The sequence below is a fragment of the Bifidobacterium pluvialisilvae genome (assembly GCF_019331695.1).
GTDB classification, from domain to species: Bacteria; Actinomycetota; Actinomycetes; order Actinomycetales; family Bifidobacteriaceae; genus Galliscardovia; species Galliscardovia pluvialisilvae.
In genome coordinates, this window is the sequence record NZ_JAHBBI010000011.1 from 1 (window position 1) to 57,671 (window position 57,671).

Annotated in this window: 42 protein-coding genes and 1 tRNA gene; 6 read left to right on the forward strand and 37 right to left on the reverse strand. The window is 64.2% G+C overall.

All coding sequences use genetic code 11. The features are described 5' to 3' along the window. Positions 1-1,352 (forward strand): PucR family transcriptional regulator (locus tag KIH77_RS08925; protein WP_219101110.1); only part of this gene is annotated, 1,352 nt, incomplete at its 5' end. A gap of 700 nt (positions 1,353-2,052) precedes the next feature. On the opposite strand, the gene rplA is transcribed toward KIH77_RS08925, so the two are convergent. The 9 genes from rplA to rhmD form a co-directional block, all read right to left on the reverse strand. Further along, the gene (rplA, locus tag KIH77_RS08930; protein WP_219101112.1) at positions 2,053-2,745 is read right to left on the reverse strand and encodes a 50S ribosomal protein L1; all 693 of its coding nucleotides are present in this window, start codon (positions 2,743-2,745) and stop codon (positions 2,053-2,055) included. Between the two features lie 14 nt (positions 2,746-2,759). Next, positions 2,760-3,191, reverse strand: coding sequence for a 50S ribosomal protein L11 (rplK, locus tag KIH77_RS08935; RefSeq protein WP_100510598.1), 432 nt, complete (start codon positions 3,189-3,191; stop codon positions 2,760-2,762). A 1,287-nt stretch (positions 3,192-4,478) separates the two neighbouring features. Beyond that, the gene (gene nusG, locus KIH77_RS08940; protein ID WP_219101114.1) at positions 4,479-5,420 is read right to left on the reverse strand and encodes a transcription termination/antitermination protein NusG; all 942 of its coding nucleotides are present in this window, start codon (positions 5,418-5,420) and stop codon (positions 4,479-4,481) included. 79 nt (positions 5,421-5,499) lie between these two features. Continuing rightward, positions 5,500-5,730, reverse strand: coding sequence for a preprotein translocase subunit SecE (secE, locus tag KIH77_RS08945; RefSeq protein WP_219101116.1), 231 nt, complete (start codon positions 5,728-5,730; stop codon positions 5,500-5,502). A gap of 44 nt (positions 5,731-5,774) precedes the next feature. Continuing rightward, positions 5,775-5,847, reverse strand: a tRNA-Trp gene (locus KIH77_RS08950). A 480-nt stretch (positions 5,848-6,327) separates the two neighbouring features. Beyond that, the gene (locus KIH77_RS08955) at positions 6,328-7,545 is read right to left on the reverse strand and encodes a pyridoxal phosphate-dependent aminotransferase (RefSeq protein ID WP_219101118.1); all 1,218 of its coding nucleotides are present in this window, start codon (positions 7,543-7,545) and stop codon (positions 6,328-6,330) included. A gap of 227 nt (positions 7,546-7,772) precedes the next feature. Continuing rightward, complete coding sequence (locus tag KIH77_RS08960; RefSeq protein ID WP_219101120.1) at positions 7,773-8,567, reverse strand: IclR family transcriptional regulator; 795 nt, start codon at positions 8,565-8,567, stop codon at positions 7,773-7,775. Positions 8,568-8,910: 343 nt separating this feature from the next. Further along, positions 8,911-9,678 carry an aldolase/citrate lyase family protein gene (locus KIH77_RS08965; protein ID WP_219101122.1) on the reverse strand — a complete coding sequence of 256 codons (768 nt, stop codon included), beginning with the start codon at positions 9,676-9,678 and terminating at the stop codon, positions 8,911-8,913. A 168-nt stretch (positions 9,679-9,846) separates the two neighbouring features. Continuing rightward, positions 9,847-11,073 (reverse strand): L-rhamnonate dehydratase, encoded by a 1,227-nt coding sequence (gene rhmD, locus KIH77_RS08970; protein WP_219101124.1) that lies wholly within the window; start codon positions 11,071-11,073, stop codon positions 9,847-9,849. 380 nt (positions 11,074-11,453) lie between these two features. On the opposite strand from rhmD, the gene KIH77_RS08975 reads away from it, so the two are divergent. From KIH77_RS08975 to KIH77_RS08990, 4 genes are all read left to right on the forward strand, one after another. After that, positions 11,454-12,407 (forward strand): EamA family transporter, encoded by a 954-nt coding sequence (locus KIH77_RS08975; RefSeq protein ID WP_219101126.1) that lies wholly within the window; start codon positions 11,454-11,456, stop codon positions 12,405-12,407. Between the two features lie 146 nt (positions 12,408-12,553). Beyond that, the gene (locus KIH77_RS08980; protein WP_219101128.1) at positions 12,554-13,525 is read left to right on the forward strand and encodes an amidohydrolase family protein; all 972 of its coding nucleotides are present in this window, start codon (positions 12,554-12,556) and stop codon (positions 13,523-13,525) included. A 155-nt stretch (positions 13,526-13,680) separates the two neighbouring features. Next, a complete protein-coding gene (locus KIH77_RS08985; RefSeq protein WP_236024601.1) occupies positions 13,681-14,640 on the forward strand; it encodes an AEC family transporter in 960 nt (319 codons plus the stop codon). A gap of 183 nt (positions 14,641-14,823) precedes the next feature. Then, on the forward strand, positions 14,824-15,621 hold the full coding sequence (locus KIH77_RS08990; RefSeq protein WP_219101130.1) for an SDR family NAD(P)-dependent oxidoreductase: 798 nt from the start codon (positions 14,824-14,826) through the stop codon (positions 15,619-15,621). Between the two features lie 351 nt (positions 15,622-15,972). On the opposite strand, the gene KIH77_RS08995 is transcribed toward KIH77_RS08990, so the two are convergent. The 27 genes from KIH77_RS08995 to KIH77_RS09125 form a co-directional block, all read right to left on the reverse strand. Beyond that, the gene (locus tag KIH77_RS08995; RefSeq protein ID WP_219101132.1) at positions 15,973-17,349 is read right to left on the reverse strand and encodes an MFS transporter; all 1,377 of its coding nucleotides are present in this window, start codon (positions 17,347-17,349) and stop codon (positions 15,973-15,975) included. A 428-nt stretch (positions 17,350-17,777) separates the two neighbouring features. Then, positions 17,778-18,911, reverse strand: a complete 1,134-nt coding sequence (gene proB, locus KIH77_RS09000; RefSeq protein ID WP_219101134.1) for a glutamate 5-kinase — start codon at positions 18,909-18,911, stop codon at positions 17,778-17,780. A 1,082-nt stretch (positions 18,912-19,993) separates the two neighbouring features. Further along, complete coding sequence (gene obgE / locus KIH77_RS09005) at positions 19,994-21,691, reverse strand: GTPase ObgE (RefSeq protein ID WP_219101136.1); 1,698 nt, start codon at positions 21,689-21,691, stop codon at positions 19,994-19,996. A gap of 186 nt (positions 21,692-21,877) precedes the next feature. Next, positions 21,878-22,129, reverse strand: a complete 252-nt coding sequence (gene rpmA, locus KIH77_RS09010; RefSeq protein WP_219101138.1) for a 50S ribosomal protein L27 — start codon at positions 22,127-22,129, stop codon at positions 21,878-21,880. Between the two features lie 49 nt (positions 22,130-22,178). Continuing rightward, positions 22,179-22,487 carry a 50S ribosomal protein L21 gene (gene rplU, locus KIH77_RS09015; RefSeq protein WP_219101140.1) on the reverse strand — a complete coding sequence of 103 codons (309 nt, stop codon included), beginning with the start codon at positions 22,485-22,487 and terminating at the stop codon, positions 22,179-22,181. A gap of 357 nt (positions 22,488-22,844) precedes the next feature. Then, positions 22,845-25,538 (reverse strand): Rne/Rng family ribonuclease, encoded by a 2,694-nt coding sequence (locus KIH77_RS09020; protein ID WP_219101142.1) that lies wholly within the window; start codon positions 25,536-25,538, stop codon positions 22,845-22,847. Positions 25,539-26,087: 549 nt separating this feature from the next. Further along, complete coding sequence (gene dapE, locus KIH77_RS09025) at positions 26,088-27,293, reverse strand: succinyl-diaminopimelate desuccinylase (RefSeq protein ID WP_219101144.1); 1,206 nt, start codon at positions 27,291-27,293, stop codon at positions 26,088-26,090. 294 nt (positions 27,294-27,587) lie between these two features. Further along, positions 27,588-28,388 (reverse strand): ribonuclease HII, encoded by an 801-nt coding sequence (rnhB, locus tag KIH77_RS09030; protein ID WP_219101146.1) that lies wholly within the window; start codon positions 28,386-28,388, stop codon positions 27,588-27,590. Next, positions 28,389-29,051 (reverse strand): signal peptidase I, encoded by a 663-nt coding sequence (lepB, locus tag KIH77_RS09035; protein ID WP_219101148.1) that lies wholly within the window; start codon positions 29,049-29,051, stop codon positions 28,389-28,391. Positions 29,052-29,242: 191 nt separating this feature from the next. Beyond that, positions 29,243-29,614: a 50S ribosomal protein L19 gene (rplS, locus tag KIH77_RS09040; RefSeq protein ID WP_219101150.1), complete on the reverse strand. Its 372-nt coding sequence runs from the start codon at positions 29,612-29,614 to the stop codon at positions 29,243-29,245. 346 nt (positions 29,615-29,960) lie between these two features. Next, positions 29,961-31,550, reverse strand: a complete 1,590-nt coding sequence (locus KIH77_RS09045) for an NAD(P)/FAD-dependent oxidoreductase (RefSeq protein ID WP_219101152.1) — start codon at positions 31,548-31,550, stop codon at positions 29,961-29,963. 259 nt (positions 31,551-31,809) lie between these two features. Beyond that, positions 31,810-32,121 (reverse strand): DUF2469 domain-containing protein, encoded by a 312-nt coding sequence (locus KIH77_RS09050; RefSeq protein ID WP_109138177.1) that lies wholly within the window; start codon positions 32,119-32,121, stop codon positions 31,810-31,812. Further along, positions 32,118-33,161, reverse strand: a complete 1,044-nt coding sequence (locus KIH77_RS09055) for a GNAT family N-acetyltransferase (RefSeq protein WP_219101154.1) — start codon at positions 33,159-33,161, stop codon at positions 32,118-32,120. The genes KIH77_RS09050 and KIH77_RS09055 overlap by 4 nt, the downstream gene beginning before the upstream one ends. 144 nt (positions 33,162-33,305) lie before the next feature. Then, positions 33,306-34,805 (reverse strand): Asp-tRNA(Asn)/Glu-tRNA(Gln) amidotransferase subunit GatB, encoded by a 1,500-nt coding sequence (gene gatB / locus KIH77_RS09060; RefSeq protein ID WP_219101157.1) that lies wholly within the window; start codon positions 34,803-34,805, stop codon positions 33,306-33,308. A gap of 29 nt (positions 34,806-34,834) precedes the next feature. Next, positions 34,835-36,370, reverse strand: coding sequence for an Asp-tRNA(Asn)/Glu-tRNA(Gln) amidotransferase subunit GatA (gene gatA / locus KIH77_RS09065; protein ID WP_219101159.1), 1,536 nt, complete (start codon positions 36,368-36,370; stop codon positions 34,835-34,837). Positions 36,371-36,389: 19 nt separating this feature from the next. Then, complete coding sequence (gene gatC / locus KIH77_RS09070) at positions 36,390-36,680, reverse strand: Asp-tRNA(Asn)/Glu-tRNA(Gln) amidotransferase subunit GatC (protein WP_109138179.1); 291 nt, start codon at positions 36,678-36,680, stop codon at positions 36,390-36,392. A gap of 301 nt (positions 36,681-36,981) precedes the next feature. After that, positions 36,982-38,310, reverse strand: a complete 1,329-nt coding sequence (locus tag KIH77_RS09075; RefSeq protein WP_219101161.1) for an ABC-2 transporter permease — start codon at positions 38,308-38,310, stop codon at positions 36,982-36,984. After that, positions 38,307-39,362, reverse strand: a complete 1,056-nt coding sequence (locus KIH77_RS09080) for an ABC transporter ATP-binding protein (RefSeq protein WP_219101163.1) — start codon at positions 39,360-39,362, stop codon at positions 38,307-38,309. Before KIH77_RS09080 ends, KIH77_RS09075 begins: the two co-directional genes overlap by 4 nt. Positions 39,363-39,668: 306 nt before the next feature. Then, entirely contained in the window at positions 39,669-40,493 is an 825-nt protein-coding gene (locus tag KIH77_RS09085; RefSeq protein ID WP_219101165.1) for a TrmH family RNA methyltransferase, read from the reverse strand. 199 nt (positions 40,494-40,692) lie between these two features. Then, positions 40,693-41,391 carry an orotate phosphoribosyltransferase gene (locus KIH77_RS09090; RefSeq protein ID WP_219101167.1) on the reverse strand — a complete coding sequence of 233 codons (699 nt, stop codon included), beginning with the start codon at positions 41,389-41,391 and terminating at the stop codon, positions 40,693-40,695. Between the two features lie 234 nt (positions 41,392-41,625). Beyond that, a complete protein-coding gene (locus tag KIH77_RS09095; RefSeq protein WP_236024602.1) occupies positions 41,626-43,656 on the reverse strand; it encodes a SpaA isopeptide-forming pilin-related protein in 2,031 nt (676 codons plus the stop codon). Positions 43,657-43,979: 323 nt separating this feature from the next. Further along, positions 43,980-48,038, reverse strand: coding sequence for a SpaA isopeptide-forming pilin-related protein (locus KIH77_RS09100; RefSeq protein WP_219101171.1), 4,059 nt, complete (start codon positions 48,036-48,038; stop codon positions 43,980-43,982). A gap of 556 nt (positions 48,039-48,594) precedes the next feature. Next, positions 48,595-51,267 carry an ATP-dependent chaperone ClpB gene (gene clpB / locus KIH77_RS09105; RefSeq protein WP_163199893.1) on the reverse strand — a complete coding sequence of 891 codons (2,673 nt, stop codon included), beginning with the start codon at positions 51,265-51,267 and terminating at the stop codon, positions 48,595-48,597. Between the two features lie 113 nt (positions 51,268-51,380). Further along, complete coding sequence (locus KIH77_RS09110) at positions 51,381-52,670, reverse strand: hypothetical protein (protein WP_163199892.1); 1,290 nt, start codon at positions 52,668-52,670, stop codon at positions 51,381-51,383. Between the two features lie 36 nt (positions 52,671-52,706). Next, entirely contained in the window at positions 52,707-53,564 is an 858-nt protein-coding gene (locus KIH77_RS09115) for an ABC transporter ATP-binding protein (protein WP_163199891.1), read from the reverse strand. Between the two features lie 34 nt (positions 53,565-53,598). Then, positions 53,599-54,444: a hypothetical protein gene (locus tag KIH77_RS09120; protein ID WP_163199890.1), complete on the reverse strand. Its 846-nt coding sequence runs from the start codon at positions 54,442-54,444 to the stop codon at positions 53,599-53,601. Next, positions 54,416-55,042: an RNA polymerase sigma factor gene (locus tag KIH77_RS09125; RefSeq protein ID WP_163199889.1), complete on the reverse strand. Its 627-nt coding sequence runs from the start codon at positions 55,040-55,042 to the stop codon at positions 54,416-54,418. The genes KIH77_RS09120 and KIH77_RS09125 overlap by 29 nt, the downstream gene beginning before the upstream one ends. A gap of 330 nt (positions 55,043-55,372) precedes the next feature. Here KIH77_RS09125 and KIH77_RS09130 point away from each other — a divergent pair, with 330 nt between their 5' ends. Continuing rightward, on the forward strand, positions 55,373-56,302 hold the full coding sequence (locus tag KIH77_RS09130) for an AEC family transporter (RefSeq protein ID WP_163199888.1): 930 nt from the start codon (positions 55,373-55,375) through the stop codon (positions 56,300-56,302). A 142-nt stretch (positions 56,303-56,444) separates the two neighbouring features. Here KIH77_RS09130 and KIH77_RS09135 read toward each other — a convergent pair whose 3' ends face one another. Further along, the gene (locus KIH77_RS09135; protein ID WP_372445393.1) at positions 56,445-57,458 is read right to left on the reverse strand and encodes an ABC transporter substrate-binding protein; all 1,014 of its coding nucleotides are present in this window, start codon (positions 57,456-57,458) and stop codon (positions 56,445-56,447) included. Positions 57,459-57,671: the final 213 nt, after the last annotated feature.

The window sequence follows — 57,671 nt, forward strand, 5'->3', positions numbered from 1 at the left end:
CTCCCAAGCCCTCCCCCACAGCCTCCGCCATCACACCGCGCCGCTCCCCCACATCCGACCAGATCGCCACCGACGTGCGGCGAATCACCGAACGCGAGCCGGACGTGGCCGAGGAGGCGCAGGCGCTCGCCGAACGGTTCCGTCTACGGCAGCCGCGCATCGACACGCACCCCGACCTGCCGCCGGTCATCCGCCAGATCGTGCTCACCGCGCAGGACAAGATGAACGCCGACGTCGCCTGGTACCGCGAGCTGACCCCGGACGACAAGACCCAGCTGAACATCGTGGCCGAAACGGCCGTCGCGAACTTCGTCCACTGGTACGAGGCCGTCAAGGACATCATCCTCGATCCGAACGTTCCCGCGCAGGATCTGCCGCGACCGAACACCGATGAGATCTTCTTCGTGGCACCGTTGGAGTTCACCAAATCGATCTCGCTCAACCAGGTCGTGGAACTGACGCGATTCATCGTGGACCAGATGGAGGCGAACGTCTCACGGTTCGCCGAACCGGGCAAGGAACAGGCCACGTCGGGCGCGATGCTCTACTATTCGCGCGAGGTCGCGTTTTCGGCGGCGAACGTGTATGCGTCGAGCGCGCAGGCCCGCGGCGACTGGGACGCCCGGCTCGAGGCCCTCACCATCGCCGACCTGCTCGACGGCACGACCAGCCATCAGGTGGCGTCGCGCCTGAATCTGCTGGGGTGGCGGAGCGAATTCGCATGCTTCGCCATCGTTGGACTGCTCGCGCATACCGGCGACATCAGTCTGGCCCTGGCGCACCGTCATGTCCGCGAAGCCGTGCGCACGCTCGGCGGGCAATGCCTTATCAGCGAGCATGACGGTCTGACGGTCATGCTCATCGACCCGGGCAACGGCATGGAACCCGACGACTTCGTGCAGGCGTTGCTGCCGTTGTTCGACGATTCGGCGGTGTGCGTCGGCCCGGTGAAGGATGGGCTCGCCGGCGCGTCGTATACGATGCGGGCGGCGACGCGCAGCCGTAAGGCGTCGAAATGCCTGGCGAACGTGCCGCGGCCGATGCGCGCCGACGACGTACTGCCGGAACGCGCGCTGCTCGGCGACGACGACGCCCGACGCGAACTCTACGACAACGTGTACCGTGTGCTGCGCGGCGACGACGAGCACAATCCGCTGCTGCTCACGCTGTCGACGTTCCTCAGATCGGGAAATTCGCTGGATATGACGGCGCGCGAACTCAACGTGCATCCGAACACGGTGCGTTACCGGTTGAAACGGTCGGTGGAGGTGACCGGTTGGGATCCGATGAATCCCCGAGAGGCGTACGTGCTGCTCACCGCCATCAAGATCGGCATGATGCTGGAGGGGTAGGGGCACGACGGCCGGACGGGACCAGGGCGGGCCGTACGGTTCCCAACCATCCATCCCACCACCTGCGCAACGGATGGGAACCAAAGGCAACGTCCGGTTCCCATCGGTTGAGGCCACACGACCGTCGGGAACCAAAACAGCCGCCCGGTTCCCATCCGTCATCACCACACAACGAACAGGAACGACGGCGGGCTTTCGGTTCCCATTCGTCATCCTCATTACAACGGACAGGAACCGAAAGCGGCGTCTGGTTCCCATCGGTTGAGACCATACGACCGTTGGGAACCGAAAGCGGCGTCTGGTTCCCATCCGTTGGCACGCACAAAACCGATGGGAACCAACGTCGTTCCCTCGGTTCCCATCGGTCATCACCACACAACGAACAGGAACCGAGGAAGACGCACGGTTCCTGTTCGTCGTACAGCACGTCGCGCCGCCCATATACATACGCATATACATACACACATACGAAAGACCCCGGGAGTCTTGCGACTGCCGGGGTCTTCGTGTTGCAATCTTTAGCTTATTAAAGCCGGAGCGGAATCAGCGTATTCATGAATACGCATATGACGATTCATGAATACGCGATTCCACCGTTATCGAGTTATCGAATCACTGAACTGAATCATCGAATCGAATCACCGAACTATCGAGTTCTTCGATTCGAGATTCGAAATCCGCGATTCGCGATTCAGATGAATCAGGCGAGCAGGGCCGGATCGACCGGGACGCCGGGGTTCATCGTGGAGGTGATCGTGGCCTTCGTGATGTAGCGGCCCTTCACCGTGGACGGCTTGAGGCGCTTGATTTCGTCGGCGACGGCCTTGAAGTTCTCGTCGAGGGCGGACTCGTCGAAGGACAGCTTGCCGATGAGGAAGCTCAGGTTGCCGTGCTTGTCGACACGGAACTCGATCTTACCGGCCTTGATGTCCTTGACGGCCTTGGTGACGTCCATGGTCACGGTGCCGGTCTTCGGGTTCGGCATGAGGCCACGGGGACCGAGGACGCGGCCGAGACGACCGACCTTGCCCATCATGTCCGGAGTGGCGACCACGGCGTCGAAGTCGAGGAAGCCGCCCTGCACCTTGGCGATCAGGTCGTCGTCACCGACGATGTCGGCGCCGGCTTCGGTGGCTTCGGTGGCCTTCGGGCCGCGGGCGAACACGGCGACCTTGACGGTCTTGCCGGTGCCGTGGGGAAGGTTGACGGTGCCACGGACCAGCTGGTCGGCCTTGCGCGGGTCGACGTTCAGACGGTACACGGCCTCGACGGTCTGGTCGAAGTTGTAGGCCGGCATGCTCTTGAGCAGGGCGATGGCCTCGTTGGCGGTGTACAGGTTGGTGCGGTCGATCTTCTCAGCGGCTTCGCGGTACTTCTTGGAACGCTTTACCATGTGTCCTTCTCCTCTCAGTCCTCAACCGTGATGCCCATGGAGCGAGCGGTGCCGGCGATGATCTTCATGCCGGCCTCGATGTCGCGGGCGGACAGATCGGCCATCTTGATCTCAGCGATCTCGCGAACCTGAGCCTTGGTGACGGAACCGACCTTGTGGGTCAGCGGGTTGTCGGTGCCCTTGTCGATGCCGGCGGCCTTCTTCAGCAGAGCCGCGGCCGGCGGGGTCTTCAGGATGAAGGTGAAGGAACGGTCTTCGTAGACGGTGATCTCGACAGGGATGACCTGACCCATCTTGTCCTGCGTCTGGGCATTGTATGCCTTGCAGAAGTCCATGATGTTCACGCCGTGGGAACCCAGGGCCGGGCCCAGCGGCGGGGCCGGGTTGGCCTTGCCAGCCTGAATCTGGAGCTTGATCAGCGCCGAGACTTTCTTCTTAGGAGCCATTATATGGTTCTTCTTTCTGTGAAGCGGTGATGACGGCGAACGCCGCGCCTGCCGCTGACCGACATGGTTGCCGACATGCCAGCGGCCCGACTGCGGAGAACTCCTCCCGCAACGTATATTGCTATGTGCTGTGCTAGCGGGTGTCCAGGCGGTTCTGTGGGCCTGCCGTTTCCGGCTCGGCACCACGGTTCGTCCGAACGGAATCCCTCCAGACACAAGCTTTCCTATTATGCCGACGACATTGGACAAGACAATGGGCGGGACACGCGCGGTGGCGGATGGTGCCCAATCCGTCCGCTTATGGGTTTGTGGGTCTGGCCATCTGCCTATCGGATGTCGGGTTTGTGGTTCCCATCTGTCCGATAGTGGATTCGTGGGTCTGGCTTGTCTGTCTGATGTCGGATTTGTGGGTCTGGCATGTCTGTCTGATGCCGATTTTGTGGGTCCAGCCCGTCGGAGATTCGGATTTGTGGGTCCAGACCATTCAATAACCGTGGGTCAAGTCGTTCATCTACGGGTTTGTGGGTCTACGACATACACGAACAGCCTGAAATCACGCCGCTCACGATATCTTTTACCCACTTTTGATTTTTCGCGATGGATTAGACCCACAAAACGAAGAAGACTCCCGTTTATGCAGGAGTCCGAACGTTCTCAACCGCTGGAATTCGCTGATGCGCACGACTTCAAGACGTGGGAGACGCCGTTCTGTCATCCTTAACGAGCAGCCTCCCGTCATCCTGAGAGGAGGGCGGAAAACGCAGTCGAAGAATCTTTGGTGCTCCCAAGATCCTTCGACTCGCTTCGCTCGCTCAGGATGACAAAGGGCACCACACAACCCCCGCTCGACGCAAGAGCCGTTCCCATAGTCAGTCCCAGGAGTTCGATGATGCATGCGAGTTCAAGACGCAGAGAATGAAGGCCATAGAAACAAAGAGGTCCCTCTGCATCAGCAGAAGGACCCGAAACGATCTCAGCCCCTGAAATTCGATGATGCGTGTGTCATCAAGGCGCGGGAAGTGAAGGCGCACGAAACCAGAAAATCCTCCCGCAACGGCAGGAGGATTCCCATACTCAGCCCCTGAAATTCGATGATGCGTGCGGCTTCAAGGCGTGGAAGACGAAGACGTACGAAGGTACGTCGAGTCTTCCACAACGTGGAAGACGCTCCATCATCGGATTTCAGCTGGAATCACAGAACGCGTGTGTCATCAAGACGCAGAGAACGAAGGCGTACAAAAGTACGTCGAGTTCTCTGCAACGCAGATGACACTCCGTTCTGTGATTTCAGTCGATTTTCTCGACTTGGTCGAAGTTAAGCTCCACCGGCGTGTCGCGGCCGAAGATGGACACGAGAACGGTGAGCTTCTGCGTGGCCGGGGAGACTTCGGAGATGACGGCGGACATGGAGGCGAAGGGGCCGTCGTTGACGGTGACGGATTCGCCGACCTTGAAGGAGACCTCGACGGTGCGCTTCTTGGCGGCGGCGGGCTTGTCGCCGGCGGCCTTGAGGGCTTCGGAGGCGATCATGGGGGCCATCATCTGGACGACTTCCTTGCGCGTGAGCGGGGCCGGGTCCTTGGTGGGGCCGACGAAGCCGGTGACGGCTTCGGTTTCGCGGACGATGCGGCGGGCTTCCTCGTCGGCGGTCATGCGGATGAGCACGTAGCCGGGGATGCGGACGCGGGTGACGATCTTCTTGCCCTTGTCGGTGTGCTTTTCGACTTCCTCCATGGGGACTTCGACCTGGAAGATCTGGTCTTCGAGGCCGAAGGAGGAGACGCGGGATTCGACGTTGGTCTTGACGCGCTTTTCGTAGCCGGAATAGGTGTGGAGGACGTACCACTTGCCGGGGAGGCCACGGAGCTTCTTGGAGAAGTCCTTGACGGCCTGCTCGCCGGGGTCGAGTTCCTCGTCTTCGGCGGGCTTGTCGGCGTCGGCACCGGCTTCGGCGTCAGTATCGGCCTCAGCGTCGGCCGGGGCGGCGGCCTCATCGGCCGTCTCGTCGGTTTCGGCCGTCTCGTCGGCGGCCGTAGCAGCCTCGGACTCGGCATCCTCGGCTTCGACGTCGTCGGCGGAGGAATCAGCAGCCGGTTCGGCGGCTTCAGCGACGGTGGCGTCCTCAGCCGGTTCGGCGGGCTCCTCGACCGTCTGCTCGACGGCTTCGGTCTCGGCCGGGGCCTCGGGGGCGACGGCCTCTTCGTTCACGTCATCACGTTCGTCAGTCATGTCAAGCATCCTTTACGCAAATACCATGCAAATCGTAGTTATTATACGGAAGTCGTCATGCATACGCTTACGGCGCGAATCAGCCGAACAGCCACATGACCAGCTTGCCCAGTCCGAAATCAAGGGCGGAGACGAACAGCATCAGGAAAATAACGAAGACGAACACGGCGATGGACCACATCAGCAGCTCTTTGCGAGTCGGGGTAACGGTCTTACGCAGTTCGTCGATAATCTGCTTAATGAACAGACCAATACGCATGAAAACATTCGGCTTCACCGTTTTTGCTTCAGCGCTTGATTTCTTGGCCATGATCATCCTCACTGGTTTTGGTGGAACCGTTTGTTCATCTCTAGCAGGGAAGGCGGGACTCGAACCCACAACCTACGGTTTTGGAGACCGTTGCGCTACCAATTGCGCCACTTCCCTAAGTAACCTTGCCTATCATACACACACATGCGAACATCGGTGTTAGGCAGACGGGAAAACCGCCAAGTGAAGATAATAGCGGTATTTGCCGATTCCGTCCAGTCGAGGGGCGAAGTCGGCGGGAAACGTTGGGAATCCGCGGCGAGTCGCAGTGCGGCGGGGCGGGGCCGATGCGGAATGCGGGGCCGGTACGGAGCCGATGCGAGACGGTGCGGCTCCGGCACGCCGCCAACCGCCGTCGCACAGCGAAAATACGAGTTGTGAGGCTTTGATTCCGTAGAATCGCGGAAGCCGGCTGCCACGACGTTGCATCAGGACTGGAATTGCAACGTTTTTGCATAAGTACGAGGCTTCGTCGGACGATGATTTGCCCGACGGAGCCTCACAACTCGCGATTTCACGATATGGGCGGCCGTTCCAGGCCGGTTCGGGCCGTTCCAAGCCGGAGCGAGCCCGCCCAGATCGGATTCGCCCGTCGAATCAGGCGGCGACCCAGTCCTGGAAGCGCTTCATGCCTTCGGCGAGCGCGTCGTCGGCGAGCGCGTAGGAGAAGCGCAGGTAGCCGGGGGCGCCGAACGCCTCGCCGGGCACGGCGGCGATGTGCGCCTCGTCGAGCAGCAGCGCGGCGAGGTCGGAGCTGGTGGCGGCCACGGAGCCGTTGGGGCCGAGCGGCTTGCCGAGCAGGGCCTCGACGTTGGGGAACGCGTAGAACGCGCCGGTGGGGGTCGGGCAGTCGACGCCGGGGATGGCGTTGAGGGCGGCGACGATGGCGCGGCGACGCTTGTCGAACGCCTCACGCATCGTGTGCACCTCGTCGAGCGGACCGGCGACGGCGGCGAGGGCGGCGCGCTGGGAGACGTTGGCCACGTTGGAGGTCATGTGGCCGGAGAGCTTGGCGATGGCCTTGGCCACGGGGTCGGGGGCGATGGCCCAGCCGACGCGCCAGCCGGTCATGGCGTAGGTCTTGGCCACGCCGTTGAGCACGATGAGCTGGTTGCGCACCTCGGGCAGCACGGCGCCGACGTAGGAGGTCTTGGCGCCGTCGTAGTTGAGGTGTTCGTAGATTTCGTCGGAGATGACCCACAGGTGGTTGGCGACGGCCCACTCGCCGATGGCGCGCACGGTCTCCTCGGGCCAGACGGCGCCGGTGGGGTTGGACGGCGAGTTGAGCACGATGGCCTTGGTGCGCTCGGTGCGGGCGGCTTCGAGCTGGGCCACGGTGGGGGTGAAGTTCTGGTCGGAGCCGGAGAACACCTCGACGGGCTTGCCGCCGGCGAGTTTGACGACTTCGGTGTAGGACGTCCAGAACGGTGCGGGGATGATGACCTCGTCGCCATCGTTGATGAGCACCTGGAACGTTTCGAAGACGGCCTGCTTGCCGCCGTTGGTGACGACCACCTGGTCCGGGCTCACCTCGTAGCCGGAGTCGCGCAGGGTCTTCTCGGCGATGGCCTTGCGCAGTTCGGGCAAGCCGGCGGTGGGCGTGTAGCGGTGGTTCTTGGGGTCGCGGCATGCGGCCGCGGCCACGTCGACGATGTAGTCGGGGGTTGGGAAGTTCGGCTCGCCTGCGCCGAATCCGATCACGTCCACGCCCGCCGCCTTGAGGGCCTTGGCCTTGCCATCCACGGCCAGCGTGGCGGAGGGGGAAACGGAATTGATTCGATCGCTCAGGGTCTGCCATGATTCGAGTTCAGCCATGGTTTCCAGCCTATAACCAGATGACGATGATTGGGAGGAGTGTCGCAGGGTTTTGTCGCAGCGACGTCGACGATGGCGACCGCGAGGGGAAGCAGCCCGTCCGAGATAACGACAAGGCCCCAATGATTCCGCGCAGGACGCGCGCGGATTCGACGCGATGGAGGATGAAGGCGTACGAAGGTACGTCGAATCCTCCATCGTGCCGAAGACGCGCCGCCTCCGCGGAATCATTCGACTTGGTCGTTGGCGGCGGTCTTGTATCCCAACTCCGCGCTGATGCGGCTGGCGGCGTCGACGACGACGGGGCCGAGTGCGCGCATGCGTTTGGGTGGCATGAATTGGATGGCGCCGGAGACGGATATGGCGGCGACGGTTTTGCCGCGGCCGTCTCGTACGGGGGCGGAGACGCAGCGAATGCCGGGTTCGTTTTCTTCGAGGTCGTAGGCGAAGCCTTGGCGCGCGAATTTGGCCATGGCGGCGGAGAAGGCGGATTCGTCGGCGTAGTCGTGTTCGGGGTCGCGTCCGGTGAGGTTGCGGTCCTGGATGTATTGGGAGCGCCAGCGGTCGGGTGAGTCGATGAGGAGTGCTTTGCCGATGCCGGTGTAGGTGAGGGGCATGCGGCAGCCGGGCCAGGATCGGATTTCGATGCCGCGGCTGCCGTGGATCTTGTCGAGGTAGAGGGCCATGCCGGAGTCTTCTACGGCGAGGTGGATGGTGTCTTTGGCGCGTTGGGCGAGGTCGAGGAGGATGGGGTGGGCGACGGCCTGCAATGACACGCTGTTGAGGGCCTGGAAGCCGAGTTCGATGAGTGCGGGGCCGAGCATGAGGCTGCCGTCGGAGTTTTCGCGCAGGAAGCGTTCGATGCGTAGGGCTTGGATGAGGCGGTGCGCGGTGCTGCGGCTGAGTCCGGTGTCGTCGGCGACGTCGCGCAGGCATGTGGCGCCGTTCGCTACGCTGCGAATGACCGCGATGCCGTGGATGAGTGTTCGCGTGCCGGATGGCGCGGATGTGTGTTCTTCCATGGGATTCAACCTTAGTCGGGGTTGGAATGTGGATATGCCGAGATGTGGATAAATGCGTATAGCCGCCGGATGGTGGTCAAGGCCATCGTCCGGCGGCTGTACGCGTCAGCAACAGAGAAGGAAGGGTAAGTATTGATGGGGCAGAGGGTCTGAGTATTGCGCTTGGTCCGGAACGATCTCTCCCCCAGTCAGCTCCGCTGACAGCCCCCTCGTCAGAGGGGGCCTGGAATCAGATGATTCCAGAGGCGGGATGCTCCAAGTATTGCGCTTGGCCCGCAATGGCCCCTCCCCCAATCAGCTCCGCTGACAGCCCCCCTCGTCAGAGGGGGCCTGGAATCAGAGATCAGACGTTCTTGAACGGCTTGATGCCTTCGGCGAGCGCGCGCACGTAGAGGTCGGTGTCGCCGGCGACGGCCACGAAGTTGGCGCCGCGGGCGAAGGCCTCCTTGGCGGTGGGCACGTCGAATGCGAGGAAGCCGACGGCCTTGCCGTGCGACTTGATGACGTCGAACGCGTGGTAGACCTGGTCCATGATGGCGGCGGGGTCGTCGGGGTGGCCGAGCGACGCGGAGAGGTCGGCGGGTCCGATGAAGATGCCGTCGACGCCTTCGACGGAGGCGATGTCGTCGATGTGGTCGAGGGCCTCCTGGGATTCGCACTGCAGCAGCAGGCAGATTTCGTTCTTGGCGTCGCGCATGTAGTTGGGAATGCGTCCCCAGCGGCCGGAGCGGGCGATGGGCGATCCGACGCCGCGGATGCCTTCGGGCGCGTAGTTGACGGCCTTGACCATGAGTTCGGCCTCTTCCTTGCTGTTGACCATGGGCAGCAGCAGCGTCTGGGCGCCGAGGTCGAGCACCTGCTTGATGAGCACGGGGTCGGCGGCGGCGGGGCGCACGACGGGTGTGGTGTCATAGGGGGCGACGGCGCGCAGCACGTCGAGGATGGTGGTGAGGTCGTAGGGGCCGTGCTCGCCGTCGACGAGCAGCCAGTCGTACCCGGCGTCGGCGGAGATCTCGGCGGCGGTGGGTGACGCCATGGCCATCCACAGACCATACTGCTCCTTGCCTTCCTTCAGGGCCTGCTTGAAAGCGTTGTGTGGTAATGATGTCATTGCGTATTCTCCAGTGTGCGTGCCGTAGCTCATCGGTCTCCTTGCCGGGGTCGGTGCGTGTGGTACGACGGAATGGTTGGGCGGCCGGAGGGATTGCCCCGTCCGGCCGCCGCTGATTGTTGTTGGCTATTCAGTTATAGGGCGACGACATGTCGCCTATGCCGCCGGTCAGTGCTCGAACGGACGCTCGAGCGGGCAGCTGCGGTTGAGTTCGACGCCGAAGCCGGGCTTGTCGAGTTCCTCGGCGGTGATGATGCCGTCGTGCGGAACCGGCTCGTCGAGCAGGACGGGGTCGAACTGCGGGCGGACGTGGTCGGCCTTCGGTGCGGTCATCAGCATTTCGCTGAACGGCGTGTTGGTGAAGGTGATCACGGCGTGGTGCGAGTAGACGGAGGAGCCGTGGGGCACCACGAGCTGGCCACGGGACTTGGCGATCGCGGCGATCTCGCACAGCGAGGTCACGCCGCCGCACCAGCCGACATCGGGCTGGAGGATGTCGACGCCGGCGTCGGAGAGCTCCTTGAAGCCTTCGAGGGTGCCGGTGTGCTCGCCGGTGGTCATGAGCATGCCCTTCGGCATGTTCTTCTTGAGTTCGCGGTAGGACTCGATCTGGTTCGGGGGGAAGCACTCCTCCATCCACTTGAGCTTGTACGGGGCGGCCGCGTGGGCGAGCTTGGTGGCGTAGTTGACGTCCTGGCTCATCCAGCAGTCGAACATCAGCCAGAACTTGTCGCCGACGCGTTCGCGCATGTCGGCGAGGGTGGCGATGTCCTTCTCGATGCCTTCGTCGCCGAACGCGGAGCTCCAGTGGGTCGGCAGCTTGCCGCCGATGAAGCCCATCTTCTGCGCGAGGTCCGGGCGGGCGCCGGTGGCGTAGAAGTGGATCTCGTCGCGCACGGCGCCGCCGAGCAGCTTGTAGACGGGGAGCTTGACGACCTTGCCGTAGAGGTCCCACAGCGCCAGGTCCACGCAGGAGATGGTGTTGATGACGACGCCGCCGCCACCGGAGTAGAAGAGCGTGGAGTTGAGCATCTGGTCGTGGATGAGCTTGATCTGGTCGACGCGCTTGCCCTCGACGAAGCGGCTCAGGTGGTGCTCGACGATGAAGCATCCGATGGTTCCGGCAGTGGAGATGGCGAAGCCGGTGGTGCCGTCGGAGGCTTCGACTTCAACGACCAGCGTGCCGAGCACGTTCAGGCCGAAGGACTGGCGGGACTGCTCGTACTCCTTGTACTTGGACATCGGCGTCGCGATATGGTTGTCGATCCAGTGGTCCTTGCCCTGATCGTGGTAATCGCCGCCGCCCTGGCCGTGAATCTTGGCTGCGGCGCCGCCCATGCTGTACGCACGGATGTGCGTGATCGTGGGCAGCTTCAATGCTGGTGCTAGTGCCATTGTTGCTCCCTCCGTGGTTGGAGTGTTATGTATGACCGTCACGCGTCCTCGCGTCCGTCCCGACGTTGTTGTCGGACCGGGTCGTTGTGACCTCGGCGATCTCAGTTACCGAATATAGACGCCTTGAACAGGCGTCCCACATACAGGGACGACGACTCACCATTCAGCCCAATGCAACAACCGGAAATCCCACATCGTGGGATACCGGTCCATGCGGCATATAGTGAGTTCCATCAGCGGATATGCAAATATTGGCAACGCTGGAAGATAACCGAAAAACCTTATAAAAGCTTGCGTTCGCAGCGTTGTGAACGCAACGGAAACGGCACCGAATCTGTCAAGATTAGGCAATGAAGCCGCGCAGTCAAAGGAGATCAGCAATGGAAGCTCCAGTCGAGAAGAAGGCCTCCGTCTGGGAGAAGCTGCGGTCCAAGAATCCTCTGCTCTTCGCAATCATTCTTGTGGTCATCGCAGGCTCCTGCAATTACGTGGGCACCGGATTCCTCACCCCGGCGTTCGACACCGTCGGCGGCGTGCAGGTGGCCTGGGTGCGTCTGAGCATCACGGCCGTCGTGCTGCTGCTGTGGCGCCAGCCCTGGAGGAAGAAGTGGACCAAGGAGCAGATCATCTGGCTCGTGCTCTTCGCCATCTCCATCGGCACCATGTACACCTCCTATAACATCAGCGTCGGCAACCTCGCCATGGGCATCGCCGTCCCGATCCAGTTCCTCGGTCCGGTCGCCATCGGCGCCATCACCGGCAAGAACTGGAAGCAGCGCTCCGCCATCATCGTGGCCGCCATCGGCGTCGCCATGCTCGCCGGACTCTCGCTCTCCGGCAACAAGTCCGACACCATCGTCGTCGGCCTGATCGCCTCCTTCGTCGCCGCCCTCGCATGGGCCGGCTACATCTTCTTCGGCAACAAGATGGCCCACAACGGCGCCCTCGACGCCCTGTCCCTGGCCATCACGCTCGCCGCCCTCGTGCTCGCGCCGTTCGTCGGCCCCACCGCCATCCGCCAGATGTCCGTCGACCCGGGCAACAGCATCTGGCGCATCGTGCAGTTCACCATCCTCGCCTCCGTCATCGCGGCCGTGCTCGACCAGATCATGCTCAAGACCATCGCGCCGAACGTGTTCTCCGTCCTCCAGGCCCTCTACCCGGTGATCTCCCTCATCATCGGCCTGTTCTTCGGACAGTTCCCGACCATCCTCGAGGTCGTCGGCCTGCTCATCGTCAGCGCCTCGATCGTACTGACGGCATTGAGCGGCGTACAGGACGAGAACGACGACGACAAGGCCCTGAAACAGGCCGAGGCCGCGCCGGCCAAGTAGACCGGCCACAACCCGTCGTGGGGTCCGGCGGGGCAACGCCCCCGGACCCCACGCCCCAACCACAACAGACCACGCAATCAACGACGATTCCAACAACAACCCGCCGAAGCCAACGACGACGGCGGACATCCAAAGGAGAATGACATATGACCCTCAACGAGGAATACACCGGCACCGCCCCCAGCCGCCTCTACACCATCGTGCCGCAGTCGGAGGAGAACGCCCGCAAGACGCGCACCATCATCGACGCCCACGTGCACATCATCCAGCCCGACCTGTTCTCCTGGTTCGACCCGGCCAAGAAGGGCATCACCTTCGAAGGCGACTGGACGCCGATCATCCACGCCTACCGTCCGAAGGACCTCGTCGCCGAGGCCGAAGGCAGCAACATCAAGGTCATCGGCGCCGTACACGTGCAGATGAACGCCGACGACCCGGTCGCCGAAGTGGCCGCCGTGCAGCGCATGAGCGAGGAGGACGGCCTGCCCGTCTCCATCGTCGGCGGCGGCGACCTCTCCTCCCCCGACTTCGAGGAGACCGTCGAAAAGGAGAAGGCCGCGTCCGACAACGTCCACGCCATCCGCCAGATCATCAACACCCACGTCGACCCGCTGTACAACTACGTGAACAAGGAATACATGGACGACCCGAACTGGCTGGCCGGCCTGCGCGTGCTCGCCAAGCACGGACTGGCGTTCGACCTCCAGCTCTACCCGACGCAGTACCGCCGCGCCCTCCAGGTCATCGACTCCAACCCCGACATCATGTTCATCATCAACCACGCGGGCATGTGGGCCGACCGCGACCTCGCCGGATTCCAGCTGTGGAAGAACGGCATCTACGAGTTCGGCAAGCGCGACAACGTGACGATGAAGATCTCCGGACTGGCATCCACCGACCACTACTGGACCATCGAAAGCTTCAAGCCGGCGATCTTCACCCTGCTCGACGCCTTCGGCATCGACAAGTGCATGTTCGCCTCGAACTTCCCCGTCGACAAGCTGCACGGCTCCTACGTCGACACCATCGGCGCGTTCATCCGCTCCACCGAGACCCTCAGCCAGGACGAGCAGAACAAGCTGTTCGTCGACAACGCGAAGAAGTACTACAAGTTCTAGGCTTCCCAACGTTCCGGGCGCCCGGTCGGGCCGCCGATCCCGGCGGCCGCGCCGGACGTCCCGCAGATCCGGAGATTCCCTTCGCGTTTTCACCCTTCCGCGCGGAGGGAATTTCCATGTCCGGACACGGCGGACATATCATCGACGACGTCATCATGCGGCAATATCAGGGGGGAATCATGGAACTCGCGTTGAAGACCGGCTCGCTGCTGCTCATCATCGTCGGCGCGTATCTGTTCAAACGCGCCGGACTGTTCAAGGAACGCGACTACAAGATCATGCAGGTGTTCGTCTTCAACGTCACACTGCCCGCGGCCGTCATCCACTCGTTCGCGCAGAACCGGCACGACATGAGCATGCTGTGGATCGTGCTGCTCGGCCTGCTCGGCGCACTCATCCCCCTGTTCGTCATATTCTTCGTCACGCGGCGCGAGACGGCCGAACACCGCACGTTCGAGATGCTCAACGCCACCACGTTCAACATCGGCAACTTCACGCTGCCCGTCGTCACCACGTTCATGGGGCCGGCCGCCGGCGTGCCCGTCGTCATGTTCGACATGGGCAACGCCGTCATGTGTTCGGCCGGGTCCTTGGTGTTCACCAAGGCGCTGCTCCACCTCGACGACGGCGACGGGCCGCGCCCAAGCGTGGGCAAGCGTCTCCATGCGGCGGCACGGAACTTCTACACGTCGGCCGCGTTCGACACGTACGTCGTCATGGTCATCCTGCTGCTCGCCGGCATATCGATCCCGCAGGGCGTCGTCACCGTGGTCGAGCCGTTCGCCAACGCCAACGCGTTCTGCTCCATGGCGATGGTCGGCATGATGATGGACGTTCCCGAACTCGCCGACGACCGCCGCGAGATGGCCAAAGTGCTCGCCTGGCGCCTCGTCATCGCCGTCGTCGGATCGCTCGCCGCCTGGTATCTGCTGCCCGTGGCGCAATCCGCACGCAAGATCGCCGTGATCTGCATGTTCGCACCCATCGCCGTGTTCGCCACCAAATTCACCGACATGACGCTCGGCAAGGCCAAGCTCGCCGGATTCTCACTGACCGTCTCCGCCGTGATATCGCTCATCGCCATGGCCGTGCTGTGCGCCGTACTGCCGGCATGAACGTGGCGCGGCAGGGCGGCGGTCACCGACGGATATCGTCATGGCAAAAACAGCAAGTTTCACATATAGGGACAATGCACCAATATTCTTATACTGTTACGTGAAACCGCTGCCCCGTAGGCTGTCGACGTCGGAATGCCCCGCAGCGGCGAAACACACGGCAATCATAGGAGATTCACCAACATGACCGCAAACACTTACGACTTCAACGGCAAAGTAGTCATCGTCACCGGAGGCGGCACCGGCATCGGCCGCGCCATCACCCGCGGATTCCTCGACAACGGCGCCACCGTCGTCGCGGTCGGCCTGCGACCCGCCCCCCTCGAAGAGACCGTCGCCGGCTACGAACACGGCCACACCCACATCACCGACGTCTCCAAGCACGACCAGGTGCACGAACTCGTCCAAAGCGTCGTCAAGGAATTCGGACACCTCGACGTCGTCGTATCCAACGCCGGCATCTTCGAAGGCGGCGAGATCGAACACGTCTCCGACGAAGTCTGGCACAAGCTCTTCTCCGTCAACATGGACGGACTCTTCTACCTCACCAAGGAAGCCCTCCCCTACCTCAAGGAAACCAAAGGCAACATCGTCGTCGACACCTCCGTCTCCGGCCTCTACGGCGACTGGGGCCAGACCGCCTACAACTCCACCAAGCACGCCATGAACGGCTTCGTCCGCTGCGTCGCCCTCGACTACGGCCAGTACGGCGTACGCATCAACGCGTTCGCCCCCGCCTTCATCGAAACCGACATCAACAAGGAGGTGTGGACCGACACCGAACGCCTCAAGCCGTACATCGAACGCGTCGCCCTCGGCCGCACCGGCAAGCCCGAGGACTGCGCCGACCTCGCCCTCTTCCTCGCCTCCCCCGGCGCCTCCTACCTCACCGGTCTCGTCGTGCCCGTCGACGGCGGAACCACCGCCGCAACCGGGCAGGGGCGGAATAACTACGAATCCGACACCCGCTCCGTGTTGTGATGTCGCGTAATGGAGCGTCCGCTGCGTTACCGATGACTCGACGTATGTCAATACGCCTTCGTCATCGGTGCCTTGCGGCCGCACGCATTACGCGACATCACCCGAGACCGTGGTGACGTGGACGTCTTCGGCGTTGCGGGAGACTCGACGTACCTTCGTACGCCTTCGTCTTCCGCGCCTTGAAGCCGCACGCGTCAATCAACCATCACCCGAGTATGAGGTGCATACATTGTCATCCTGAGCGGAGGCCGTAGGCCGGAGTCGAAGGATCTCACACCTCCTACTCTTCTACGGAGAGAGATCCTTCGACTCGCCCCGCCCGCTCAGGATGACGCAGAGACCCCCACCCGCTCAGGATGACACAGCCTCCGAAAGACCGAACCGCGCGCGCCCCTTTTCGGCGCGCAGCAGCACGACGAGGCCGCCGAACAGGCCGGACAGCGCGGCGACGGCGACGAACGCCCACAGCGCGATGGTGATGAGCCCGGGCACGAGCAGCGACGGCAGCACAAGCGACGCGAACGCGCACGGGATGCGGCCGATGCCGAGAATCAGACTCTGCGCCTCGGCGGAGACGGCCACGGGGAAGGTCTCCTGCGTCCACACCTTGGCGTTCATCTCACCGGCGAAGTTGCCGAAGAACTGGAACAGCACCACGGCGATGGCGGTGGACCACATGGTGCCACCCGCCGCCATGATGGCCATGGCCGCCACCTGCGCGGCCGCACCGACCCAGAACATGCGGTCGCGCCACGGGCCATCGACCGGCACACGACCGTACGCCATGCCGCCGAACACGCACATCACCGCGGAAACGATGCCGATGAACACGGCCTGCATCTGGCTGGCATGCTGCGAGACCAGCAGATACGTCTGGAACTGGTTGATGGTGTTTGCCATGAGATTCCACATCACATAGAACAGCGCGAGCACGGCGAACAGCAGCGCATAGCGACGGCCGGTGCGCGCGTCGATGGAACGCAGCACAGCGCCCATGCCCAGCGGACGGCCGGCCGATGCCGCGGCGGAATCCGCACCGTCCGCGTGCTCACACTCGCGCTCCGCCGCCTCACGATGCAGTCCGGCGATGCGCGGGTCGGCCACACGCCACACCGCCGTGAGCAGCGCCACCACGGCGAGCACGCCGAACACGATGCGCGCGCCGAGGAACCCGACCGGCGCCACAATCAGCGCCAGCACATACGGGCCGAGGATGCCGGCCGACCACAGCACCTGCGTACGGCTGACGAGATGCCCCTTGAGCGTCTCGTCGGGCACGTCGTGCGTGATCACGCTCAGCGACACCGGCAGGTCCATGCCCACGGCGAGCGCCGCCACACCGACGCCGACGGCCAGCACGGCGAAGCCGGGCGCGAGCGTGCAGGCCGCGAGCGCCGCGGCGCACAGGAACGCGTTGGCATTGAACAGCCGGACAAGGCCGATTCGTTGGGCGATGAATCCACCGCAGAACGAGCCTGCGGCGAACGCGAACGTCAGTATCGCGGAGACGGCGCCCACCTGCGCGGCGGACAGGCCGAGGCCGGTGCGCCACAGGGCCAGCGTGGAGCTCAATGCGAGGATGACGCCGGAGCCGAGGAACGAGCCGAGGCCAGCGGCCAGTCCCAACGTGCCGTAGACATGGGGATGATTCGTGTCGGTATGTTCGCCGCCGCCGACGACGGTATTGACGGCATCGGTGCTGTCGGCGTGCTTCTTCATGCCACTCATGGTGTGTGCTCCATACCCTCCGCATTCGTGAAATCAACGTGTAGTCGGAGTGTTTCCGACGGACCGAAGAACACGATAGGCGCAACAGGGACACCATCCCCACATTTGACATTTTTGCACAGCCCCGCCCTTCACCGTCATCCTGAGCGGAGGACAAAGCCTCGTTCCACCCCGCTGCGCATATGTGATACACCACCGGCACCGTCATCCTGAGCGAAGGACAAAGCCTCTCTCCTGTCATCCTGAGCGAAGGGCGCAGCCCCTCTCTCTCCTGTCATCCTGAGCGGAGGGCGTAGCCCGGAGTCGAAGGATCTTGCACCCCACCCAGTCCCAAGATCCTTCGACTCCGCCGCAAGCGGCTCCGCTCAGGATGACACGGTGGGGTGCCACGCCGTCCGCATGACACGGGGGGCACGCCCCTCCAGCCGCTACAGCAGCACCAGATCGTCGCGGTGGACGAGCGGGTGCGCGTATTCGGCGCCGAGCAGCTTGCGCAGCTGGGCGCTGGTGCGGCCGAGCGTGGCGGGGATCTCCTCGGAGTCGAAGCCGGAAAGGCCCTTGGCGAGCTTGTTGCCCTGCTCGTCGACGATGAGCACCGGATCGCCGGCGGAGAATTCGCCGGTCACGCCGACCACGCCGGCCGACAGCAGTGACGCGTGCCCGCCGCGCACGGCCTTGGCCGCGCCGGCGTCGGCGACGAGCGTGCCACGCGGGTCGGCGGCGAACCCGATCCACAGCCGTCGTGAGGTGCCACGTCGTTTGATGGGCGCGAACACGGTGCCGACGCGGTCGCCCATCAACGCCGGCCCGGCGTTCGTCGCCTTGGTCAATACGGACGGGATGCCGGAGACCGCGGCCACGCGCGCCGCCTCAAGCTTGGTGACCATGCCGCCGGTGCCCACGCCGGAGCCGGTGCCGCCGATGCGCACGTTCCCCAGCGTGTCGAGCACGTTCGGCACGTATTGAATCGCCCGCGCGCCCGGTTCCTTGGGCGGCGCGGTGTAGAGGCCGTCGACGTCGGTGAGCAGGATCAGCGCGTCGGCGCGCACGATGTTCGCCACGAGCGCCGAAAGACGGTCGTTGTCGCCGAACCGGATCTCGTTGCTGGCCAATGCGTCGTTCTCGTTGACGATGGGCACGACGCCGAGTTCGAGCAGCCGGTTCAGCGTACGCTGCACGTTGCGGTATTGCGTGGCCTGGATGGTGTCGCGCGCGGTAATCAATATCTGCCCGACCTTGAGCCCGTAGCGGGCGAACGCAGTCTCGTACTGGCTCATGAGCAGCCCCTGGCCCACGGACGCGGCCGCCTGCTGCGTGGCCACGTCGGTCGGCCGCGAGTCGAATCCGAGCGGTCCGAATCCGGCGGCGATGGCGCCGGAGGAGACGAGCACGATGCGCGCGTCCATGCGTACGGTCTGCGCGATGGCGGCGACGAGGCCGAACAGCCGTTCCGGGTCGAGATGCCCGGAACTGGATGTCAGCGAACTCGACCCCACCTTGACGACGATCGTACGCGCCTCGGCGATGGCGCGGCGGACTTCACTCTGCGATTGCGTGGACATGCTGCCTTCTTATCACAACGTCATCGACACCGGCAATCAATACCGCGATACGCACTACCGCAATACCGCACATATGCGATTGGCCGGACTACTTCCCCCGAGAATACCCCAGCCCCGGTTACGAATTCGGGTTTGCGGGCCAATCCGTTCATAAACGGGTTTGCGAGCCCACGTTCCTTACTTGGTTTGTGGGTCTATCCGTTCATTATCAGGTCTGTAGGTCCACGTTCATTACTGGATTCGTGGGTCTATCCGTTCATTACTGAGTTTGTGGGTCCGCGTTCATTATCGAATTTGTGGGTCTATCCGTTCATAACCAGGTTGTGGGTCCGACCGATTGGATTTGTGGGTCCGACCAATCAAATCCGTGGGTCTTTTCGATTGGTTTTGTGGGTCGAATCGTTCACGGCCTGGATTTGTGGGTCTACCCTATTCACCAACCGTGGGTCAATCCGTTCATAAACGGACTTGTGGGTCTACGACATACACGAGGAAGCCAAAAACCCCTTCCTCGCGAATCGTTAGACCCACTTCCCGTTTTTTGCGAACCGTTAGGCCCACTTTTCCATACTCGTGAACCATTAGACCCACAAATCCAATCCGTCCACCCGCTCCTCAGACGGTTCGATGGAACGACAGAAAGCATGGGACAGCAGAACATATGGGATAAGGACAGCAGCACGCATGGGGCAACAGGACAACGGGAAAACGTGACAACGGGGCAAGACGATGACGGGATTCGGGACGAAAAAGGGAGCCACGCGCATAGGCGTCGCTCCCTCTCACATCGTCAGCGCATATCAGCGAGCACCAACGCGCCCGCTCATATCAGCTCGCGTCAACATGCCAGCTCATATCAACCGACGCTCGCCGACGCACGCCAACGCCACATCAACGTGCACCAACGCACGCCGACACACGCCCACACGTCAGCTCATGCCAACGCACGTCAACACGCCAATGCACGCCAACATACGTCAATGCACGCCAGCCCATATCAACGTGCGCCGGCGCATGCTAGCTGACATCAGTTCACGCAAACGCACCAACGCCACGCCGACTCACGCCAGCCCACGCCAGCGTCACTTCTCGCCGTCGCCGTCGTCGTCGGACGAATTCTCGCCGATGCGGTCGATGAGGCTGGTGTGGTCATTGGGATCGTCAAGCACGGACGGATCGGCCCAGTGGCCGGCCTCGCGTTCGGCCTGCATGGCGGCGCGCACGGCGGCCTTCGCGTCCATCCACTCGTGGTATTCGCGACGACGCTGCGAGTTCGTACGACGACGCGAATGGCCTTCGCCGTCCTGCAGTCGCAGATCCTCGCCTCGGCTGGACTGCGGCGTGCCGTCGAGCATCTCCGCGCCGGCCGCGATGGTCGGATCCCAGTCGAACGAGACGGCGTTGTCGCCACGGCCGATGCGCACCTCGTCGCCGGGACGCGCGCCCTTCTTGCGCAGCGCATCCTCCACGCCCACCTTGGCGAGGCGGTCGGCCAGGTAGCCCACGGCCTCCTCGTTGTCGAAGTTGGTCTGACGCACCCAGCGTTCGGGCTTCTCGCCGGTGACGGTGAACCAGAAGTTGCCGTCGGCGTCCTGTTCGCGTTCGATGTCGAAATCGAATCCGAGGCCGACCTCGCCCCCGCGGCGGCGACGCCCCCTCGTCTCGAGCGGGCGGATGACGACGCGCTCCTCCTCTTCGGCCGCCTCCTGCGCCTGCACGCGCTCGCGCATCTCGTTCACGATGCTCATGAGCGCGAACGACAGCTCCTTCAGTCCCTCATGCGAGGCCGTGGAGACGATGAACGTCTTCAATCCCATCTCCTCGAATTCGGGGCGTACGAATTCGGCCAGCTCCTTGGCCTCCGGCACGTCGACCTTGTTGAGCACGATGATGCGCGGACGCTCCGCAATCGGGATGGCGCCGAGCGGCAGGTCGAGCTCGTCGGCGTAGATGGCCAGCTCCTTCTCCAACGCCTTGTAGTCGGACATCGGGTCGCGGTCCGGTTCGAGCGTGGCGCAGTCGATGACGTGGGCGATGACCTCGGTGCGTTCGATATGGCGGAGGAATTCGAGGCCGAGGCCCTTGCCCTGCGATGCGCCAGGGATGAGGCCGGGCACGTCGGCGATGGTGAACCGTCCGTCGCCGGCCATGACGACGCCGAGATTCGGCACGAGCGTGGTGAACGGATAGTCGGCGATCTTCGGCTTGGCGGCGCTCATGGCGGCGATCAGCGACGACTTGCCGGCGCTGGGGAAGCCGACGAGCGCGACGTCGGCGATGGACTTGAGTTCGAGCACGAGGTCGCGTTCCTCGCCGGGCTCGCCGAGCAGTGCGAAGCCGGGGGCGCGGCGGGCGCGGTTGGCCAGCGCCTTGTTGCCGAGGCCGCCGTTGCCGCCATGCGCGGCGACGAACCGGTCGCCGGCGTGACGCAGGTCGGCGAGCGGCTCGCCGGGCTGCTTCTGCTGGCCGGACTTGCCGACAGCGGTGAACACGATGGTGCCGACCGGCACCTTGAGTTCCAGGTCGCCGCCCTTGCGCCCGTCCTTGTAGTCGCCGAGGCCCTGCGTGCCGGAGTCGGCGGTGCGATGCGGCATGAAGCGCAGGTCGAGCAGGCTGGTGGCGTTGGGGTCGGCCACGAACACGACGGATCCGCCGTCACCGCCATTGCCGCCGTCCGGTCCGGCGAGCGGCTTGTATTTCTCACGGCGGATCGAGGCGGCGCCGTTCCCGCCGTCGCCGCCCTTGACGTGGACGGTCACGCGATCGACAAAATCACTCATAGAAAACCCTAACCTTGCTGATGTCACCGAGGATCGTTGGTCGTCATCGTCGAATCAGCGAATCGTTGATATACGAAAGCATTTGATATACGAAAGCATAATGAAAAAGCCGCCCCCATGGAATTATGGAATCCCAAGGGATGCGGCTGGAAGTCGAGAATTTCGACGAATCGACTGCCCGGAAAATCAGGCGGCGATGACGTCGACGACCTTGTGGTCACGACGGACACCGAACTTGACGGTGCCATCGGCCAGGGCGAACAGCGTGTGGTCCTTGCCCAGACCGACGTTGTGGCCGGCGTGGAAGTTGGTGCCGCGCTGGCGAACGATGATGTTGCCGGCGATGACGGCTTCGCCGCCGAACTTCTTCACACCGAGGTACTTCGGATTCGAATCGCGACCGTTGCGTGAGCTGGACGCACCCTTCTTATGTGCCATTGTTCTATTCCTTTCGGATTACTTGCTACGTCTAAAACTTAAGGGAAGTTCAGGCGATCGCGGTGATCTTCACCACGGTCAGCTTCTGGCGGTGGCCCTTGCGACGGGCGACACCGGTCTTGTTCTTGAACTTCTGGATGTTGATCTTCGGACCCTTGGCCTCGTCGTCAACGACTTCGCCCTTGACGGAGACGTTCGCCAGATCCTTGGCGGCGACGGTCACGTTGGCACCGTCGACGAGCAGAGCGACGGGGAACTCCACAGCGTCGCCCTTCTTGGCGTCAAGACGGTTGACGATGATTTCGTCGCCGACCTCGACCTTTTCCTGATGGCCACCGGCCTTCACAATCGCGTACATAGCCCTACCTTGCCTGTATTGAAAGCTAATTGTCGTCTAGCACGATTACGCCCTCACACAGGCATGGCTAGACACCGACAATCTAATCTACACAACACGCCGGACTTTCGCAACTCCGGCGTGGATTTTACTTGAATTTTTGGAAACGCGCCGCCCGCTCCTTGCAGTGCACCGACCACCCCGGCTCTGTTCCCGAGCGGAGCCGCACCATTCCCGTCATCCTGAGCGGAGCCGCTTGCGGCGTAGTCGAAGGATCCTATGGTCTTCAAAGATCCTTCGACTCGCTACGCTCGCTCAGGATGACAATATGGGTGTCATCACTCGCTCAGGATGACAAAGCGGGTATACGGCCTCACCCTACTTGTCCTCCTCGGCGGCGGCAGCGGCCGCGGCGGCGATCTTGGCGAGCTTGGCCTTGACGTCGGGCGTGGAGCCCTTCGGCATGGCCGGGTCCTCCTTGGGTGCGGGCGCCGACGTGCCGTGGTTGTGCTTGTTGGTCTTGACGAACGGGTCGCCGCCCTTGAGGGCGTACGGGTCGTCATAGCTGGCGGAGACGGTCGGTTTGTCGTGGAGGATGAAGCCGCGGCCCTTGCAGGTCGGGCATTCCTCGGAGAACGCCTCCACGAGGCCCTGGCCCACGCGCTTGCGGGTCATCTGCACGAGGCCCAGCGACGTGACCTCGGCCACCTGGTGCTTGGTGCGGTCGCGGGCGAGGCATTCGACCAGACGGCGCAGCACGAGGTCGCGGTTGGCGGGCAGCACCATGTCGACGTAGTCGATCATGACCATGCCGCCGATGTCGCGCAGCCGCAGCTGGCGGGCGATCTCCTCACTGGCCTCGAGGTTGCAGCGGGTCACGGTCTCCTCCAGCGACTTGCCCTTGCCGATGAACCGGCCGGTGTTCACGTCGATGGTGGTCATGGCCTCGGTGCGGTCGATGACGAGCGAGCCGCCGGACGGCAGATACACCTTGCGTTCCATGCCCTTGCGCAGCTGGCTGTCGATGCGCCACTGGTCGAACACGTCCTTGCCCTCGTGCTCCTCGGGATCCCACTTCTCCAGCTTGTCCTGGAGGTCGGGGGCCATGGTCTCGAGGTACTCCTTGATGCGGTCGTAGACCTTGTCGCCTTCGACGACGAGCTTGCTGAAGTCGTCGTTGAAGATGTCGCGCACCACGCGGATGGCCACGTCGGGCTCGCCCTGCAGCAGCTTGGGGCGCTTGGAGTTGCGGGCCTTGGTCTCGGCCTCCTTCACATGCTCCCACTGCTTGGTGAGGTTCTCCAGGTCCTTCTCGATGGCCTCCTTGGAGGCGCCTTCGGCGGCCGTGCGGATGATCACGCCCATCTCCTTGGGCGCGATCTTGGAGACGACGTTCTTGAGGCGCGTGCGTTCGCGGTCGGGCAGCTTGCGGCTTACGCCGGTCATGCCGCCGGAGGGCACGAGCACGAGGAAGCGGCCGGCGAGCGTGACCTGCGAGGTCAGACGCGCGCCCTTGTGGCCGATCGGGTCCTTGGTCACCTGCACGAGCACGGGGTCGCCGGAACGGAACGCGAGCTCGATGCGGCGCGGCTGGCCTTCAAGGCGCGTGGTGTCCCAGTTGACCTCGCCGGCGTACAGCACGCCGTTGCGCGGCTGACCGATGTCGACGAACGCGGCCTCCATGCTCGGCAGCACGTTCTGCACGCGGCCGAGATAGATGTTGCCGACGGTGGAGACCTCCTGGATGTCGGAGACGTAATGCTCCACGAGGATGTTGTCCTCGATGACCGAGATCTGGGTGTGCTGCTCCTTCTCGCGCACGACCATGAGACGGTTCACGTTCTCGCGGCGTGCGAGGAAGTCCTGCTCCAGCAGCGTGGACTGGCGGCTGCGGTCGCGGCGGTTGTCGCGACGACGCTGCTTCTTGGCCTCCAGACGGGTGGAGCCTTCGATGTCGGTGATCTCGTCGATGTACTGCTGCTTGCGGCTGCGGCGGATCGTCGGCTCCTCACGCTCGATCTCGCCCTTGGAGCCACGGCGGCGACGGCGACGACGCGTTACGGTGCCTTCGTCCTCGTCCTCCTCGCGTTCACGTTCACGCTCACGCTCGGCGTGGCGGGAACGCGGCGTCTCCGCCTCCTCGTCGCGGTTGGCGCGGCGACGACGGCGACGCGAACGCGTCTCGCCGGACGATTCGTTCTCATCCTCGGCATCGGTGTCGATCGGGGAATATCGGATGTCGTCGTATTCGAGATCCTGCTCGATCTGCTCGACCTCGGCGGCGGCACGACGCTCCTGCGCGTTCAGGCGGCGCGAACGGCGCGAACGGCGGGACTCCTCATGCTCATCGGACGCGGCGTCGCGATTGTCGCGGTCCGCATCGCGTTCGACGTCCTGCGTCTCCAGCTGCTCGTCGCGATGCGCGGATTCACGGTCGGCGCGGCGGCGACGACGGCGACGCGTCGTCTGGCCCTCAAGACGATCCGAATCGTCGTCCTCGCCGTGTTCGGCGGCATCGGACGGCTTCGGCGCGGCATGCACGACCGGCAGCACGGGCTCCTGGAACAGCAGCGACGTCATCGGACGGATACGGCTGGACGGCTTGGCCTCCTCCGCGTTCGGCGAGGAGAACAGCGACACGTCATGACGGACGCCCCTCTTCGCGGACGGCGTCTTGGCGGCGGTCTTCGCGGCCGTGTCCTTGTCGTTGCCGGCGGCATCGGCGGGCTCGCCCGCAGGCGCGGCATGACGGGCCTTGCGCGGCTTGGCGAGGATGCCCCTGTCGGTGAAGAGCTCATCGGCCAGCGCCCTGACACGACGCTGACGGTCCTCGTCGACGGGCTGCTCGGAGACGGCGGACTGCTCCACGGGGGCGGTCTCCTGCTTCGGGGCTCCCGGATGCGACTCCACCTTCACCGGCAGCTTGGCGCCGGCGGCACCCGCCACACGCACCACCCGACGTCCGCCACGGCGGCGACGGGGCGCGGCGGGCGATGCCGCCTGGCCGTTCTGGGACACTTCGGCATTATGTTCTGCGGCGGCTTCCACGCCGTCGTTGTTTTCGGTTATCACAAACGCTCCTTGGAAGCATGCTGCATCACGCTTCGGTTCCACCCTGAAACAGTCTGTCAACACCGTACTGTCACTACGGCCGCGCGATAACGCCACTGCTCAGGCACTGCTAACAAAGTCTGTATCGGAGAAAACGGACACCGGCGCTTCCGGCGCGTCACATGGTCAATGCGCCACGGAAGGGGATCGACGTTTTCCGCACATCGGCGGCATGCAGAACCACCATCCATCATTATGACACACCGTAGGGATGACGGTACACCATCCCCCGCCGCCGTGAGCGGAGGACGATGTTTCGTTCCTGTCATCCTGAGCGGAGCAATCGCGTCCCCCTGTCATCCTGAGCAGAGCGATCCCCCCTGTCATCCTGAGCGGAGCCGCTTGCGGCGGAGTCGAAGGATCTTGAAGAATCTTATGGTCTCCAACGATCCTTCGACTCGCTACGCTCGCTCAGGATGACAGAAAAGGGCGCGCGCTCAGGATGACAGAAAAGGGCGCGCACTCGGGATGATAAAGCAGAACGGCGCGCTCGACACAATCGCGCGCACGCTACTTGGCGAGCCATTCCTCCAGGATGTCGGCGAGGTCGGTGAGCTGGGATTCGGGAATCTGCTCATCGGCCTTGTGGGCGAGCAGCGCGTCGCCGGCGCCGAGGTTCACGGCCGGCACCCCGAGCTGCGAAAAGCGCGCCACGTCGGTCCACCCCATCTTCGCCTGCGGGTCACGGCCGGTGCGTTCCTTCACCAATGCGGCCAGCGACTGCGCGAGCGGCGTGTCCATGCCGGGGCGCGCGGCCGGCGACTCGTCCTTCATCTCGATGCCGAAGCCCGCGAACACGCCGCCCGTGGCCACATGCTCGCCGTTGCCCATCTCGGCACCGGCGTCGGTACCGATCATCAGCGCCTTCGCCTCGGCGAGCGTCTTGTCGGGCGCGAACCGGTAGTTCACATGGATACGGCATTCGTCGGGAATCACGTTCGTGCCCTTGCCGCCGGAGATCAGCGTGGCGTTCAATCCCTCGCGGTAATCAAGTCCCTCCACCGTGATCGTCCGCGGCTCGTACGCGTTGAGCCGGTCCAGCACCTCGCCGGCCTTGTGGATGGCGTTCTCGCCCATCCACGCACGGGCGGAGTGCGCGGCCACACCATGGCAGACCACGTCGAACCGGATGGTGCCGTTGCAGCCTCCTTCGATGCCGCAGCTGGTCGGCTCGCCAATGATGGCGAAATCGCCCTTCACCCAGTCGGGATGCGTTTCGACGACCTTGCGCAGGCCGTTCTTGCTGGCCTCGACCTCCTCGTGGTCGTAGAAGATGTACGTGAGGTCGTAGTTCGTGCGTGCGGTGTCGTCGAGCGTGGCGGCCAGATACAGCATCACCGCATCGGACGGTTTCATGTCGGTGGCGCCACGGCCCCACAGCACACGCTCGCCGGCGTTGTGCTCCGTGATTTCGGCGCGGATCAGCGGATCGCCGGGTTCAAGCCATTTCGGCGGGAAGTTATCGATGACCGGCACGGTGTCGATATGCCCGGCAAGCAGCACGCGCTTCGGCTTGCCGAAATCCGTGGAGGCGACGACCGTGTCGCCATGCCGATGCACGGTCAGATGCGCGAACCCATGCAGGAACCGTTCGATGGCGTCGGCGAGCGGGCCTTCGTCGTCGCTGACGGAATATTCGTTCATGAGCTGCATGAGCAGCGTGTTCAGGGCGTCGTCGCGCGCGGCGGCACGGTCGAAATCAATCTCAGTCGTCATGGTTGCTATGGTATCCGCTGCCCTCGGCCTCCGGCGCCGGCACCATCAACTCTTCTCGGCCGTGAGAGAGTCCGACGGGATGATTCCGTCATCCTGAGCGGAGGCCAACGAGATAATGACGAGAAAATTCCGTCACCCCGAGCGGAGGCCAACGAGATAATGACGAGAAAATTCCGTCATCCTGAGCGGAGGCCGAAGGCCGGAGTCGAAGGATCTTGGAATGACTGGGGGCGAGATCCTTCGACTCGGCTTCGCCTCGCTCAGGATGACATAAGGGAACCCACGCTCGCTCCCCTACACCAAATGCCAGGTCTTGCGGTGATATTCCGTCGCCCCGTGCGCGGCGATCGCGGCACGATGCGGCACGGACCCATACCCCTTGTTGCTGGCCCACGCATACGCCTCGAATTCGGGGTGCGCGGCCGCCAAATCGGCCATCATCCGGTCGCGGATCACCTTGGAGATCACGGCGGCCGACGCCACCGACGCGCATTTGCGGTCGCCCTTGACGATGGTCGTCATCGCGATCGGCTCCAGCAGCGGCGGCGCATCGAACGAGTTCACGACGGGGGTGATGTAGTCGTTCGGGCCGTCGAGGATTCCGGCCACGCGCAGTTTCGCATGATTCATGCGCAGTCCCGGCACTTCGCCGCCGATCCCGGCGATGGTGCCGTGCCAGTCGGGCGAGAAATCCGTCGGCGCCTCGGCGACCCCCAGATCGGTGTGCCCTCCGGTGGTGATCAGCGTCTCGATTTCGTTCAGCGCGCGCACGGCTGCCACGCCCAGCGCGTACACGATGCCCCATTCGTCAACCTCGCGGGAGCTGACCGAGCCCACGGCCCATGCGGCGGACCACGTCTTCAACGGCTCCAGCAACGATTCGCGACGCACTTCCGTCAGCATCTTCGAATCGGCGACGCCCGCGGGCACGGTCCATTCGTCGGCGTCGCGCGCCAGCAGCGCGCATGCGCCGACCATGGCCGGTCCGGCGAGCGAGCCGCGGCCCACCTCGTCGAATCCGACGATGAGCGAATATCCACGCCCGGCGAGACGACGTTCGTTGTCGAGCGTGGGGACCTGCCGTGGAATCACCATTTATTTCACCCCCGAAATGCCCGGTACCTTGGCGAACACGTCGTCCGGACGGCTCAGGCCGGTCCAGTCGCTGACCGGCCAGTACACGGCGAACGCCACGCCCTCGACGTCGTTGACCGGCACCAGCCCATTGGCGCCGTCCTCCTGATGGGCGCGGGAATCGGCGGAATTGGAACGGTTATCGCCCATGACGAACAGATGACCCTCGGTGACCTTCACGCTGAACGCATAGTCGCTGGGGTTGACGCCCGGGCGGATGAACGACGAATCGTCGATGGCCACGCCGTTGACGGTGACCGGCTGGCCGGGGCCCTTGCATTCCACGGTGTCGCCGGGCAGGCCGATGAGCCGCTTGATGAGCAGGTCGCTTTTCACGTTCGGGCCGAGCCAATGGGCCGGGTCCTTGAATACGACGATGTCGCCGCGTTTCAGATCGAAGAAGCGTGGCGCCAACCGTGACGCCACGACCTTGTCGCCCACCTGCAGCGTGTCGCGCATCGATTCGGACGGAATCTCGTACACGCCGATGACGAACAGCCGCAGGAACAGCACGATGACCAGCGGAATGCCCGCCCAGACGAGCAGGTCGTGGAACGTCATGCGGTCGGGGTCGGTGTTGCGACGACGTCCGTTCGATTCGTTGCCGGCGGTCGATTCTGCCATGGAAAAAACGCTCCCCTATCATCGGACGTGGTATGCACCATGATTATACGAGCATACGGATATACGAATATGGACGAATATGCGGGCGGATGATGCGCCCGGACATATGGGAAAACCCGGAACGGTCGCGAACGACGTTCCGGGTTTTCACAAAGCCTGATACGGGCCTGATGCCTGGATTACCGGGCGAATCAGGCGGCCTTCTGGCTGTTGTCGCGACGCTCGACGATGCGAGCGGCCTTGCCGCGCAGGTTGCGCAGGTAGTACAGCTTGGCGCGACGGACCTTGCCCTTGCGGACGAGCTCGATGGAATCGATCACCGGGGAGTGCAGCGGGAAGCGACGCTCCACGCCCACGCCGAAGCTGATCTTACGAACGAGGAAGGTCTCGCGGACGCCGCCGCCCTGACGGGCGATGACCACGCCGGTGAAGGCCTGGATACGGGAGTTGTTGCCTTCCTTGATCTTGACGTTCACCTTGACGGTGTCGCCGGGACGGAAGGCCGGGATCTCCTCGGCGGGCTTCATGTGCTTGGCGTCGAACGCTTCGATGGCATTGACCATAATGCTTGTTCCTCCATTGCCGCCGCATATCAGCGCAAGTCGGGGGAAGATTCGGCCTGGCCTCGCGTGATGCGGGGCGTACGTGCCGTTCTTCCGGAATTCGGTATCCCCACGGGTCTGCCCTTGGGGAGCGTGCCGATCCGATCGATGATGGTCTGGACCTGTTGAGACGCGCATCTATGCGGCAATCCGCGCCTCGGCACAACTCTTCAAGTATACACGCAAGGTGGACCCGAGGGGCGGGGCGTTGCGTTCCGAAATTTCAGTCCGTTGGCCCCGTTATCCGCGAATCAGGGTGCCAAATGGTCGTTTTCGGCGCAGAAAACGACCAAAAGGCACCACATATTTATTTCTCTTCGTGGTAGGACTTCTCGGTGTTGACGGACCACACGTTCTTCTTGCTCGTCTTGCCGGTCTTGATGTTGTTGACGGCTTCGATGGCGGTGGCCATGGAGTGGTCCTGGTTGTTGTAGCGGTGCTGGCCGTTGCGTCCGACGCAGTAGAGGTTGCCGAAGCCGTCGAGGTATTCGACGAGTTCGTCGATGTGCTGCCAGGTGTCGAAGTAGGCGGGGTAGGCCTTGGGCACGCGTTCGCGGTGGGAGTCGAGGACGTCCTGGGGGCCGTTGATGACGCGCATGCGGGTGAGTTCCTTGATGGCGAATTCACGGGCTTCGTCGTCGGTCATGTTCCAGAAGGCGTCGCCTTCCTCGCAGAAGTATTCGAGGCCGATCCAGACGGTGTTGTCGACGTCCTTGACGAGGTAGGGGCTCCAGTTGTTGAACACCTGGATGCGGCCGACCTTGTAGCCGGGGTCCTGCACGTAGATCCAGCAGTCGGGGACGATGGGCGGGTTGCCGAGGGTGGGGATGTCGGTGGTGTTGCGGATGCGCAGCTTCTTGCACAGGAGGCCGACGGTGACGAAGTCGCGGTAGGGCAGGCCGGTGGCGATGGCGGTCATGTCCTTGGGGGCGGGCTTGTCGGAGGCGTCGACGGCGTTGATGAGGTCCTTGATGGGCATGGACGAGATGAAGTCGTCGGCGGCGAGTTCGGTGCGGTTGCCGTGCGAGTCCTCGTAGACGACGGCGGCGATGCGGCCGGCGTCCTGACGCACTTCGACGACCTTGGCGTCGGTGATGACGTTGGCGCCGTGGTCGACGCAGTTCTTCTCGACGGTCTCCCACAGCTGGCCGGGGCCGAGCTTCGGATACCAGAACTCCTCGATGAGGGAGGTTTCGACGTTCTTGGAGTCGCGCTTCTTGGGGGCGAGCTTGGCGAACGCGTTCTTGAGGACGCCGAGGATGCTCAGGCCCTTGACGCGCTGGGCGCCCCAGTCGGCAGAGATCTCGGAGGGGTGGCGTCCCCACAGCTTCTCCGTGTAGCCTTCGAAGAACATGGAGTAGAGTTTGCGGCCGAAACGGTTGATGTAGAAGTTTTCGAGGTTGGTTTCGGGCAGCTTGTGGAAGATGGACTTGAGGTAGCTGAAGCCGGCGACCATGGTGAGCTTGAAGCCCATGGCCTTGAGGGTGTTGGGGGTCAGCGAGATCGGGTAGTCGAAGAAGCGGTGGTTCCAGAAGATGCGGGAGACGCGGTGGCGCTTGAGCATCACGTGGTCGGTCTTCTCGGGGTCGGGGCCGCCGGGTTCGAGGTCGTGGTGGCGGCCGAGCTTCTTGTCGTCGTAGGAGGGGGCGCCCTGCAGCGGCAGCGTCTCCTTCCACCAGTCCATGATGCGGTCGTCCTTGGAGAAGAATCGATGACCGCCGATGTCCATACGGTTGCCGTTGTACTTGACGGTGCGCGAGATGCCACCGAATTCGCGGGTCGCCTCCAGCACGGTGACGTCGTAGTGCTCGGCGCCGCCGTCCTTCACCAGCTCCCATGCGGCGGTCAGGCCCGCGGGGCCGCCGCCGATGATAACGACCGACTTCTTTTCTGCCACGTCGTACTCCTCACAATGCAGATTGAACGATCATGCATAGATCACGATGCAAACTAAATCGTGACCACTCTAGTACAGGCTATGGGAGCGAAGCGCACAGGGACGATGTGCATACACATTCTTTTCGCAGAATTCAACGTAGCTCCACCGTCATCCTGAGCGGAGCCGCTTGCGGCGGAGTCGAAGGATCTTTTTCCGCACACGGCACGAGATCCTTCGACTCGCTTCGCTCGCTCAGGATGACATGAGGCGCCGCCCGTCAGATGTCGTCGGGGATGTCGATGTCGGTCTTCTGGACCTCCTCGACGTTCACGTCCTTGAACGTGACGATGCGGACGTTGGTGACGAAACGGCTGGGACGATATACGTCCCATACCCATGCGTCGGTCAGCTGCACGTCGAAATAGACGTCCTGGCCGGCGGAACGCACGTTGAAATCGACCTTGTTCGCCAGATAGAAGCGTCGTTCCGTCTCGACGACGTAGGTGAACAGTTTGATGACGTCGCGATATTCCTTGTACAGCGCCAGTTCCGCATCGGTCTCGTAGTTGTCGAGATCCTCAGCGCTCATTCGTTTCCTCCTCGTGAACGGTTGACGAGATTACGCCACCATGCGCGTTCGGAACGCTTGGCGTTGTGGCCCTCGTCGCCGTTGTTGGAATTCGGCCAGTTGTATCCCTCGCCGTCGTTCCTCGTCGACGTCTTCGACGCCGCGGCCTTCTCCTCGGCGGAGTCGCCGCCGAGCAGGTTGGCGAGGTCGTCGGACAGTTTATCATTGGCGGCCTCGCGCGCCTCGCGCTGGCTTCGGGAGCCGTTGACCTCCATGGCGAGGGAATGCTCGCGCGCGGCCAGGGCCTCCCGCACGCCGGGATTGTCTTCGATGAGATGCATGCCGAACGCGTCGAGCGAACGGATCGGATCGTATTCGTCGACGAGCGTGCCGAACACGATCTGGTCCTGATAACGCTGGTTGGCGTCGTCCCACAGCGCGTGACGGGACGTGCCCTCCTTGATGAAGCCCAGCGACTGGTACACGGACAGCGAGCGCGTGTTCTTCTCGGGCACGGCCACCCAGATGCGATGCAGGCCGAGTCCGGCCGGCTCGGGGGCGAAACCGTACGTCATGACGCGCGGCATGGCGTCTCGCGAATAGCCGCGGCCACGGTAGTCGCGGCCGAGCATGACCTGGATGCGGGCGGATTTCGCCCAGCTGTCGATGTCGATGAGGAAGATCATGCCGATGACCTTGGTACGGTCCTCGTCGTCGTCATCATCGGGATTCGAGTCGGCGAGAACGGACCATGCGATGGTGCGGCGGGATTCGGGATCGCCCACGCCGGACTCCTCCGGCGACAGTCCGCGTTCCCAGGCGACGGAGCGTCCGACCCATGTATGGACGAGGGCGCGTTCCGACTGCGCGTCCTTGCCGGTGATGCTCGAAGCGTTGTGGTACGCCTGCAGCTCGTCCATAAGGGGGAGGTCATCGAGGGTGGCGGGGCGCAGATGCACCATCTCCCCCTTGATCTCCGGAATGACGAGGCTGCTCGGGAGCGTACGCGACTCAGTGGCCTGCGTACCCTGTTCGACGCTGTTCACTTCATCTGCTGACATGGGTCACTTTCTATCGATCGGCTGTCTATCGTCCTGCTGTCGTCTGTCTACTATGACAGATTCCCCGCGTATAGGATACACGGGGAATCTGGTTCATGGTAGCGGGGCACGCTGATTTCTCAGCGTATTCTCAGGATTGCGGAATCAGCCCTTGACCTTGGCCATGACGATCTTGGTGACGGCCTTGGCGTCGGCCTGGCCGCGCGTCGCCTTCATCACGGCGCCGATGATCACGCCCATCGGCTTCATGTTGCCGCTCTTGAGCTTCTCGAAGACGTCGGGGTTCGCGGCGAGCGCGTCGTCGACGGCCTTCTCGATGGCGCCGGTGTCCTCGACCACCTGGTAGCCGTGCTTCTTGACGACCTCGGCCGGGGTGCCCTCACCGGCGAGCACGCCGGCGACGGTCTTCTTGGCGAGCTTGTCGTTGAGCTTGCCGGCGGCGATGAGCTTCTCGACCTCGGCCACGTCGGCCGGGGTGATCGGCATCTCCTCGAGGCTGACCTCCTTGGCGTTGGCGGCGCGGGCGATCTCGCCGAGCCACCACTTGCGCGCACCGGCGGCCTTGGCGCCGGCCTTCACCGTCTCCTCGATGAGGTCGAGGGCGTCGGCGTTGATGATGTCGCGCATCTGCAGGTCGCTCAGACCCCATTCGGCCTTGAGGCGGTTGCGGCGTTCGCGCGGCATCTCCGGCATCTGGGCCTTCATCTCGTCGATGTGCTCCTTGGTGATGTGGAGCATCACGAGGTCGGGGTCGGGGAAGTAGCGGTAGTCGTCGGCGTCGGTCTTGAGACGGCCGCCGGCGGTGGTCTGCGTGGATTCGTCCCAGTGGCGGGTCTCCTGCAGGATCTCCTTGCCTTCGTCGAGGCGGGCGGCCTGACGACGAATCTCGTACGTGATGGTCTTTTCGATGCCGCGGAACGAGTTCACGTTCTTGGTCTCGGAACGCGTGCCGAACGGATCGTCGGGGCTGGGGCGCAGCGAGACGTTGACGTCGGCGCGCATGTTGCCCTGCTCCATGCGGGCGTGGCTGATGTTCAGCGCGCGCACGATGTCGCGCAGGGTGCGCATGTAGGCGCCGGCGATCTCGGCGGCGCGGGCGCCAACGCCCTCGATGGGCTTGGTCACGATCTCGATGAGCGGCACGCCGGCGCGGTTGTAGTCCACGAGGGAGTGGTCGGCGCCCTCGATGCGGCCGTCGGCGCCACCGATGTGGGTGTTCTTGCCGGCGTCGTCCTCGATGTGGGCGCGCTCGATCGGCACGCGGAAGATGGTGCCGTCGTCGAGCTCGACGTCGAGGTAGCCGTTGCCGTTGGTCGGCTTGTCGTACTGGGAGATCTGGTAGTCGCGCGGCATGTCCGGGTAGAAGTAGTTCTTGCGGGCGAACTGGCTCCACTCGTTGATCTCGCAGTGCAGGGCGAGGCCCAGCTTGATGGCGTAGTCCACGGCGGCCTTGTTGACCACCGGCAGGCTGCCCGGCAGGCCGAGGCTCACCGGGGTGAGCTGGGTGTTCGGCTCGCCGCCGAACTCCACGTGCGCGGGGCAGAACAGCTTGGTGTTCGTGCTGAGCTCCACGTGGGTTTCGAGGCCGATGACGGGGTCGTACTTCTTGACGGCCTCGGAGAATTTCATGAGTTTATCTGCCATTGTCTGCTCCTAAAGCTCCTAATCCGCTCTCAGGCCTCATCCAGCCACGGGGTCTTGAGGTCGTTCCACACGGGACCGCCCCACTTGCCTTCCAGCGCGGCTTCGAGGGCCGCGGCGGGCTTGTACATCTTCTCGTCCTGCATCTGCGGGGCGAAGAACTGGAAGCCGACGGGCAGGCCCTCGTCGGACAGCCCGGCGGGGATGCTCATGGCGGGCACGCCGCCCATGTTGGCGGGGATGGTGGCCACGTCGCCGAGGTACATGGTCAGCGGGTCGGCGGTCTTCTCGCCGAACTTGAACGCGGTGGTCGGGGCCGTCGGGGAGACGAGCACGTCCACCTGCTCGAACGCCTTCTTGAAGTCCTCGATGATCAGCGTGCGCACCTTCTGGGCGCTGCCGTACCAGGCGTCGTAGTAGCCGGCGGAGAGGGCGTAGGTGCCGAGGATGATGCGGCGCTTGACCTCGTCGCCGAAGCCGGCTTCACGCGTGTAGGCCATCATGTTGGCGGCGGTCTGCGGAACGTCGGCCGGCGGCATGACGCGCAGGCCGTAGCGCATGCCGTCGTAGCGCGCGAGGTTGGACGACACCTCGGACGGCATGATGATGTAGTAGGCGCCGAGCGCGGCCGGGAAGTGCGGGCAGGAGATCTCCACGACCTCGGCGCCCATGCCCTTGAGCGTCTCGACGGCCTCGTTGAAGCGGGCCTCGACGTCGGGCTGGAAGCCTTCGCCGCCGAGCTCCTTGATGAGACCGACCTTCACGCCCTTCAGGTCCATCTTCAGGCCTTCGCGGGCGGCGGCCACCACGGGCGGCACCTCGCGCGGGATGGACGTGGAGTCGCGCTTGTCGTGGCCGCCGATGACCTCGTGCAGCAGCGCGGCGTCGAGCACGGTGCGGGAGACCGGGCCGATCTGGTCGAGCGAGGAGGCCATGGCGATGGCGCCGAAACGGCTCACGCCGCCGTAGGTGGGCTTCACGCCGACGGTGCCGGTGAAGGCGCCGGGCTGGCGGATGGAGCCACCGGTGTCGGTGCCGAGGGCGATCGGGGCCTCGAACGCGCCGACCGCGGATGCGGAGCCGCCGCCGGAGCCGCCGGGCACGTGCTCGGTGTTCCACGGGTTCTTGGTGGTCTTGAACGCGGAGTGCTCGGTGGAGGAGCCCTGCGCGAACTCGTCGAGGTTGGTCTTGCCGAGGATCGGCATGCCGGCGGCCTTGATCTTGGAGATCACGGTGGCGTCGTACGGCGGCACCCAGCCTTCGAGGATCTTCGAGGCGGCGGTGGTCTCGATGCCCTTGGTGACGATCATGTCCTTGATGGCGATCGGCACGCCGGCCAGTTCGGGCAGGCCCTCGGTCTCGCCCTTGGCGTTCTTGGCGTCGAAGGCGTCGGCCTCGGCGAGCGCGGAGTCGGCGGCCACCTTGAGGAAGGCGTCGATGGTCGGCTCGGCCTTCTCGATGACGGCCAGATGAGCCTCGGTCAGCTCGCGGCTGGAGACTTCCTTGTTGCGGATCTTCGCGGCCATTTCGGCGGCGGAGAGCTTCACCAGTTCAGTTGCGTCAGTCATTATGGTGCGAATCCCCCTCTTATTCCTGAATGCGCGGGGCCACGAACATGCCGGCTTCGGTCTTCGGGCCGCCGGCGAGCGCCTCGGCCTGGGTGAGCGGCGTCTCGGCCACGTCGGGACGCAGGTAGGCTTCCAGCGGCACGGGGTTGGCGGTGGGCTCGACGTCGTCGCCGGCGACCTTCTGCACTTCGTTGATGGAGTCTGCGATGACGTTCAGTTCGCCCTGGAGTCGGGTGATCTCGTCGTCGGTCAGGGCGATTCGGGCCAAATCGCCCAAATGCTCGATCTGTTCACGTGTGAATGTAGGCATAGTGCCCACTATAAAGCGCAAGTGTGACGATTGGGAGACGGTATACGGTCCTTTTCGTCGCATCATCACAACGGATGGGAACGGAGCGATGTGCACGGTTCCCATCCGTCGTATGGGATGCGACGAACAGGAACCGGGCGCCGCCCACGCTTCCTGTTCGTCACGTGGGATGTGACGGACGGGAACGCAACGCCGCGCACGGTTCCCATCCGTTGCGCCAACCGCAACCAACGGGAATCCGGCGCCGCGCACGGTTCCCATCCGTCGTCGGCAAAACGGCGCGGCGGTCGGCCACCGCCACTCACCGAATGTCCGCGCGCTTCACCGCCAACGTGCCGATGCCCTCGCTCACAATCCACCATCCGACGAGAATCAGAAAACTCTGCCACCAGTTCGGCATGAAATGGTCGGCTCCCCCGGTCGACAGCACCATCGACATCTGGTATCCGCCGCGAACGAACGTGTCGATGGCGGCGGACGGCATGAACGCGGCGACGGTGTTGATCCATGCGAATCTCGTGGCCATGACCGCGACGATGTTCAGGATGCTGGGCGCGATCATGAGCAGTCCGACCAGCGCGAAGATGCCTCCCGGCGTCGCGCGGCAGATCGCGCCGACGCCAAGCGCGATCTTCGCGGCTAGGGCGGCGGCCAGGGCGGCGCCGAACAGCGATATCCACGGCAGCCGCCATTGGTCGCCCGAAAGCGGCGTGACGTTCCAGCCATTGGACACGGCGGCGAGCATCCCCCATGAGATCATCAGTCCGATGAGCGAGGCGGCGAACGATAGGACGCCGACGACGAACGACTTCGCCTCGATGACGTCGGCGCGACGGGGATTGGCGACGAACGTGGCCTGAATCGATTTCGTCGAATATTCCGACGTGATGGCCATGACGCCGAAGATGCCGACGATGAGCGCCACCGTGGACGTCATGCCGGAGACCGCCATCCACAGGTCGGCGGCGGGGATCGGCTTGGGTGTGGCGAGCCGGTTGCCGTTGTCGTCGATGGTGGACGTGAACCACACCGACCATGCGCTCAGCGCCGCGCCCATCGGATAGAACACGACGGTAAGGGCCATAAGCCAGTATGTGGACCGCAGGCCGAGCGTCTTGACGAACTCCGCGCGAATCGATCCCCAGATGCTGACGCGGCCGTTGGGGACCTTCGCCCTGACGGCGGGACGGCGGCGGTTGGCGCGGCGGAGACGCTGCGGTCGGGATTGGTCGGCGGGGCCGGCATCGGGAGGGGCGGTCTGACGGTCGTGGACGTTCGGCTGGTTCTGGACGATCGGCGGATTCTGGGCAACCGGCGGATTCTGGACGATTGGTGGATTCTGGACGATCGGCTGGGAGAGATATTCGGATGTGGCGCCGGGCGCCGGTTCGGCCGGCCGTTGTTGCGCGGAGGCGGTGCCGGAGCGTGGCGCGGCAGTGGCAACGGGACGCGATGCGGCATCAACTACGGCATCGGCGGGGCGGGACGGGACGCCGGTAGTGTCGGCGGCACCGGCGACGGCAGTGGCGGCGACACCGATGTCCGACGGTGATGACGGCGGCTCCGGCGGCAGGGAATCCCGCCGCACTCCCCCGGCTGTGTGACGGCCCCTTCGACGTGCTGCGCTCATCGTGCTCCCCCTTCGTTCGTCGTGGTGGCCGACGCGGCAGTAGACGTGACGGCCGTGGCGGTGCCGCCGTTCGCCGTCGCGGCGTCGGCCTGATCGCCGGCGTCGGCTTGGTCGCCGGCGTCGATGCGTGAACGGTATTCGACCGCGTTATGCGTCAGCTCCATATAGGCATCCTCAAGCGACGTCCGCTCCTGGGTGAACCGGTATGTGACCACCTGATTGTGGGCGAGCAGCTGGGCGACCGGCTCCAACGGCACGCCGGAGACGAGCACCGCATACCCTTCGGCCGGGTCGTTCTGCTCGCGCGGCACATCCTGCACGCGCGCACCACGCAGCACGGCGAGCGCGGCGTGCACCTGCCGCGGATCGGGGGCGACGATGCGGATGCCATGCGTGGAATGCTCGTCGACGAACCGCGCCACGCTCACCTGACGGAGAATCCTCCCCTGACCGATGATGACGAGGTCGTCGGCGGTGAGCGCGACCTCGCTCATGAGATGCGAGCTGAGCAATACGGCCCGGCCTTGCGCCGCATAGTACCGGCACAGTTCACGCACCCATTTGACGCCTTCGGGGTCGAGCCCGTTGATGGGTTCGTCGAGGACGAGATTATGCGGGTCGCCGAGCAGGGCGGCCGCAATCGACAGACGCTGGCTCATGCCGAGCGAGAACGTGCCGGCGCGGCGCTTCTTCACGCTGGCGATGCCGGTAAGGTCGATGACCTCATCCACGCGGGATTTCGGGATGCCGTTGGTCAGGGCGAGGGCGCGCAGATGCGCGTAGGCGCTCAGACCCTTGTGGGCGGAGCGGGCGTCGAGCACGGCGCCGACGGAACGCATGGGCGAACTGAGTCGGTTGAACGGGCGTCCGTCGATGAGGGCGCTGCCGGCATCGGGACGGATCAGGCCGAGCAGGGCCTTCATGGTGGTGGATTTGCCGGCGCCGTTCGGGCCGAGAAAGCCGGTGACGCGGCCATTGAGCGCTGTGAACGAGACCTGGTCGACGGCCTTCTTCGCACCGAACGACTTGACGAGCCCCTCTATCTCTATCATGATTCGAGCCTACAGGCACCGCCCTACAGCCGCCATCATCCATGGGGATGACCATAAGACCATAGGGATGAAACCCTCTTCTTAGTGCCTCCTTAGTGCCTCCTCAGTACCTCCTGGGTTTGTGGGTCCAACCACACGGCCCGAAGAGATTTGTGGGTCCAACCATACTGCCAAAGGGATTTGTGGGTCTGACGGTATGCAGTAACAGCGAAGTGGGTCTAAGACATACACGAGGAGCCTGTTTTCGGTCTCCCCACGTATATCCCAGACCCACAAACCCATATACAGCTACAGCACACCGTCACGTCATGCGATCCACGCGTGCTGGGCGATCTGCGCATGCTGGGCGATCCACGCGTGCATGGCGACGGCCGCCGCCGCCCCTGCGTTGATGGACCGCACCGACCCGAACTGCGAGATGTACACCACGTCGTCGGCCAGGTCGAGCGCCTTCTCGCTCAGGCCCGGCCCCTCCGCGCCGAACAGCAGCAGGCAGCGCCGCGGGAACCGGTACGTCTCCATCGGCACCGCGCCGGGCAGGATGTCCATGGCGATGACCTTCGCCTCGCGCAGCTCATCGACCTCGGCCTGATGCCGTGCGGTGGCGGCGAAGTCGTTGCGCCGGGCCGCGGCCGCGGCGGCCTCCTCGGCTGCGGCAATCTCTCCGGCGATGCGACGACGCCAGTCGGCCACGAGGTCGGCGATGGTGGGATGATGCGCGATGTGCTGGTACAGCTCGGTCATCAGCGCACCCTTACGGTTCCACTTGTGCGGGCCGACGATGTGCACGCGGGCCGCGGCGAACGCGTTGGCGGTGCGCACCATGGAGCCGATGTTGAAGTCATGCGTCCAGTTTTCGATGGCCACCTCGAACGGGTGACGCCCCTGCCGGTCGAGGTCGGCCTTGATGGCCGGGACCGTCCAGTAGCGGTATTTGTCGAGCACGTTGCGCCGGTCGCCGTTGTCGAGCAGTTCGCGGTCGTAGCGGGCGTCGAAGTTGGCGGGGTCGCCGAAGTCGTCGGGTCGCGGCCGGCCGGGATGCGTTTCGGCCCACGGCCCCACGCCGACTTCGCGGAAGGCCGGCTCGTCGGAGGCCAATGCAGCCTTGGTAATCGGATTCGGTTCTCTCATGGGTTTCGTTGCTCCCTGATTCTCGCTGCGCACCATCTGGTGACACCTATCTCCATCTTCTGGGGTGATGAATGCCGATATGCGAAGTATGGCCGTTGGCATTACGGCACTCATACTTCCGATACCATCCGGATTCACCCCAGAAGTTGGAGTTAGCCCCCAATCTCAGGGCCTAATGGCCCCAGAAACGGAGGATTGCTCAGTCTCGCAGCTCGGATTCCCTGAAGACCTCGATGAACGGCAGTTCGTGGGTCTCGCCGTTGACGGGGTTGACGACCTTGACGACCGGTTCGGTCATGTCGACGCCGCCGATGAGCGATGCCACGGCGAGGATCTGCGCGCCCTCGTTCCTGACGACGCCGAAGTCGAGGCTCAGCTCGTTGCCGTTGCGCAGCGTGACCAATGATGACGTCTGCACATAGGATTTCTCGCTCAGCCATGAGTCGAGGAGGATGACGCGCTTACCCTTGATGCTCGGCCCCTTGATGCTCGGGTACACGAAATCCATGACGAACGCGTCGAGATCCTGGCCGCGGGAGGCGGCCGCGTGCACCATCGCGCAGGCGAGCGGCACGGCGGCGGCGGTGAGCGCGCCGACCGCGTCGAAGTCGTCGAGGCCGTAACCCTGCTCCTCGATGACGTCGAGCAGGGTGTGACCGATGAGGCCGGCGCCCTGATGATCGTAGGCGACGGCGGAGAGCTCGCTGAACGGCTTGTTCGCGACTTCCTTGACGAGCATGCGACGCAGCAGGTCCTTGGCGTCGAAGAAGTCGTCGGGAAGGGAGGCGTTGTCGTCGTCGTTGTTGGAGGCGGCGGAGGCCGGTCGGGCGGCGGCCGCGTCATCGCGCAGGTCGGCCGGCCCGGTCTTGCGGAATCCGGAAGCGTTGTCTTGGGTCATGGTTCCACTCTACCGCCAGCGCCGACCGCGCATCGCATGCCGGACGATGACGGACGATACCGAACCAAGCCGAACCAGGCCGGGTTGGCCCCGCCCATTGCCCCGAGCGACGGCGCGGTCACCCCGCCCGAATCGTCGAAATCCGCATTTCCCTCGCCCGGGTCGTCGCGTGACACCGCTGCCGACGACGATTCATGGGAGGGAACATGCGGATTCCGCCTACTTGCTCCTCGCTTACGCGTGGAGAGCGCGGCTGGCGCTGCGGGACTTGAGGAAGATGGCGCCCGCGGCTCCGGCCAGCAACAGACCGACCGCCGTGAAGAACACGATGCCCGCGGCACCCGTCTTCGGCAGCTCGGTGATGCTGCGCACGTTCTTCACCGCGTAGTCGGCGATCTCCGTGTTACCATCACCGGCATCGGTGGGCGCAAGGCCCCACTTGTCGATGCCCTTGAAGGCCACGGCCTTGCCGCCCTTGATGGTGACGTTGAACTTCACGGAGACGGCACCGAGGTAGCCCTGCGGCGCCTTGGTCTCGGTGACGGTGTAGGTGCCGTCGGCCAGGCCGTAGAACGTCACGATGCCGTTCTGGCGGGAGTCGGATTCGTTGATGCCTTCGCCGGTCCACGGGTCGGCCACGTGGTCGATTTCCTCGTCTGAGGCCTCGCCATTGCCGTCCTTGTCGTACTTCGCCACAAGGTCCTTGTTGGTGCGGTCGGGGTCGGGCAGGCCCACGGCCTTGTTGTCGGCGGTGCCGGTATCGGGCTTGATGGTGAACGTGGCGCCGTTGATGCTGGCGTCCGAGATGCCCTTGGCGTCGGTCTTGGTGAACTGGAATCCGCCGAGGGTGAGCCTGGTGCCGTGCTGGGCCTTGGTGTGGTTGTCGTTCACCTCGACGGTGTTGGGGACGTCGCCGTGCACGCCGGTGATCTTGGCCGCATAGGTGACCTTCACGGTCTTGCCCCACAGCAGGGTGGTGTTGTAGTCGTCGGACTGGATGAGCTTGCTGAAGTCCAGCGTGAAGTAGGCCTTGTTGTCGGCGGCGCCCACGATTTCCTTGCCGTTGTTGGCGGCGGAGGTCATCAGGTCAAAGTCGGTGCCCTCGACAAGGGTCTTGACGACCTTGTCGCCGTCGTACACCTTCACGTCGTAGGCGCCGGCGTTCTCGGCGCCGCCTTCGGCGTTGGCCTCGGCAAAGCCGTCGAGATTCACGGTCTGGCCGGCGCCCGGGTAATCGGTGAGCTGGTAGACGTAGGTCTTCGCATCGGAGCCGGTGGTGAGCGGCAGGGTGCTGGTCAGCGTGTAGCGCACGGTCTGGCCGGTGGAGACGGTCTTGTCGGAGTCGTCGACGGTCTTGCTGACCGGGGTCACGTGGTTCTTGAATTCCACGGTGTTGTCGCCGGCGGTGATGTCACCGAGCAGATACAGGTAGTTGACCTTGTTGGTCGTGCCGTCCGCGGTCAGGTGACCGGAGGCGAGGATGATCGGCGCGGAATTGACGACGACCTTGCCTTTGGACGCGGCGTCGTTCTCGGCGCCGTCCTGAATGTGGCCGCCCGAGTAGGAGGTCACGTCGAGGAACAGGTAGATGCCTGCGGGCAGGTCGGCGGTGAACGAGTTGGGGTCGCCGGTCACGGCCTGCAGATTGCCCTTGCCGCGGTCATAGGACAGCACGGTCGGATCGCCAAGCTTATCGAGGCTTCCCTGCGTGGTGGTCAGCGCGTCGGCGAACTTGCGGGTGGTGCTTTCCACGGCCGGGTCGGAACCGTCCTTGTTCGTCCACGGCTTGGTGGCGGACTGGTCGAGGTAGCCGTACTGCAGGGCCCATGCCAGCGGGTCGGCGTCACGCGGGACGGCACCCTTGTAGGGGTCGTTGGCATCGGGTGTAACACCGTCCAATGCGGCGGTGAGGGCGCTCTTCACGGCCTCCTTGGCGGCATCGTTGGTGCTGTCAACAGTCTGCACACCGAAGACGGCGCCCTGATCGACGCCGGCTTCGCCGCCGTCGAGGTACTGGTAGTAGTCGGCGAGCTTGTACGCGTTGATGACGCGGTTGTTGTTCTTGCCCCACTGGTCGGCGTTCTCGCTGGTGAACTTGAACGTGGCGTTCGCGGTCACCTTGCCCTGGTCGTCGACCTGGCCGGCCGCCAGCGGCGCATACGGCAGCGACGACGGCGTGGTCGCCGCGTTGGCGGCGCCGGCGCCGAGGGCAAGGCCGCTGAGCAGCGTGGCCGCGGCGGCGAGACCGGCGAATAGTCGTCTCATCTTCATGAGGACCCTTCTTTCTGTTTTCCTACTGTGGTTTGTGGTTCGCGGAAACGGAAACCCGTCGTCGTGCGCCGACGTCCGTCGTTTCCGCGGATCCGCAAGTGCTGTGTGCTGTATTCGGTTATGTGGTACGTATGGTGTGTGGTGGGGTGGGGGCTTGACTGCTTGGTGCATCGGCTACTTGGCCTGCCCAACCACCCCCAGTCTCGGCTGCCGCCGAGCCAGCCCCCGCCAGCGGGGGCAGATGCCCTTGGCCCCCGCTGGCGGGGGCCGTCACGCGTAGCGTGACCGGGGGTGGCCTGAAGCCTCTTCGGCAGTCGCTACATCATCAGCGCGGTCCGTCGCTTTCGGTATTCGTTCACGCCGAATCCGATGGCCGCGGCCGCGAGCGCCAGCCCGCCGCCGACCATCAGCCAGTCCATCGCCGACCCGCCCGTGAGCGGCAGCGAGGCCACGGCCCGCACGTTGGCGATCTTGTTGACCTTGTTGTCGGTCACGCACAGTTTCCTGCCGTCCGTCACGGCGGAGCAGTCAAGCACCGCGGCGTGGCCGCCGTCGCCGGCGTCGGTCGTCGTGGAGGTGATGGTGAACTTGTATGCGCCCGCCGACTTCACATAGCCGTCTGGCGCGGTCTGTTCGGTCATCTCGTATTGCCCGGGTTCGAGTTCGGCGATGGTGAATCGTCCGGGCTCCTCGTTGACGTCCGTATATGTCGTGGCCGTGTTGGAGACCTTGGCGCATTCGGCGGTCGTGCAGTCCTTCACGGTTTTCGCCACAGGATTGTCGATGGCCGTGCCGTCGGCGTTGGCCACGCGTTTGACGGACCATACGGATCCTTCGAGCTCCTCGTCATGGTCTGCGCTGTCCACCTTGGTCCATGAGAATCGGATGGGACTGTTGCGGATTTCGCTGCTGGCCATCCGGTTGCCGGCGGCGTCCCGCCACGTGGTCACGCCGTTCCCGTCGATTGAGAACCGATAGTATGCGCCGGCGCCCGGCTGCAGATATCCGTCGGGGGCCCGCGTCTCGACGAGGCGGTATTCGGCGTCGACGGGCAGTCCTTTGACGGTGAAATGACCGGCCGACTTGTCTTCGTCCTTGGTGGTCGACGGGCAGTTGTCGCCGGCGGCCACGTCACAGTCCGTGATGTCGTCGTATCCGGCGATGGTGTTGCCGTCGGCGTCGGTGATCTTCCAATGCGAGCCGGCGAGGTATTTCACGGGGTCCGTGGCGTTGCGCTTGCTCCAGTCGACCGAGCCGGTCTTGCGCACGTTGCCGATGACGCCGTTCTCGATCGGTCCGTTCTCGTCGACGGCCTGGCCTTTGAGCGTGACCTTCGCTTCGACGGGCGGCTCGCCGGGGTCGACCTCCTTGATGGTGAACGTGTATTCGTTGCCGGTGGGCTGGTAGCCGGAGGGGGCTTCCTCTTCGGTCAGCGTGTAGGTGCCCGCCTTGAGGTTGTCGATGCTGATTTCGCCGTCCGCCGGATTGTTGTCGCGGCTGCCGTTGTCCTGGATGACGACTTCCTTCGTGGCACCGTTGTCGTGCGTGTGCCAGCAGGTTTCGGCGTCGGCGTTGGCCTGGCAGTCGGCGGGGCGCAGGCTTTCGTCGAGTGCGCCGCCGTCCGTGGTGGTGACCTTCCACTTCGAGCCGGGCAGCAGCTTCGTCGTATCGACCTTGGTGGCGTCGCCGGACTTGGTGGCGGCCTTGCTCCACGACACCGAATACGGGGAGTCGAAGACGATGACGCCGTTGCTGCCGAAGCCGCCGCCGGAGAGGCGTGCGCTGTTGCCGGTCACGGTGAGCAGGGCGTTGCGCATGAGGCTGCCGTTCGTGCCGGTCGAGCCGGCCAAGGCCTTGCCGTCGGCGTTGAGCACGGATTTCAGCGCGACGCCGGTGGTGTAGTGGTCGAGCGTGTAGCCGCCGGCCACGGCGTCGGCCTGAGCCTGAGCCAAGGCATTCTGGTGATCCGCACGATTGTCCTGATACAGCATGAGCTTGGTGCGGTTTGCGATTGCCTTGCTGTCCGACGGATAGCGTTTGCCGCCCGAGAGCACGGCGTCGCGCCCCTGTTGGACCTTCTGTTTGGGCAGCCAGGCATCATAATAGCCGCTCGAAGTCTGAGCCGGGGTGCCGTCGTGATACCAGTCGACGGTCTGCGTGGTCCGGCTGGTGAACCAAGTGTTGAGCAGCATGAAGTAGTTCGGCGGCAGATTGGCGGAATACGCCGTGTTCTTGAAGTACGGGTTCATGATGGCGAGGTCGTCGCCGGCCATGGTGTCGCTGGTGCCGGCGGTGGACTTGTTGTCGGTGTTCGCGTCGATGCCGTCGTCCACGCTGTTGCCGTAGAGGGCGATGTTGCCGCCTTCGGATGTGGTGGAGGCGCCGGACGGGCAGAACCACAGGCCGCCGCCGAAGTGGCCGGCGGTGTTCTGGGTGGCGACGGTCTTGCCGATGTATGACGTGGTGTATTCCTCGGTGTAGATGGCGCCGCCGAGGTAGCCGGATACGTTGTCCTTGTAGTCGCCGCCCATGAAGTAGGCCTTGTTCTTCTCATCGCGGGCGCCCTGCAGGAAGATGGCGCCGCCGGCGCCGCCGCGGGCGATCTGGTCGCCGGAGGCTTTCTGGTCGGCCGAGCTTGCGATCTTCGCGGTGTCGGAGACGGCGGCCCAGTTGCCGATGAACTGCGGTTTGGTACCATCAAGGCCGTTCTTCACCCACAGGTTGGCGTGCGACCATACGGCGCCGCCGCCGGAGCTCCAGTTCCAGGAATCGGCATGGTTGCCTTGGAAGGTGACGCCGCCTTGGATGACAAGGCTTCCGCCATAGTTCGCGTGGATGGCGCCGCCGCCGGAGCCGGAGCGTCCCATGCAATCCTCGGATTCGGTGTCGCAGCCGCCGGATCCTTGCCGGTTGTTCAGGAATCGCACGGCGTTCTTGGACGCTCCTGTGATCTCCATGGTGGGCGTGCCGCTCTCGCCGTTCTGCGCGATGGCGCCGCCGCCGAGCCCCTTGGCCACGTTGCTGTCGAACAATCCGCCGGTGATGGTCAGCGTATGGGTGTTGTTGATTACGCCACCGACGCTTTCGGCCGTGTTGTTCTTGAACGATCCGCCGGAAATCGTCAGCGTGCCGGTGTTGGAGATCACACCGCCGCCTTTCTTCCAGTTCTCGTTCGGATTTTCGGCCTGCGAGATCTTCGAGGTGTTGCCCTCCGCCGCGGTGTCTCCGCCGAACGTTCCGGCTTTGATCGTCAGCGTGCCGTTGTTGCAGATCACGCCGCCGACGGTGCCTGCCGTATTGCCGGTGAACTTGGCCGAACCGTCGATGGTCGTGGTGGTCTTGGCGGAGTTCTGCATGATGACGCCGCCTGCATAGCTCGTGGTATTGCCGTCGAAGGTGCCGCCGTGGATGGCGATGGCGGTTGCTTCGTCCACTGCGGGCACGGAAATCACGGAACCGCGCGTGCCCTTGTTGTTCTTGAACGTGCCGCCGTTGATCGTCAGGCCACCCGCCGACTGGTTGAACAGGCCCGAGTAGAACCGCGTGCCCGTCGTGTTGTTGTTCTGGAACAGGCCGGATTCCACGGTGACGGTGCCGCCACGGTTCGTGGCGATGGCTGCCGTGGTGTCCTGATCGAACGTGCCGGTGTTGTCGGAGACGACGATGTTGTCGTACGTGCCGCCGTTGAGGTCCAGCTTCGCGTCGCTCTCCACGGTGGCGAGGCGGCGCGTGGCCGGCGTGGCCTCGGCGCCGCCGTAGGTGAACGAATCGTTCTTGTCCTTGGTGCCGAAGGCGAGTGCGCCGCCGGATTTCACGTCGAACAGCGAACCGGCCGTGTCGCCGGCCGCGGTGGTGAGCGCCTTGCCGTCCGCCGCACCGACGGTGGACGTGATGGCGATGGTTTTGCCGGCGTCGATGGTGATGGTTTTGCCGGCGTCCGCCGTCACGGGTTTGGTGATGACGACCGCGGTCGCGGCGTCGGCCCGGGCGTCGGCGATGCAGGTCTCCAATTCGGTCCAGGAGGTCACGGCGGCGCAATCGCCCACCGCCGTTGGAATCGCTGCGGCACGGCCGGCGGCGCTCTTCGGAACGGCCGTTGCGTTTGACGTCCTGCCGGCATCCGTGGTATCGGACGACGGCGTCGAGGCGGGGGTCGGCGACGTGGTGGACGTGGTCGGGGTCGGCGACGTCACGGCATCGGCGGCGCTGGCCGCGGGAACGCCCACGCCGAGCATCGACACGGCCGCGATCACGGCGGCGACGGACCTCACGCCATGCAGGCGCGACAATCCGGAAAAGGTTTTCATGGCGCGGAGCCGGGCGGACGCTCGTCCTCCCTGCTTCGCGGACCCGTTGTTCGTGTTGTTCACTGTCATTCCCGTCTTCTTTTCACGTCCCCGGAGCGACGACGCTGATCCACCGGCCATACCGATACGGCCAAGTCGCAGGGAACGCCCCTAATCTACCCCCCTGAAAACGACATTACGTTAGGGATAACACATGAAGGGATAACATATTGAGGGACAACACATCGCGGGATGACATCAGGAATACCGCACTGCGGAATACTATATTGAGGAACAACGTATGGGATTGCGCACCAATCGGCGGCTCACTATCGAGGCCGACCGAATATTGGGGTGGCCCACTATACGGGGCTATTCATGGGGTCCTCCAGCCGGAATGCGACGACCCGCTCCCGTTAGGCGAAGGCGGCGGCCCACACTTTCCCCGTACATACGAAAAATCCACGGCCCCCATCCCCACGAACCCAACTCAAGGGCAGAAAACCCCGTTATCCGGGATTTGTGGTGCCTTTCGGTCGTTTTCGGGGCGGAAAACGACCATTTGGCACCCTGAATCGCGGGTAACGGGGTTAACGGTATGGTCTGGCAGGCTCTCCAGTCGAGCTCAGCAGCCGTGCCAACCGCGTCAGTCGGCCTGGACGTCGTCGATGGAGACGTCGGGGCTGTCGGGCGTGTGGTCGGCGAGCGGGTCCTCGGGCATGTCGGTGAGTTCGAGGTGTTCGCCGCCGGTCTGGTCGACGAGCACGGTGTCGCCGTCGTGGATCCTGCCGCCGAGCAGCATGCGGGCCAGCTGGTCGCCGACCTCGGTCTGCACGAGTCGACGCAGCGGACGGGCGCCGTATGCCGGGTCGTAGCCGGTGTCGGCCAGCCATTCGCGTGCCGCATCGGTCACGTCGAGCGTGATCCGGCGGTCGCTCAGACGGGCGGCGACCTGCTTGACCTGGATGTTCACGATGCCGCCCAGCTCCTCGCGGGTGAGCGGATGGAACATGACGATCTCGTCGAGTCGGTTGAGGAACTCGGGCTTGAAGTTCATGTGCACGGCGTCCATCACGGCCTTCTTCTTGGCATCGGCGTCCATGTCCTCGTTGACGAGGAACTGGGAGCCGAGGTTGGAGGTCATGATGAGGATGGTGTTCTTGAAGTCGACCGTACGACCTTGACCGTCGGTCAGACGACCATCGTCAAGCACCTGCAGCAGCACGTCGAAGACCTCGGGGTTCGCCTTCTCGACCTCGTCGAACAGCACGACGGAGTACGGGCGACGACGCACGGCCTCGGTGAGCTGGCCGCCCTCCTCGTAGCCGACGTAGCCGGGGGCCGCGCCGATCAGACGGGAGACGGACGCCTTCTCCATGTACTCGGACATGTCGATGCGGACCATGGCCTTCTCGTCGTCGAACAGGAAGTCGGCGAGCGCCTTGGCGAGCTCGGTCTTGCCCACGCCGGTGGGGCCGAGGAACAGGAACGAGCCGGTCGGGCGGTTCGGATCGCTGATGCCGGCGCGCGAGCGGCGCACGGCGTCGGCCACGGCGGTGATGGCCTCCTTCTGGCCGATCACGCGCTTGCCGAGGTAGTCCTCCATGTGCAGCAGCTTCTCGTTCTCGCCCTGCATGAGGCGGCCGACGGGGATGCCGGTCCAGTCGGCGACGATCTCGGCGACGGAGTCGGCGTCCACATGGTCGGGGACCATGGGCTCGCTGCCGTTCGCGCCGGTGCCGTTGGCCTTGGATTCGGCGTCGGCGTTCTCCGCGGCGGCGAGCTCCTTCTGGATGGCGGGGATGTCGCCGTAGAGGATCTTCGACGCCTTGGCGAGGTCGCCTTCGCGGGTGGCCTTGTCGGCCTGCACACGCAGGTCGTCGAGCTTGGCGCGCAGGTCGCCGACCTTGTTGTGGCCGGCCTTCTCGGCATCCCAACGGGCCTTGAGCCCGCTGAGCTTCTCACGCGAGTCGGCGAGTTCGGTCTGGATCTTCTCCAGGCGTTCCTTGCTGGCGGGGTCCTCGGCCTTCTTCAGCTGCATCTCCTCCATCTCGAGACGCGTGACCTTGCGCTGCAGCTCGTCGATCTCCTCGGGCTGGGAGTCGAGCTCCATACGCAGGTGCGCGGCCGCCTCGTCGACGAGGTCGATGGCCTTGTCGGGCAGCTGACGGCCGGAGATGTAGCGGTTGGAGAGCGTGGCTGCGGCCACGAGCGCGTCGTCGCCAATCGTCACCTTATGGTGCGCCTCGTAACGCTGCTTGAGGCCACGCAGGATCGCGACGGTGTCCTCCACGGAGGGCTCGCCGACGAACACCTGCTGGAAACGACGTTCAAGCGCCGGGTCCTTCTCGATGTTCTCGCGGTATTCGTCGAGCGTGGTCGCGCCGATCAGGCGGAGTTCGCCACGGGCCAGCATGGGCTTGAGCATGTTGCCGGCGTCCATGGAGCCTTCGGCCGCACCCGCGCCAACGATGGTGTGGATCTCGTCGATGAACGTGATGATCTGGCCGTCGGCGTTCTTGATCTCGTCAAGCACGCTCTTGAGGCGTTCCTCGAATTCGCCACGGTACTTCGAACCGGCAACCATCGAGCCCATGTCGAGGCTGATGAGCTTCTTGTTCTGCAGCGTGGTCGGCACATCGCCGGCGACGATACGCTGGGCGAGGCCTTCGACGACGGCGGTCTTGCCGACGCCGGGCTCGCCAATCAGCACCGGGTTGTTCTTGGTGCGGCGGGAGAGGATCTGGATCACGCGGCGGATCTCCTGGTCGCGGCCGATGACCGGGTCGAGCTTGCCTTCCTTCGCGCGGGCGGTGAGGTCGGTGGAGTACTTCTCCAGCGCCTTGTAGCTGCCTTCGGCGTCGGGGCTGTCGACCTTGCGGCCGCCGCGGATGCCGGGGACGGCCTTGCGCAGCGCCTCGGGGGTCACGCCGGCCTGCTTGAGGATGTCGGCGGATTCGTTCGGGCCGACGGCGATGCCGATGAGCAGATGCTCAGTGGAGACGTATTCGTCGCCCATCTGCTTCATCTCCTTCTCGGCCTGCGCGAGCGCGGTGGTCAGCTGGCGGCTGGCCTGCGGCTGCGACGTGCTCGAGCCGCTGGCGCTCGGCAGGGCGACCAGCGCGTTGCGCACGGCCGCGCCGACCTGCTTCGGGTCGCCGCCGGCCGCCTGGATGAGGCCGGGGACCACGCCGTTCTCCTGACGCAGCAGCGCGTCGACCACGTGCAGGGTCTCGACCTGCGCGTTGCCGGCCGCCGATGCGCTCTGGATGGCGTCCCCAAGCGCCTCTTGAGTCATCCTCGTGAAGTTCTGTTCCATGATGTCCTCCAATGTCGGGTTATAACGTCTTGCTGATACGAACAACCGGACCTTGGAGTATTTTATTCCCAAAACTTGAGTGATTATGACTCAAGTTTTGGGATGTGGAATCGTCACCTCGCCAGATCGGCACGGCGGGCGCGACGCAACGTCACCGCCCAGACGGCCGCCACGACCGCGATCATCGCCACGGCCACGGCGACCTCGCAGCCGGGCAGCCCCGTATGCATCGACAGCGCGTTCGTCATGAGGAACGCCTCGCCCAGCACCGCGTAGATGGCGCAGAAAAGGAACAGGGCCGTCAGCGGCACGACGACGAGCATGGCGCGGATCAGTCCGTCGAACCAATGCGTCACCCATGCCACGCCCAACGTGAACGTCACCGTCATCACCGTTCCCAGCAACGCGACGGCCAGCAGATATCCGGCGAAGTTCCAGCCGCCGAACCACGGCAGCACGCTTGTGGAGAACACGGGCGTCGCCAGATACGGCCATACCTGCGGCAGCCAGACGCCGGCGAACACGGCCGCCATCACCACGCACACCGCCAGCGAGCTCAGACCGACGGCCAGCAGCTGCACGCCGGTCACGCGGCGGCCGATGCGCGACGACCACTGCAGCTGACGCATGTTGCGCCTGCGGTCGGCGACGAACAACGACGCCGTCAGCACGACCGACATCACCACCGAATAGACGAACATCAGGAACACCATGAGCATGGTCGTCTCATACGCGTCCGTGTACTTCTCCAGATATCCCATGTTGTCGCGCTGCGCATACAGCCTGTCGACCTGTGCGGCGGCGGTCTTCGGCAGCGCGAGCTTGGCGTAGTAGGCGTTTTCCTCGGCTTCCGACATGCCGCTCCGAGGCGGGAACATACGAAGCGCGAAAGCCACACGCTGCGTGACGTCAACTTTCGAAGTCCCTCTTTCATAATCCTCGACGGTTATCGCCCGCGACTCATAGGCGTGGAATTCCGGCAGGTCGGCGATGCGTTCGGAGTACTCGTCCCAATCGGTCGTGCCATCGACGGCGAACGTCAGATCGTCGGAATTCTCGCCGACCGAGGCCACGGACTGATCGTTGCGAACCTTGATGAACGAATCGTAATCGGTGACGCCGAACCGTTTCGACTGCCTGTCGGCCACGATCTTGGCGTCGAGAGCGGAACGCAGCTCCGGCAGATCGGCCTTCATCGCGGCGACCGACTCACGGTTGACGACCGGCCCGTATTCGTTGATGAGGCCGACGGTGTCGTCGTTGCCGATGTTGCCGGGAGCATTGAGGTTGCCGGCTTCGAGCTGGGTGTACGGCACGGCGTAGGCAATGGCCGCCACGATGAGCGCGACGACGACTCCGGGCCGCCAGATCTTGCGCAGTTCCTGAATGAGCAGGGCGAACATGGGTTGGTCCTTTCTTGGGAAACGTATCGTCGGCGACTAGTCGCGGTAGGTGAGCAGGAAGGCGTCCTCGAGACCGGGATGCACGGATTCGATGCCCCGGTCGGCGGATTCGGGAATCGGGTCGGGCGAGTAGATGCGCTTGGCGGTTTCGCCGCCGCGCTGGATTTCGCTGAGCTTCAGCTGGCCGTCGTGCAGGACGTAGCCGCTCGGCACTTCGTAGATGCGGCCTTCGAGGCGTTCGCAGATCGCGGCCGGCTCGTCGGCCTCGCGCACGGTGGCGTCGCCGAGCATGACGATGCGGTCGGCGATGGTTTCGAGGTCGGAGACGATATGCGTGGCGATGACCACGATATGGTCGGCGGCCAGATTATGGACGATGTTGCGGAAGCGGACGCGCTCCTTGGGGTCGAGGCCGGCGGTCGGCTCGTCAAGGAGAAGGATCCGCGGCCGGTGGATGAGCGCCTGGGCGATGCCGACGCGGCGTATCATGCCGCCGGAAAGCGTGCGCATCTTCCTGTCGGCCTGGTCGGAGAGATGGACCATGGCGAGCAGCTCGTCGATGCGCGGGGCGATCTCGTCGCGAGGAACACCCTGGAGCGTGGCGATGTACTTCAGGAAACGTCGCGGAGAATGGTTCGGATAGTAGCCGAAATCCTGCGGCAGGTAGCCGATGAGACTGCGGTAGCGCTCCCCCATGCCGACGATGTCCTCGCCGTCCCATCGGATGGCGCCGGCGTCGGGAGTCAGGAGCGTGGCGAGCAGTTTGATGAGCGTGGTCTTGCCGGCGCCGTTCGGGGCGAGCAGACCGTAGACGCCCCGCTCGAATTCGAGGTTGACGTCGTGCAGGATGAGTTTGCCGGACAGTTCCTTGCCGACGTGCTCCACGGTAAGCATGATGCGGTTCCTTTCTTCGATGCCTGACGTTTGGCTAGGCAATGGCCACCGGCTTGCGGCAGTAGGCGTTGAGGGAGGCGAGATAGACGGCGGCCGAGGCAAGGCCCACGGCGAGGCACACGGCCGGAGGCAGCTGGGCAAGCCAGGGCGCGACCGCGGCGCGGGTGAGCCACAGCACCGTGCCAAGCACAAGCCATATGGCGGGCATCACCAGCGCGGAGGCGGGCCACGCGCAATGACGCTCCACCGCCAGCTGCCCGAGCGCGAACACGAACAGCGAGGAGAACGAGACCCCCAGCACGGTGACCGCGTCGAGTCTCAGTCCCGCGACGCCGACGGCCACGCCGAACGCCACGCACATCACGGTGGACATCGCGCCCAGCGCCAGCATGCGGATGGCGGCGATCTGCCGGAACGACCAGCGGCATGTCCGCAGCAGGTCCAGCATCCGCACCTCACGCTCGCGCAGCATCATGAGCAGCGAAATGGCCATATGCAGCAACGGCGAGACAAGGAACACGGCGACGAGCAGCACGTCGGCATGATGCGCGATCCACAGCGCACGCTCCTGCATCATCGTCATCTGCGCCATGGCCGTCGGCGACGCCGCGGCATCCGCAAACGAGCCGGCCCGCATGCGGGAGGCCCCCGCCGCACCGAACAGCGCGGCGAACAGGGGCGCCCATGCCACGAAGGCCGTCATAAGGCCGAGGAACACGCAATCCCCCACGCCGAAGAACAGGCTGCGCACCCCCAGCGAACGCACGACGTCGACCAGGGACGCCCATAGCCCGACGCGCCTCGGCACGCCCATGGCCACGATGTGCCGGATGCTCCGCTCGCGTTCGGCTTCAGTGGGATACGGTATCTGCTCGTTCATCGCCGAACTCCTTTCGTATGGTCTTCATCAGTCGGAACCACCGTGCCTTCACGGTCGACTCCGGCGCTCCCGTCACGGCCGCGATCTCGGTGAACGTCTGACCGGCGTACAGGTGCAGCCGGTAGGTCTCCTGCACGGCGGGGTCGAAGTCGCGCACGCGGTCCTCGATGCGGTTCAGCAGGTCGCGGTGCGCGAGCAGGCTGGCCGGATCGGGCATCCGCTCGTCGGCGATGTCGGGAGGGGCGCCGCCACCGTCCGCCGCGTCGGCCGCCGAATCTCCGCCGCCGGCCCGGGCTCCCGGCCCCTCCGGCAGCGGGACGGTCGGCACGCCTCGCCGTCGCCGCACATCGATGACCTTGTATGCGGCGATTCGATACAGCCAGGTGGTGAACGACGCCTTGCCGGAATCGTAGGTGGCAAGTGCGCCCAGCATGGCGATGAACGTCTCCTGCGTGAGGTTCATGGCCTGCTGTCGGTCGCCGATCTGACGCCAGACGAACGCGAACACCGCGTCGTAGTGCGCGCGCACGAGCTCGTCGGCGGCTCTGCGCGAGCCACGCCGTACGATGCGTCGTATCAGCCGCAGGTCGTCCGTCATCGCGTTCGCCGCCTTCCTTCGTCTCTTCCGATCTCCCCGAACGCCGTCCGAGCGTCCGTACGCCCGCATCAACCGCGTTCACCCATATATTCGTATCCCCGACCCGAAAAGTTGCATCCGGCCTCTTTCCGACACGCCGAAACCCCGAGCCGCGCGCATTCGGCACCGCAAAACGGCCCAAATAAACGGTCCAAATTATGAAGGGCGTGCCGGAAAACCGCACGTACCGCTCCTATACTCGCCTCTGGATTCACCCAATGGTCTCGTATCCGGCGTCCGGCAAACGGCCACGATCGCAATCCGATACGATTCACACGATTCGAGAGAAGCATGGTTTTCAAATCCGGCGCGCTGCTGCTGGTCATCATCGGCGCCTATCTGCTCAAGCATCTGCACGTCTTCGGCGAGCGCGACTACAAGGTGGCGCAGGGGCTCGTGTTCAACATGACGCTGCCGTGCGCCATCATCATGTCGTTCGCCACGAACAAGCATGACATGCGCATGCTGTGGATCGTGCTGTTCGGCTTCATCTGCTGCCTGGTGCCGCTGTTCCTCGTGTACTTCGGCTCGTTCCGCGACGAGAAGCAGTACCGCGCCTTCCAGATGCTCAACGCCTCGGGCCTGAACCTCGGCGCGTTCTGCCTGCCGGTCATCCAGACGTTCATGGGGCCCTCGGCGGGCCTGCCGGTCATCATGATGGATATCGGCAACGCGATGGTCGCCACCGCCGGCGCGCTCACCATCACGCGCACGCTGCTGCATATGGACGAGAACTTCAAGGCGCTGCCGCTGATCCTGCGGCTGCGCAACATCGCGCGCGACTTTCTCGGCTCCATCTCGTTCGACATCTACATGCTCATGCTGGTGTTCATGTTCGCGCACATCACCATCCCGCAGCCGATAGTCACGCTCATCACGCCGTTCGCCAATGCGAACGCGTTCTGCACGATGGCGATGATCGGCCTGATGATGGAGATCCCGAGCGTGCGCAAGGACCGCATCGAACTGCTGAAGGTCATCGCGTGGCGCGCGGTGTTCAGTGTGTTCATCGCGCTGGGCGCCTGGTATCTCATGCCGTTCCCGCTGCACATCCGCGAGATTCTCACGCTGGCCGCGTTCTCGCCGATCACCATATTCTCCACGAAGTTCACGGATTCGCTCACCGGCAACGCCAAGCTCGCCGGCTTCTCGCTTACGGCCACGGCCGTCATCAGCCTCGTCGCCATGACCGCCCTGCACGCCGTGCTGCCCGTGGCGTAGGCACGGAATCGGGCGCAGGGCAGGCACGGCACGGAAAGGCCAACGATAGACACAGGCGTATAGGAAGAGCCGCCGCACGGCGTGAAAACCGGGCGGCGGCCCATTCTTCAGTCCCCGCATCAGCGGGGTCGGATCGGATTCGCTACTTGGCGAGGAACTCGTTGGTGGCGACGTCCTTGGCCTTGGGCGCGGTGTTCACCGCGTTGCCCTTGGCGTCGGTGTAGGTGTGCGACTCGTTGAGGAAGTCGAAGTACTTCTGCGTCTCGACGAAGTCGTTGGTGCCGAGGACGAACGAACCGTCCTTGATCTTCGCCGGATCGCCCCAGTACTTGCCGTCGACGATCACATGCATGCTCTTCTTGACGAAGTCCTCCTTGAGGTTGGCGTCGGGCGCCTCCTTCACGAGGATCTTCGCGGCGTCGTCGGGGTTGGAGTACGCGTACTCGTAGCCCTTCTGCGAGGCCTGCACGAACTTCCTCACCAGTTCGGGGTTGTTCTTGATGGTCTTGTCGCTGGTGATGATGCCGATGGAGTCGGCGTTGCCGGGCACGCCGTAGTCGGGCTCGGTGAAGCAGTTGAGCTTCGGACCGTACATGTCGGCCTGCACACCCTCCCAGGTGGCGTAGAAGCCGCCGAAGTCGGCCTTGCCGGAGCTGAGCGTCTGGAACGTGTTGGTGCCGGCGGTCACCTTGTCGAACTTGCCCTTGCCGCCGTCGAACTGGATCATGCGGCGCACCACGGCGTCGGACTCGTTGGAGCCGAACGTGGCGAAGGTCTTGCCGTCGAGGTCCTTCGGCGACTTGATGCTCTTGTTGCTGGCGAGCGCGCACCAGATGGCGCTCGGCTTCTGCTGCACCTGCATGACCTGCTTGATGGTGGCGCCCTTGAGGCTGTAGTCGGCGGTGTTGGTCATGTTGGAGAGGGCGAAGTCGGCGACGCCGTTGTTCACGGCCTGTTCGGCGCCGGCCTGCGCCACGGCGACGATGTCGACGTCGAGCCCGGCGTCCTTGAAGTAGCCCTTGTTCTTGGCGACGTAGACGCCGATGTGGTTGGTGTCGGGCGCCCAGGAGAGCATGAACGTGACCTTTTTGAGATTGCCGTCGGAGCCGGACGAGTCGGCGTTCGTGGAGCCGCATGCGGCGAGCGAGAACGCCATGGCCGCGGCGCCCGCCACGGCTACGACCTTACGAAGATTCCTGCGGATTGCTGAAGCAAAACCATGAGTCATGATGATTCGATTTCCCTAGATCTTCTTCACTACCGTTCTCTGGGAATGCCTGATTTTTCAGCGGATTTCGGGCAGAAAACGATACGGAGGTCCCTGGGTCCGCCCGCCCAATGCCCCCGGAGGCCGCCGATTCCCGGCCAT

Coding starts and splice junctions, on each gene's coding strand:
- KIH77_RS09135 (WP_372445393.1), bottom strand. CDS start 57,458: ATGGCGTTCTCGCTCGCCGCATGCGGCTCCACGAACGCCGACTCGTCC.
- KIH77_RS08995 (WP_219101132.1), bottom strand. CDS start 17,349: ATGAGTGGCATGAAGAAGCACGCCGACAGCACCGATGCCGTCAATACC.
- KIH77_RS09080 (WP_219101163.1), bottom strand. CDS start 39,362: ATGATAGAGATAGAGGGGCTCGTCAAGTCGTTCGGTGCGAAGAAGGCC.
- KIH77_RS09120 (WP_163199890.1), bottom strand. CDS start 54,444: ATGAACGAGCAGATACCGTATCCCACTGAAGCCGAACGCGAGCGGAGC.
- nusG (WP_219101114.1), bottom strand. CDS start 5,420: ATGACTGACGAACGTGATGACGTGAACGAAGAGGCCGTCGCCCCCGAG.
- rplK (WP_100510598.1), bottom strand. CDS start 3,191: ATGGCTCCTAAGAAGAAAGTCTCGGCGCTGATCAAGCTCCAGATTCAG.
- KIH77_RS09075 (WP_219101161.1), bottom strand. CDS start 38,310: ATGAGCGCAGCACGTCGAAGGGGCCGTCACACAGCCGGGGGAGTGCGG.
- KIH77_RS08965 (WP_219101122.1), bottom strand. CDS start 9,678: ATGACATCATTACCACACAACGCTTTCAAGCAGGCCCTGAAGGAAGGC.
- KIH77_RS09085 (WP_219101165.1), bottom strand. CDS start 40,493: ATGAGAGAACCGAATCCGATTACCAAGGCTGCATTGGCCTCCGACGAG.
- gatA (WP_219101159.1), bottom strand. CDS start 36,370: ATGACTGACGCAACTGAACTGGTGAAGCTCTCCGCCGCCGAAATGGCC.
- KIH77_RS08990 (WP_219101130.1), top strand. CDS start 14,824: ATGACCGCAAACACTTACGACTTCAACGGCAAAGTAGTCATCGTCACC.
- KIH77_RS09130 (WP_163199888.1), top strand. CDS start 55,373: ATGGTTTTCAAATCCGGCGCGCTGCTGCTGGTCATCATCGGCGCCTAT.
- rplU (WP_219101140.1), bottom strand. CDS start 22,487: ATGTACGCGATTGTGAAGGCCGGTGGCCATCAGGAAAAGGTCGAGGTC.
- KIH77_RS09125 (WP_163199889.1), bottom strand. CDS start 55,042: ATGACGGACGACCTGCGGCTGATACGACGCATCGTACGGCGTGGCTCG.
- KIH77_RS08960 (WP_219101120.1), bottom strand. CDS start 8,567: ATGGAAGAACACACATCCGCGCCATCCGGCACGCGAACACTCATCCAC.
- dapE (WP_219101144.1), bottom strand. CDS start 27,293: ATGACGACTGAGATTGATTTCGACCGTGCCGCCGCGCGCGACGACGCC.
- KIH77_RS08985 (WP_236024601.1), top strand. CDS start 13,681: ATGCGGCAATATCAGGGGGGAATCATGGAACTCGCGTTGAAGACCGGC.
- rnhB (WP_219101146.1), bottom strand. CDS start 28,388: ATGGTGATTCCACGGCAGGTCCCCACGCTCGACAACGAACGTCGTCTC.
- KIH77_RS09055 (WP_219101154.1), bottom strand. CDS start 33,161: ATGTCAGCAGATGAAGTGAACAGCGTCGAACAGGGTACGCAGGCCACT.
- secE (WP_219101116.1), bottom strand. CDS start 5,730: ATGGCCAAGAAATCAAGCGCTGAAGCAAAAACGGTGAAGCCGAATGTT.
- rpmA (WP_219101138.1), bottom strand. CDS start 22,129: ATGGCACATAAGAAGGGTGCGTCCAGCTCACGCAACGGTCGCGATTCG.
- gatC (WP_109138179.1), bottom strand. CDS start 36,680: ATGCCTACATTCACACGTGAACAGATCGAGCATTTGGGCGATTTGGCC.
- obgE (WP_219101136.1), bottom strand. CDS start 21,691: ATGAGTGATTTTGTCGATCGCGTGACCGTCCACGTCAAGGGCGGCGAC.
- KIH77_RS08975 (WP_219101126.1), top strand. CDS start 11,454: ATGGAAGCTCCAGTCGAGAAGAAGGCCTCCGTCTGGGAGAAGCTGCGG.
- proB (WP_219101134.1), bottom strand. CDS start 18,911: ATGTCCACGCAATCGCAGAGTGAAGTCCGCCGCGCCATCGCCGAGGCG.
- rhmD (WP_219101124.1), bottom strand. CDS start 11,073: ATGGCACTAGCACCAGCATTGAAGCTGCCCACGATCACGCACATCCGT.
- rplS (WP_219101150.1), bottom strand. CDS start 29,614: ATGGTCAATGCCATCGAAGCGTTCGACGCCAAGCACATGAAGCCCGCC.
- KIH77_RS09050 (WP_109138177.1), bottom strand. CDS start 32,121: ATGAGCGCTGAGGATCTCGACAACTACGAGACCGATGCGGAACTGGCG.
- clpB (WP_163199893.1), bottom strand. CDS start 51,267: ATGGAACAGAACTTCACGAGGATGACTCAAGAGGCGCTTGGGGACGCC.
- KIH77_RS08980 (WP_219101128.1), top strand. CDS start 12,554: ATGACCCTCAACGAGGAATACACCGGCACCGCCCCCAGCCGCCTCTAC.
- lepB (WP_219101148.1), bottom strand. CDS start 29,051: ATGGCAGAATCGACCGCCGGCAACGAATCGAACGGACGTCGTCGCAAC.
- KIH77_RS08955 (WP_219101118.1), bottom strand. CDS start 7,545: ATGGCTGAACTCGAATCATGGCAGACCCTGAGCGATCGAATCAATTCC.
- KIH77_RS09110 (WP_163199892.1), bottom strand. CDS start 52,670: ATGTTCGCCCTGCTCATTCAGGAACTGCGCAAGATCTGGCGGCCCGGA.
- gatB (WP_219101157.1), bottom strand. CDS start 34,805: ATGGCAGATAAACTCATGAAATTCTCCGAGGCCGTCAAGAAGTACGAC.
- KIH77_RS09115 (WP_163199891.1), bottom strand. CDS start 53,564: ATGCTTACCGTGGAGCACGTCGGCAAGGAACTGTCCGGCAAACTCATC.
- KIH77_RS09090 (WP_219101167.1), bottom strand. CDS start 41,391: ATGACCCAAGACAACGCTTCCGGATTCCGCAAGACCGGGCCGGCCGAC.
- KIH77_RS09100 (WP_219101171.1), bottom strand. CDS start 48,038: ATGACAGTGAACAACACGAACAACGGGTCCGCGAAGCAGGGAGGACGA.
- rplA (WP_219101112.1), bottom strand. CDS start 2,745: ATGGTAAAGCGTTCCAAGAAGTACCGCGAAGCCGCTGAGAAGATCGAC.
- KIH77_RS09095 (WP_236024602.1), bottom strand. CDS start 43,656: ATGAGACGACTATTCGCCGGTCTCGCCGCCGCGGCCACGCTGCTCAGC.